This window comes from Autumnicola patrickiae (assembly GCF_031846525.1).
GTDB lineage: Bacteria > Bacteroidota > Bacteroidia > Flavobacteriales > Flavobacteriaceae > Autumnicola > Autumnicola patrickiae.
Map to the genome: position 1 here is coordinate 57672 of NZ_JAVRHM010000007.1, position 57671 is coordinate 115342.

Genomic DNA, 57671 nt, shown 5'->3' on the forward strand with positions numbered 1-57671 from the left:
AAGCTGAAGTGCTGCCTTAATTATGAGCTGGATACTTATCTGGAGGCTTTAAAATCTTTCCCGAGAACAGACACAAAACTTTACACGAAAAAAGGTACAGCAGTATGCCAGAAAATTGATATTTTTCAGGGTGTATTGTGGTATGCTTATGAGGGCGAGTGGATGAACTGGCATAAATTAACTGCAGAACAGGCTAACAAAATTATAGCTTCAAATAAGAAAAAGGAACCGGTGGGGAGCCTGGAAGAATATGAAGTTGTATTGCAGCTGGAAGAGAATAAGAAGCCGGACTTTAATAATGTAGTAGGGCAGGATAGTCTTACACGTTTTGACAATCCAAAAGCTTCCACTGGGAAAAGAAGAAACAAAAAAAGAAAAAAGAGGAAAGGTAAACCTTCTAATAATGCGTAAAGCCTTTTTTTTACTGTTGGCGGTATTCACATTTTTCGGTTTGTATTCCTGCGATTCAGATCGTGTTTTTGATGAATATAAATCTGTATCAACATGGAATAAAGATTCTGTTGTTGCGTTTAAGGTAGATGAATTAGATTCGCTGGAAACGTATGACCTTTTTTTAAACATCAGGAATAACAGTGATTACAGGTACAGCAATCTTTTTGTAATTACAGAAATTCAATTTCCGTATGGAAAAGTAATCACCGATACACTGGAATATTCCATGGCTGCACCAGATGGAACATGGCTTGGTACGGGTTTTGGTGATGTAAAGGAAAGTAAACTCTGGTACAGGGAAAATGTACGATTTCCGGAACCGGGGGGATATGAAGTCCGTATAAAGCAAGCCATGCGCAAAAATGGTGAAGTGGAAGGGATAGAAAATTTAGAAGGTATTACCCATGTGGGCTTCCGCATAGAGCATAGCGCACAGCAATAGTTATAAAGTAAATGGCTACGTCAAAAAAAAAGAAAGCAGCTCCTAAAAAAAGCAAAACTTCCTATATCATTGGTTTCTGGAGTATATTCGGAATAGGAATTCTTCTTGTTATCATCCTTTTTCTAATGGCCGGCTGGGGTGCATTTGGTAAAATGCCGACGTTCGAAGAACTGGAAAATCCTGAAACAAACCTCGCTACAGAAGTATTTTCTTCCGACGGAAAAACTCTCGGAAAATATTACAATGAAAACAGGACTCCGGTAAAATATGATGATTTACCCGAAAACCTTGTAAAAGCCCTTGTCGCTACAGAAGATGAGCGTTATTACCACCATTCCGGTATTGACGCCCGTGGCACACTGCGTGCTGTGGCTTATTTAGGATCCAGAGGTGGTGCGAGTACTATTACCCAGCAATTATCTAAATTATTATTTTCTGATACTCCCAATAATAAAGTGGAGCGTGTTTTCCAGAAGATCAAAGAATGGGTTATTGCCACGCGACTGGAGAGACAATACACCAAGCAGGAGATTATTACTATGTACTTAAATAAGTACGATTTCCTTTATCAGGCGGTGGGAATTCGTTCGGCTTCAAGAATTTATTTCGGAAAGGAGCCAAAAGAATTAAAAACTGAAGAAGCTGCTGTTCTGGTAGCAATGCTTAAAAATCCGATTTTATATAATCCTGCAAAGGAAGAATTCAGAGATAATGCGCTTAGAAGGAGAAATCAGGTGCTTAAACAAATGGAAAAGAATGGGTATTTAACCCCTTCAGAAAAAGATTCTCTTCAAGCTCTTCCGCTTAACCTGAATTTTACTCCGGAAGGACATGACGAAGGTATGGCCACGTATTTTAGAGCATATGTTCAGCAGTTTCTTCGTCAATGGATTAATGAAAATCCAAAGCCGGATGGTTCTGAATATAATATTTTCCGTGATGGATTAAGAGTTTACACCAGTATCGACTCTAAAATGCAGGAATATGCTGAAGAAGCTGTAGACCGACATATTTCACATCTTCAGAAGGAATTTACACGACAAAATAAAAATAATCCTACTGCACCTTTCCGTGATGTGGATGAAAGCGAAGTTCAGCAGATTGTGAATAGCTCCATTAAGCGATCAGTCCGGTGGAAGGAAATGAAGGATAAAGGCATATCTGAAGATGAAATCCTTGCTTCTTTTGATAAAGAGCGGGAAATGCGTGTTTTTGACTGGACCAGTCCCAACCACACAAAAGATACCATTATGACGCCACGGGATTCGATTTTTTACTACAAATCTTTTCTTCAAGCAGGAATGATGTCTATGACACCTCAAACCGGGGAAGTAAAAGCCTGGGTAGGAGGGACCGACTTTAAACACTTTAAATACGACCATGTGAAACAGGGGAAACGTCAGGTTGGTTCTACTTTTAAGCCTTTTGTTTATGCTACGGCAATCGATCAGTTAAAACTATCTCCTTGTGATACGCTTCCGAAGAACCGTTTTACTATTGAAACCGGAAAATACGGACTTCTTCAAGATTGGTCCCCTCAAAATGCGGGCAATGATGCCGACAGCTATGTAGGTATGATTTCTTTAAAAGATGCCCTTGCCAATTCTGTAAATACCGTAACTGCAAGGCTTATAGATAAAACAGGCCCTAAACCTGTGATAGATCTATTGGACAAGCTGGGAATAGATACTAAAAATATTCCTGAAGTACCTTCTATTGCACTGGGTACTCCAGATCTGAGTCTATTTGAAATGGTTTCGGCCTATAGCACTTTTGCTAATGAAGGGGTTTATGTAAAACCTGTTGTGGTGAGTAGAATTGAAGATAAAAACGGCACTGTTTTATATCAGAATGTTCCTCAAACCCGGGATGTTCTTAGTAAAGAAGCCGCTTACGTAACGGTTAATCTTCTGGAAGGCGTAACTCAATCTGGATCTGGAGTTAGATTAAGAGGGGATTATGCGACTAATCTGGATCATTATAAGCGAGCTGTTACGGGTTATCCATATAACTTTGATACCAGTATCCCAATTGCCGGAAAAACCGGTACAACACAAAACCAGAGTGATGGCTGGTTCATGGGAATGGTTCCAAACCTGGTCACAGGCGTGTGGGTTGGAGCAGAAGACAGGTCTGTACATTTCCCTACTATTACGTATGGGCAGGGAGCGACTATGGCCTTACCAATTTGGGGGATGTACATGAAAGATGTTTATGCGGATGATGCCCTCAACATTTCTAAAGGAGAATTCCCTAAGCCAGAAAACCTTTCTATCGAAGTAAATTGTAATAATTACGGAGATGGAAATGATTCCTACAGTGATGCTCCCGATGAACTGGATTTTTAGAATAATTCAAAAATCTGAAGCAAATTTTCCGAAAAGATTAATTACTCAGGATTACCCATTGTAACAGCTATTTTATTTTTGTATTTTTCTGAATAAAATCTTTAGAAGATGATACGAAAAGCTGTACCAAATGTAGAGGATGCCTTGGATGGGGTTAAGGACGGAATGACTTTGATGCTGGGCGGTTTTGGCCTTAGCGGAATCCCCGAAAATTCTATTTCTGAGCTTGTACGGCTCAACATTAAAAACCTCACCTGTATTTCCAACAATGCCGGGGTAGATGACTTTGGCCTGGGACTGCTACTTCACAAAAAGCAAATCGATAAGATGATTTCTTCCTACGTGGGGGAAAATGCCGAATTTGAAAGGCAGATGTTAAGCGGAGAACTTGAGGTAGAACTCGTTCCGCAGGGTACACTTGCTGCGAGGTGCCAGGCTGCGCAACAGGGTTTTCCGGCAATATATACTCCTGCAGGTTTTGGTACAGAAGTAGCCGAAGGTAAAGAAACCCGCGAATTTAATGGAAAGATGTATGTTCTGGAAGAAGCTTTTAAAGCAGACTTTTCTTTTGTTAAAGCCTGGAAAGGGGATAAGGCAGGTAATCTTATTTTTAAAGGCACAGCAAGAAATTTTAATCCGCTAATGTGTGGCGCGGCAAAGATTACAGTAGTAGAAGTGGAGGAGCTGGTAGAGCCGGGAGAACTGGATCCAAACCAGATCCACATTCCGGGGATATTTGTACAGAGGATTTTTGAAGGGAAGAATTATGAAAAAAGGATTGAAAAGAGGACGGTACGTCCTTCTGATGAGAAAATGAAGTAATATGGCAGTTGCTCAATTTGAAGATTTCGTTCCAAAAATTATATAAAATGTAAAAATTTAATAATGTATCAATGGAAAGAAAAAATGCGATACTGGAAAAATCAATTGAATTTTCGTTAATCATTATTGAATTTTGTGAAATATTGGAAGGCAAGCGTAAATATGTAATTGCGAACCAGTTATTAAAATCTGGAACAAGTATTGGCGCAAATATACATGAGGCGCAGAATGCGGAGAGTAGAATAGACTTTATTCATAAGATAAAAATTGCCCTAAAAGAATTGGAAGAAGTTAAATACTGGTTAGTGCTTTGCGAGATAGCCGCCTCATATCCCTTTAATCCTTAATTAAAAAAAGGATAGACGAGATGGGTCTTATCATGTATAAAATCGTTAGTACAAGTAAAAGAAATTTGTCCAGGTAAAATTGATATAATTTTACATTGGTCAATTAGCAAATTAAAAAACATGTTAGACAAAGAAGGAATCGCGAAGCGAATAGCAAAAGAGATTAAGGACGGATATTATGTGAACCTGGGAATAGGCATACCTACCCTGGTCGCTAATTTTGTGCGGGATGATATTGAAGTGGAATTCCAGAGTGAAAACGGAATCCTGGGAATGGGGCCTTTTCCCATAGAAGGCACTGAGGATGCCGATCTTATTAATGCAGGAAAACAAACTATTACAGCACTTCCAGGTGCCAGTTTTTTTGATTCGGCTATGAGCTTTGGGATGATCCGGGGTAAACATGTAGATCTTACTATACTGGGCGCTATGGAAGTTGCTGAAAACGGAGATATAGCAAACTGGAAAATTCCTGGGAAAATGGTAAAAGGAATGGGAGGAGCAATGGATTTGGTTGCTTCTGCAGAAAATATCATTGTAGCTATGATGCATACCAACAGGGCCGGAGAGTCCAAACTGCTTTCAGAATGTACACTGCCGCTAACTGGCGTTGGTTGCGTCACAAAGATAGTGACTAACCTTGCTGTGCTTGAAGTTACAAAAGACGGTTTTAAGCTACTCGAAAGAGCACCGGGAGTGAGTACAGATGAAATTAAGGCAGCGACGGCCGGCAGATTAATTGTTGAGGGAAATATTCCGGAGATGAAGTTATAGCATACGAATCGGCAATCCTTTACTCTGTAACTGTTTTGAGAAATCACGTAAGGTTTATCCCGCCTCAAGAATTTTATAAGCTTCCTCTATGTAGATAAAGAGGTCTGGAGAATGTTCCTGATCCTCCTCTTTTTTTATCAATTTTTGACCGAGACGCACAATTATCAGGTCATCTTCTGGAATTATGATAACATATTGACCAAGGATACCCCGCATGTAGAAAAAATCTTTGTCTTCGTACTCGCTCAACCAAAATCCATAACCGTACTGCGGACTATCCTCAAAACGTGGTGCTATGGACCTCGCAACATAAGATGAGTCCAAAATCTGCTGTCCATTCCATCTTCCGTAATCTTTGTATAACCTTCCTATTTTTGCAAAATCCCTTGCGTTAGAAGCAATACAGCAATAGGCTTTCTCCATTCCGCTTTCCCGGCTGTCCAATTGCCATAAAGCATCTTTCTGCATTCCCAGGGGCTTCCAAAAGCTCTCGCTAAGATATTCTGAAAGAGTCCTGCCTGTAGCTTTTTCAATTACCATTCCTAATAAAATGGTATTTCCACTTAAATATTCAAATTGCTTCCCGGGATTTTCTGTTACTTTAAGGTCCAGAACAAGTTCTCTAATGTCTTGGCCAAAATAAGCTTCGGCAGTCATTCCGAAGGGGTTATAATAATTCTCATTCCAGTTTAACCCTGAAGCCATCGAGGCAAGATCTCCAACTTTCAGACTATTATCGAACTGCGGAAAGAAATCTGCGACTGGCTGTTCCAGGCTTTCAAGATGCCCGTCTTTCATCGCCTTTCCCAGAAGAGCTGAAACAATGCTCTTAGCCATGGAAAAAGAATTTGTACGCGAATATTTGCCGTAGCCTTTAAAGTATTCTTCAAACCAGATACTGTCATTTTTAATTACAAGAAATGCTGCTGTACGAAGCTCTTCGTTTATTTCCTGTAACTCTTTTGTTGGAGTAGCATTATTATAATCTACATGTTCCGGCCATTCTTGAGCTGCTTCGGAAGTTGCTATTTTCCGGTTTTGGAATTCGGTATAATCATCAATATAGGCCGTGCTATGACCTTCAAGATAAGTAACTTCTATTCCCCTGAAGATGTAATTGTAACCTAGTAAGTAAAGTAAGGCAACCACAAGGAGAAGGAAACCTAGAAAATAGCCGATAAAGCGGAATAGCTTTTTCATAGATATTAAATCTTCCTAAAATAAACTTTGTTGAGCAGAGGGATTTTCGTGTTCCAATAACCATTTTTTACGGTGCAGGCCTCCTGCATAACCTGTAAGGGAGCCATTACTGCCAATCACTCTGTGGCAGGGAATAACGATCCATAAAGGGTTCTTCCCGTTTGCAGCTGCCACGGCTCTTACTGCTTTTACGTCACCAATTCTTTTAGATAATTCCAGATAAGAAATAGTGCTGCCAAAAGGAATATCACCTAGTAGTTTCCATACTTTCTTCTGAAAGACGGTGCCGGAAGGGTTTAGCTTCAAATTAAATTCTTTTAGATTTCCTTCAAAATAAGCTTTAATTTGTTGCACAACAGGAAGCAATAAATGAGGAGTTTCTTCAGAAGCATTCAAACTTTTTTCTACGATTTTAATTTCTGAAACTCCCTCCTCGTCTCCGCTAATTTTTATAATTCCCAGCGGAGTCTTGAGATGAGTGGTTTCCTTCTTCAACATTGTCTTCATTATCCTTACGGTGTATAAGTCCTAGTCTTTTTGCTCTTCGTTCCCAGTTTTGTCTGGCAAGCAATTGCATATCTTCAATATTATCGCTTTCGTCCATAATTTCCAGCCCCAGAAGGGTCTCTATAATATCCTCCATTGTTACAAGCCCTACCGTATTTCCATATTCATCTACTACTATGGACATATGGGTTCGCTGTTGAACATAAACTTCAAACAGTTCCGGTATTGGAGTGCTTTCATTGGTTACAGAGATATTGCGCTTCAAACTGCTTAAAGGTTCATTGCCTTTTTCCTCAATTATTTCTTCCAGCACTTCATCCTTCAGAATAAATCCGGTGATATTATTTGCTTTATTTTTGTAGACCGGTATCCTTGAAAATCTTAAGTTTTTATGACTACGATGAAATTCTTCAATGGTAGTTGTTTCATCTTCAGTCACTGCGACAGAAAAAGGTGTCATGACATCTTTAGCTTCAACAGACTTAAAAACCAGTAGATTTTTAATTACGGTTGTTTCACTTTCCTTCAGCATGCCTTCTTCTTCCGCAGCATCGGTAATTGCTATAAATTCTTCGGGGCTCATCGTGCTTACATGCGCCGACTTTCCAATTAATTTTGTAAAAAGCATCATTAACCACAAAATTCCGGTATAACGAAGCGGAAAAATCATAATTTTTAATGTTTTGGCGGTAAAATTGCCTAAAGATTGCCAGTAGGTTGCTCCGATCGTCTTCGGTATAATTTCTGAAATGATTAAAATCGCCATCGTCATAACTGCAGAAACAATTCCTACTGCATTTCCACCATCACCAAAGGCTTTTTCAGCCTGCACTCCCACTAAAATTGCTCCTACTGTATGAGCAATGGTGTTTACCGTTAGAATAGCAATTAAGGGTTGATCTATATTCTGTTTAAAATTTTGAAGCGTTTTGGCAAATTGTTTTCCATCTTTGGTCTTAACACGTATATAAGTAGGCGTGATACTTAATAAAACTGATTCCAACATGGAGCAGAGGAAAGAGAAGAAAATTGAAAGAACAGCATAAGTAATAAGTAATCCCATTGGTCTTTATCGGTTGTTTAAAATGTAAGTTAGCATTTATTAGCACAACATGAAATAAAGAAATCCTAAATCCACCAAAAGCAAAGGCTGCTAATCTCTAAAGGTTAACAGCCTATTTATTTATAGCTTAATTCTGGTTAAGCAGAAAGACTGGACTTAATAAGTTTTTCCCATTTAAGTGCGCTTGTTAGACGGCTACCTACATCTTCACTATCTTCTCCGTCTTCATCGTAAAACAGGATTTTAGAATATTTCTGCACTCCTGAATTTTCCATAAGTTCGATACTTACCTGCATGATCTTCTCCCGATCCTTAAAGCTGGAGGGGTTAGAAATAACCTTTTTTAAGATTTTACTGTCGATTATTTTCACTAAATCAACATGAGTGATTTTATATTCATTAGCTGGTTCTATGGCCACGAGTTTTTTATTGTGGGAATCCAGACCAAGTAAAAGTGAATTAGAAACTTCAGTGTGGTCAAATTTCAAATTACGACGGTTTCCTTCTTCGGTCAAAATTTTTAATGATTTTTTATCTTTTAAAGATTGTCTCCAGATTACATATAGAACGGGACCTATAAACAGGAGTAGCAGAACGCTGCCAATTAAAATTGATGCTGTATCCATTGTTTGTTTTTTAGTATAATATTTTGGCATCAGAAGTGCTGAATGCCTTAAGCTGAATTTATTCAGAAACTCTTATTTGCAAGAGATCCTGAAGGATTCAGAATTAAAATTAAATTGTAAAGTGGTTGACCTCCAATATGTACGGAATGTCAATTGCAGGCATTCACTTTGTTTACCAAAAAACGTGGAATGGAAAAATTTGATTTTTAATCAGGCTTTTAATATCCTGAAGATAAATCCAGGATTTATACTCTTCGGAATTTCTGTCTGACATAAATCTGAACTCCCTGGATTTAGAAAGGAACCCTAAATTTAACGGAGAATATCTTGTTATTTCCAGAGATAATTCTGTAGAAAATTCCTGAAAGAAAATAATACGTTGACTGTTGCCTTCCTGAAGATTTTCGCTGCTTCGGAAATTTACATCGGTCTCTCCAGAAGCTGAAGTACAGGCAATAGCCGGAGTACTGAAGCTGCTGTAAAGCAGGATCAGCAAAAATGAAAAGGCGCTATTTAACTTACTGAAGTTCACGGATCAAATGTATGCAGAAAGAGAATTCGTTGTTTAAATTTAACTAAAATTATTTTTGGCTGGAGCTTTGCTGAAGCAGGCTGCTGGCATAAGAAAGGGAGACAGAATTCTGAAGGTATTCGAATTTTTAACACCATCTAAAACAGAAAGACCCTATAATAATTTTTTGCAGGGTCTTTTTTGTCTAATCTGGATTGGAAATGGTTAAGAAATGAGCTTTACGGCGTCTTTGGCAAAATAACTGGCGATTAAAGTTGCCCCGGCACGTTTTATCGCTGTGAGTTGTTCCAGTACCACAGCATCATGTTCCAGCCAGCCCTTTTCTGCAGCTGCTTTTATCATTGCATATTCGCCGCTTACCTGGTACACGGCTACGGGAACGTTTACAGCATTTTTAATATCCCGTACAATATCGAGATAACAAAGTCCCGGCTTCACCATTACGATATCGGCTCCTTCCTGAATGTCCATTAATGTTTCTTTAATTGCTTCGTCCCGGTTGGCGGGATCCATTTGATATGTTTTTTTATCCTTCGGAATATCTTTTGCATCTACAGGAGCAGAATCCAGGGCATCCCGAAAAGGTCCGTAAAAAGCCGAAGCAAACTTCGCACTGTAGCTCATTATCCCGGTGTCGTGGAAACCTTCATCTTCCAATAAAGTTCGCATTTCAAAAATACGTCCGTCCATCATATCACTGGGAGCGACAAAATCTGCTCCTGCCTTGGCGTGTGATAAAGACATTTCGGCTAAAACAGCGGCGGAATCGTCATTCAGGATTTTTCCATCAGCAACAATTCCGTCGTGTCCAAAAGAAGAATACGGGTCCAGGGCAACATCTGTCATGACCAACATTTCTGGTACTGCATTTTTTACAGTTTTCACTGCTCTTTGCATAAGTCCGTCAGGATTTAAAGCTTCTGTTCCCGCATTATCCTTTAGTTTATTCGGCACTTTTACAAAAAGCAAAACCGATTTCAATCCAAGTCTCCAAAGCTCCTTTACTTCCTTTTCCAGCAAGTCCAGGCTGTATCGGTAATAATTAGGCATAGAAGCTATTTCTTGCTTTAAATTTTTCCCTTCCACAACAAAAAGCGGAACAAGAAAATCATTTGGCGTAATTGCAGTTTCACGAACAAGGCTTCTTATTGCTTCTCCCGTTCTTAATCTTCGGTTTCGTATTAACATGGTTTTTAAGTTCTAAGCTTTCAGCTTAAAGCTATAAGTTTTGAGCTGAAATTAGTTTAAATATTACTTTTTATTTTTTGAATTAAAGAAAAGAGCATCTTCTTTATTTCACCGATTTCCTTTGTTAGTTTCTCTGAAATATTTTTGTCTATAAAATCTCATTCTGTAGAAACCAAAATTAAATATTCAAGTTCAAAAGCAGAACCGGATGAAATATGTAGAAATCTGACAAATTCTTTCTGGGTTTCTCTTCCGCAGCCTTCCACAATATTAGTTGGAATGGAGAGTGCCGCTCTGTTCATCTGGGAAACCATATTAAACTTCTCGCTGGAAGGGAAATCACGGGTTGTTTTATAAATTTCAAGAACCAATAGATGAGATTTCTGCCAGACTTTATAATTCTTGTAATCAACCATGATAAAATAGTTTAAAAGAGTTTAGATCAAGAGGACTTAACGCTTCTCACTTAAAGCTTAAAGCTTTTTCCCACCCAATTTACAGGTTTCTTCAACACCTTCAGCAATTTCTCTTCTTCGCTTTCCGGTTCCGGATGATGGTCGTAAATCCATTGTACGTGTGGCGGAAGGCTCATGAGAATACTTTCAATCCTTCCGTTGGTTTTTAACCCGAAAAGTGTGCCTTTATCGTGTACCAGGTTAAATTCCACGTACCGGCCTCTTCTTATTTCCTGCCAGGTTCGTTGCTCTTCAGAATAAGGCAAATTCTTTCTTTTTTCTACTATCGGAACATAAGCTTCAAGAAAGCTATCGCCAACTTCAGTTACAAAATTATACCAGCCTTCGATGCTCATTTCTTCGGAAGCTTTGCAGTAATCAAAAAACAAACCACCAACTCCGCGTGCTTCGTCGCGATGGGAATTCCAAAAATATTCGTCGCACTTCTTCTTGTATTCCGAATAAAAATTAGAGTTGGATTTGTCACAGGCATTTTTACAAACCTGATGAAAATGAGTGGCATCTTCTTCAAAAAGGTAATACGGAGTCAAATCCTGGCCGCCGCCAAACCATTGGTCTATGGTGTTTCCTTCTTTGTCATACATTTCAAAATAGCGCCAGTTTGCATGAACCGTGGGCACCATCGGATTTTTTGGGTGAAGAACAAGGCTTAATCCGCAGGCAAAAAAATCGACTTTCCCAACTTTAAAATACGCCTGCATCGCAGGAGCAAGAGGACCATGAACCGCAGAAATATTTACGCCGCCTTTTTCAAAAACAGCTCCATCTTCTATTACTCGTGTTCTTCCGCCGCCACCTTCAGCACGCTCCCAAAGGTCCTGCTGAAACTTGGCTTTTCCGTCGATTTCTTCGAGTTTGGAAGTAATAGTATCCTGTAGAGTTTCGATGTATTTATAAAATTTCTCCTTCATTTTTTACTGCTGTTTTCTATAAAAACTAAATTATTAGCTGCATCCCTAAGCTCTTCAGTTTTTTCAATCTGTATCGCCTCCTGCATCATCTCCTTCAGAAGGTCGATAATTGGCATTTTTGAGCCTTCACTTTTTTTGAACAATTTCCGGCCAATTTCATTATTATGAAGATCCATCTCCCTTGCCAGCTTATCGTTTGGAGCGAGTTTTTCATGCAAATCGGTTACCTTTTTACTCCAAATTGCGGATTTTTCAGAAGAACCCGAAATTTTATAGCATTTTTCGCATATTATGTAGTTCCAGAGCGCATGTCTAGCTGCATTGGCCTTTCCGTTTTTATGATGTCGCTCTCCAAAAAGTTCATTGCAGATTTTCAGGGTCTCTTTTGTGGCTTTATAGGTGGCAAAGGCAAATCGGGGGCGGGAAACAGACATTTTGGCTAGCAGCCACGTCTCCCGGAAATCCATTTTCCGAAGCCTTGCCAGAATTGCCATTTTTTAACCTCGGTATTCCTTAACAGCGTCTACAAAAGCCCGTGCATTTTCTACCGGAATATCGGGTAAAATTCCGTGGCCCAAATTGGCGATATAGGCATCTTTTCCAAATTCATTAATCATCTGGTTCACCATTTTCTTAATTTCTGAAGGTGGCGAGTAAAGCCTTGCAGGGTCAAAATTTCCCTGAAGCGTAATTTTTCCTCCACTTAGATAGCGCGCATTTCGCGGAGTACAGGTCCAGTCCACACCAAGTGCCGCAGCACCAGATTCGGACATTTCCTTAAGGGCAAACCAGCAGCCTTTTCCGTAGGCGATCACAGGCACCTCATCTTTTAAAGCATCTATAATCTGCTGCATATACTGCCAGGAAAAAGTTTGATAATCTACAGGAGAAAGCATTCCTCCCCACGAATCAAAAAGCTGAACGACATCTACCCCTGCCGCAACTTTGGCTTTTAAATAAGCAATGGTGGTATCGGTGATTTTTTGAAGCAGAATATGAGCGGCTTCAGGATTGGTGAAGCAGAATTTCTTGGCAAGATCAAAATTTTTGGATCCCTGTCCCTGCACCGTATAGCACAGGATTGTCCATGGCGAACCGGCAAAACCAATTAAAGGTACTTCGTCATTCAGCTCCTGTTTTGTCATTTTTATCGCATCAAAAACGTATTGAAGCTCCTCGTGAACATCGGGAACATTCACCTGATTGACACCTTCCATAGTCCTCACAGGATTGGGTAGCCATGGTCCAACTCCGGGTTTCATTTCCACCTCAATATTCATCGCCTGCGGAATCACAAGAATATCGCTAAACAAAATAGCGGCATCGGGACCTATCTGTCGGATCGGCATTACGGTGATCTCAGTGGCTAGTTCCGGAGTGCGGCAACGTGTAAAAAAGTTGTATTTTTCCTTTAGTTTCATGAAATCCGGCAAATACCTACCTGCCTGACGCATCATCCAAACCGGTGGCCGTTCTACACTTTCACCTCTTAATGCTTTTAGTAATAAATCGTTTTTGATCATGATATATTTTGTTTTAAACCTCACAGGTTTTTGAAACCTTTGAGAATTTATGTTTATCAGTTTCTGAAATATTTAACCGCCTGTACAATCAAGTTTTCTATACTTGGCTTCGTAGCAATAATAACGTTTTCGGTATGTTTTTTTGCTTCTGAAGCCGTTGTTGTCCCAATACAAAATACAACGGAATCCTTCAGCTGATTTTCTTTTGTAAAACTTTGCACTCCACTCGGACTAAAAAACAGAATTCCGTCAAAATTCTGCTGAAAATGTTGAAAATTGAGCCTTGTCTTATAAACTTCAATTTCTTCAAAAGCTATATTGTTTTCCTTTAAAACGGAAGGAATTTCGTCCCGACGTTTATTTCCGCAGAAAAAGGTAAAGCTTTGATCGCTATAACTATTAAGGACGATATTTGCCAAATTTCGGCCATAGTCTTGAACTTCAGCTACTTTGTAATTGTGATTTTTAAGAACTTCGGAAGTTTTCTCCCCCACGCAAAAACATTTTGCTATTGAAATGTTGTTTTTAATGACCGCTTTGGCTGCATTTTTACTCGTAATGATCGCATTTTCAACTGAAGCAGCTTCAAAATCAACGAAATCGATCTTAATCGCTTCATATTCCACAAATCCTAGTCCGGAATTCAAAATAAGCTGTTTTTGTGCAGTAGAAAGCCGTTTTGTGGAGAGGAGCGTTGGCATTTTTTACTTTTTCATGATCTTTTTGAACTCCAGCATCAGTTCTTTTCCGCCGTTATTCAAAATTTCCTGGGCACAGGCTTCTCCAAAACCTTGAGTGGCATCTACAGGGACTTCTCTTTCTATTTCAAATTTTTTGCTTCCGTCTATGCTTAAGAGCGACCCCTTAAAATGCACAATATCGTCCTGTACAGTGGCAATAGCGCCAATTGGAGCGGTACAGCCACCTTCTAATTTCTTTAGAAACTCGCGTTCTATATGTACAGCGATCTCAGTTTCTCTATGGTTTAAAGCAGAAACAGCTTTTTGGCAAAATTCGTCCTTTTTCTTAACCACGATAAGCATCGCACCTTGTGCAGGAGCTGGGATCATCCAATCAAGATCAATAAAATTATCTGGTTTTATGTCAATTCTTTCGAGCCCCGCGGCTGCGAAAATAGCACCGTTCCAGTTGTTATCTTTAAGTTTTTGCATGCGGGTATTTACATTTCCGCGAAGATCCACCACATTGTGTGTTGGATATTTATTGAGCCATTGCGCTTTTCGACGAAGGCTTCCGGTGGCAATAGTTCCTTCAGCATCTAAGAAATCCAGGCCTTTATGAACCAGAATATCGCTGAAATTCGCCCTTTTCATCACTGCGCCTTCAATAATTCCTTTTGGGAGCATTGTGGGAACATCTTTCATAGAATGTACCGCAATGTCAATTTCATCCTTGATCATGGCCACATCCAGGGTTTTTGTGAAAATCCCGGTAATTCCCATTTCGTAAAGCGGTTCGTCCAGGTTGAGGTCGCCGGTAGATTTTACCGGTACAAGTTCGCTTTTATGCCCCAGTTTTTCCAGCGCTGCCTGTACTGTTGTGGCCTGCCACATGGCAAGTTCGCTGTCCCGGGTGCCAATTTTAATTACCTTGCTCATTTCTGAAGTTCTTCTAGTTGAAAAACTTTCTGAATAAGTTCCAGACTTTCATCTGTGGTATTGGAATCTCCTTTTAAATGATTGGCAAAATGCTTCATTATCTTCTGAATAATGCGATTGCTAACAATTTCTGCCTGCTCATCATTAAAGTCGGCTATTTTTTTACGCTGAAAGTCCAGTTCGGCATCTTTCATCGTTCTCAATTTCTTCTTTAAAGCTTTTATGGTAGGAGCAAATTTCCTGGTTTCGAGCCATTGGTTAAATTCGCCTTCCACTTCAGCAATAATAACTTCTGCCTGCGGAACAAACTGTTTGCGTTTGGCTAGCGTTTCATCTGTGATCCTGGAAAGTTGATCGAGATGTAATAAACGTACATTTTCAAGTTCTGCTACATCTTCAGAAACATTCTTTGGAATGGATAAATCCAGTACCAAAAGATCTTTCTTGCAGTAAATAAGTTCTTTGGAAATGGTGGGGTTTTGTGCGCCTGTAGCAACAATAAGAATGTCAGCTTTTCTAATCTCTGCCTGTAAATCTGCATAATCTTTCACAACAAGACTAAATTTCCCGGCTATTTTCTCAGCTTTATCTTTTGTGCGGTTAATAAGTGTAATCTGCTTATTTTGTGTATGTTTTACAAGATTTTCACAAGTGTTTCTCCCAATTTTTCCTGTTCCGAAGAGGAGGATATTCTTTTCTGAAACGTTCTCTACGTTATTCAATATATATTGTACAGAAGCGAAAGAAACTGAAGTTGCCCCGCTGGAGATTTCGGTCTCATTTTTAATTCTTTTACTGGCCTGTATAACAGCATTTACAAGTCGTTCCAGAAAAGCATTTGCTACGTCATACTTCTTGGAACGTGAAAATGCCAGCCGTAACTGACTAATAATTTCAAAATCTCCCAGAATCTGACTATCAAGACCGGTACCTACACGAAACATGTGGGAAATAGCTTTTTTGTTTTTATGCACGTAAGCTACTTTTTCAAACTCTTCTACAGTACCGTGCGTATGTTCGCAAAGAAGTTTAATAAGCTGAAAAGGATGTTCAGCAAAACCGTAAATCTCAGTCCGGTTACAGGTAGAAGTCACCAAAATACCGTCAATACCTTCATCTTTAGCCTGCTGCAGCAATCTTTTTTTAGATTCCTCATCAAGACTAAAATGACCTCTTATTTCTGCATCAGCCTTTTTATAACTAAGGCCAATCGTGTAAAAATGTTTTCCTTTAGAAATATGATAATCTTCCATGAACCTGTTTGGGGTATGAAGGAGCAAAAGTAATATATAACAAAAGTATAAAGTAACGCTTGAGGTACTAAATGTATCGATATATGATAATTATCAGTAAAAAAGTAGTCAAAATCTGAAAATGCCGTACTTTTGAAGTACACCGAAAGAATTTTTGCTATTCTATTTGGTTTGATTCTAAATAAAGCGAAGGAAAGTTATGGCTGCTGAAGGAAGAAATATCGCTGGAAGTTTAACAGAGGAAATTAAAGTGGAGGAAGGGTTCTTTGTCCTGAAGTTTCAAAATGACACCAGTGAAACCCAAAAAATGGTGAGGGATATCGACAATAGTTTTATCCAGTTTCATTTTAGTGTAAAGGGACATGGTAAGTTTATGTTCAATAACAGCAGTTATGAGCTTCCTTTAGTAGAAGAAAATTCGCTTTTGCTCTACAATCCGCAGCGCAGTCTGCCTTTAAATCTCTCCCTGGCAGCAAATTCATGGCTTATTTCGCTGGTGATTTCCATTAAAAAGTTTCATTCGCTATTTTCACAAGAGGCTGGATACATTACTTTTTTAAGTAAGGAAAACCAGGATAAAAAATATTATAAAGATGCCCCGGTATCACCATCTATGGCTATTGTCCTTAATCAGTTGATGAATTTCAACCTAACGTCCAGCATTAAAAATCTCTATTTTAAAGGTAAAGCATACGAATTACTGAGTCTATATTTTAACAGGACAGAAGATCCCGATGTTGAGCAATGTCCTTTTTTAAGTGATGAAGAAAATATTCTAAAAATTAGAAAAGCAAAGGATATCGTAATCTCCCGGATGGCAGAACCACCCTCTTTGCAGGAACTTGCAGACGAGATAAATTTGAGCCTTAAAAAGCTAAAGGAAGGCTTCAAGCAAATTTATGGAGATTCAGTTTATAGCTTTCTATTTGATTATAAAATGGAATACGCCCGTAAATTGCTGGACAGCGGTGAATATAATGTGAACGAGGTAGGACTTAAAATAGGCTATAGTACTTCCAGCCACTTTATAGCTGCTTTCAGGAAAAAGTTCGGCACAACTCCTAAGAAATATATTATGTCATTACCTACAGCGACGTAATGCTGGTTTATAAAAAATAAAGCTTAAGTGCTCTTCTTCTATATAGCAATAAGAAAGTATAATGCACAAGCTGTTTGCTCCTCAGATTATAGTTCTATTTTTGTTCTGAAAACGAAAAATTATGAGTAAAGGTGTACTTCTTGTAAATCTGGGTTCCCCTGATAGTACAGATCCTAAAGACGTTAAAAAATATCTTGGCGAATTCCTGATGGACGAAAGGGTAATAGATGTTCCTTACTGGGCGCGTACGTTACTGGTTAAAGGAATTATATTAAATACCCGACCTAAAAAATCTGCAGAAGCTTATCAGAAGATTTGGTGGGACGAAGGTTCTCCCTTAATTGTACTGTCAGAAAGATTACAATCTAAAGTTGACGAAATCACCTCTGTACCTATTGCGCTGGCGATGAGGTATGGTAGTCCTAATATTTTATCCGGATTGCAGGAGCTGCATGACAAAGGAGTGGATGAGGTGCTTATTTTTCCGCTTTATCCTCAGTTCGCTATGGCTACTACAGAAACTATTCTGGTTCTAGCCGAAGAACTTCGGAAGGAATATTTTCCGGAGATGAAGTTCACAAGCGTACCGGCATTCTATAATCATCCCGACTACATCCGAACCCTTGCAAACAGCATTTCCGAAGAACTGAAGGGTGTAGATTTTCAACATCTTTTATTCTCTTATCATGGAGTGCCAGAGAGGCATATCCGTAAAAGTGACATTACCAATTCTCATTGTAAAATAGATGGTTCCTGTTGTAAAACGCCTTCTACAGCACATCAATTCTGTTACAGACATCAATGTTATGAAACTACTCGTCTGGTAGCAGAATACCTGGAATTAAAAGAAAATACCTACAGCGTTTCCTTCCAGTCGAGATTAGGTTTTGACCCATGGTTACAGCCTTACACAGATCGCACAATTGAAAAGTTCGGAAACCAGGGAATGAAAAAGCTGGCAATTGTTACTCCCGCTTTTGTTTCAGATTGTCTTGAAACCCTGGAAGAAATAGCTATGGAAGGCGAAGAAATATTTCATGAAGTTGGAGGGGAGGAATTTACTGTTGTGCCATGTTTAAATGATCGTAAGGACTGGGTAAATGTTCTTGGCAGGTGGATTGATGAATGGGCTCATCAAAAGCCTGTGGAAGCATAATGGCAAAGATAGATTCGGCAGCACTGGGAAACCGGCCAATCAGTAAATTATTGATTCAGCAGGCCGCACCGGCTTCGGTGGGAATTCTGGTAATGTCGCTTAATATTCTTATAGATACAATTTTTGTTGGGAACTGGATAGGCCCTATAGCCATTGCCGCTATAAATGTCGTTTTACCGGTTTCGTTTTTTATAGCTGCCCTTGGTATGTCCATTGGAATAGGTGGCTCTTCAATTATATCCAGGGCCCTTGGAGCAGAGCAGCAGGAAAAGGCTCTTAAAACCTTCGGTAATCAAATTACACTCACGCTCCTCCTTACCATCACGATGGTGGTTGTTGGGCTGGTATATATAAATGAACTTATTCCTGCTTTTGGAGGAAAAGGGGAAATTTTTGAGCCGGCAAAGGTTTATTATCGGGTAGTGCTTTATGGAGTGCCATTCCTTGCACTCTGCATGATGGGGAATGCTGTGATAAGGGCAGAAGGGAAACCTAAATTTGCAATGGCGGCAATGATTATTCCTTCGGTAGGAAATCTTATTCTGGATTACATTTTAATCTATAGACTGGATATGGGAATGCTGGGAGCCGCCTGGGCTACTACAGCTTCTTATTTGTTCTGTCTTGGTTATGTTGCCTGGTTTTTTCTCTCGAAGAATTCGGAATTAAAGATTAACTGGCCGCATTTTGGCTTCGATTGGCCAATTTTAAAAGAGATTTCCTCCCTTGGTTTTGTTACCCTCGCCAGGCAGGCAGTGGTGAGCATCACGTATTTACTAATGAATAATATTTTATTCGACCTTGGCGGTGAAGATTCTGTTACTGTTTATGCCATTATCGGACGAATGCTGATGCTTGCACTTTTCCCTGTACTTGGGGTGACGCAGGGTTTCCTGCCCATTGCCGGATTTAATTATGGTGCAAAGAAATATGCCCGTGTCCGGAAAAGTATTAATACAGCAATTCTTTATGCTGTTGTTCTGGGTTTACTGGTCTTTACGGGAATTATGATTTTCGCTGAAGAAATTGTGGAGATATTTACAGATAACGCTACTATAATAGCAGAAACTCCAGATGCCATGCGTTGGGTTTTTGCGGCAACACCTATAATTGCACTTCAGCTAATAGGTGCGGCATATTTCCAGGCGGTAGGTAAGGCTGTACCTGCTTTTTTACTTACACTTTCCCGGCAGGGCTTTTTCTTTATTCCGCTGGTACTAATTTTACCGAGGTTCTACGGGGAAATTGGGGTGTGGATTTCTTTTCCAATAGCCGATGTCCTTGCAACTTTGGTAACTGGATATTTTTTAAACCGGGAAATAAGAAAAAGCTTGAGAACAGAGACCGCTTAGAAGCTGTTTCACTAGAGCGCTTTTAATAGTTATATTTGTAATATAAGATTAAAGAGAATGAAATCATTACCACTCTGTTTTCAACACACGAAAAAATCCCACAAAAAAACCATAACCAGTGATTGAATATTATAATTACATAAAATCACTTCATCTTATATTTGTGATCACCTGGTTCGCCGGGCTTTTTTATATTCCGAGATTATTTGTGTACCATATTGAAGCTGCACAAAAATCTGAACCGGAAAAAACAATACTTACAGACCAGTTAAAGTTAATGACCAAAAGGTTGTGGTATATTATTACCTGGCCTTCAGCAATACTTACAACTATCTTTGCTATCTGGCTGCTTTTTCTAATTCCCTCCTGGCTTCAGCAGGACTGGATGCTGGTAAAGCTGGGATTTGTGGTGCTGCTTTTCGGCTACCATTTCAAAAGTCATTTAATTTTCAAAGAAATGCAGGAGGACGTAATTAAATGGACTTCTACTCAAATGAGGATATGGAACGAAGGTTCTACGCTCGTACTTTTTGCCGTAATTTTTCTGGTAATAGTCCGGGATGCGATCAACTGGATTTACGGTGTACTGGGTATTTTTGTCTTGGCAATTATGCTTATGCTGGGAATAAAACTATACAAAAAAATCAGGTCGGGGAATCCAAATGCCTAGACTGGTGCGATAATTGATTTAATCCGCAGTAAGAAATTTTTCTATGAGGCTTTTAAAACTTTCCTTACGTACGCGAATTTTTATTTCCATGATTTTGCTGGTGTTGGGTGCTTCCATTCTTATTGCCGGAGTTACCGTTTATCAATACAAACAGGAAGCTGAAGCTTATCACAGAGAACGCCTGGAACGAAAGGAGCAGGCTATAAAGGAAAACCTAAAATTTGTATTAGCCAATACGACCTATTACGTTAACACCGAAAATATTGCACTTATTTTTAAAGAGCGCAATAAGATTTATGAAATGGCGCAGGTACACGAAATGCCTATTAACATTTATGATCTTGAAGGTAGATTACTGGTAAAATCCAGCGGATACGCTTTTCGGGACACTACAGAGAATCGAATTGATCCGCAGATAATTGATAAATTAAATTCTTCAAGCAGGAGAAGATACCTTAGAAAGACAGAAGTAAATGGCAGGAAATACAGGTCTTCTTATAGTTATGTTACCGATCACAAATTTAAACCACTGGCGATTTTATACTTACCATATCTTCAGGATGATAGCGTTTTAAACCGTGACCTTAATAATTTTCTGATGCGTATGGGCGAGATTTATCTCTTTATGCTCATTTTGGCAATTATCATGTCCTATTTCCTTTCACGCTATATCACTAAATCTTTAAAGATTATTTCTGAAAAAATTAATCAGACGAGGCTGGACAAAAAGAACCAGAAGATTGAACTAAATAATGCCACAGAAGAGATATTTGCATTGGTTTCGGCATATAATAGTATGATTGATGAATTGGAAGAAAGTGCTGTAAAACTGGCTACGGGAGAAAGGGAACAGGCATGGAGGGAAATGGCTAAACAGGTGGCACACGAAATAAAAAACCCCTTAACTCCAATGCGCCTTAGTGTGCAAAGTTTTGAGAGGCAATTCGATAAAGATGATCCCGACATAGAGCAAAAGGTAAAAGAATACAGCGATACGTTAATTAATCAGATTGATACGATGAGTTCAATTGCTTCTGCTTTTTCAAATTTTGCCAAGATGCCGGCGCAGCAAAACGAGACGCTCAATGTTCCGAAAATTGTGAAACTTGCCCTGGATATTTTCAATGAGAATTATATCGTCTTTTCTTCAGAAAAAGAAGAAATGCTCGCAAAATTTGACAGGACTCAACTTATCCGGGTAATTACCAATCTTGTTAAGAATGCGGTTCAGGCCTTACAGGATCAGGAAAATCCAAAAATCGTGGTAAGCGTAGAAGAGGAGGAAGAAAATGTTTGTATTTCTATCTGTGATAATGGCTCCGGAATCCCTGAGGAAAATAAAGAAAAGATCTTTGAGCCAAAATTTACTACTAAATCCAGCGGAATGGGACTTGGGTTGGCAATGGTTAAAAATATTGTTGAAACCTATAATGGGACAATAAGATTTATTTCCAATCCCGATAAAGGCACTATCTTTAAGGTAAGATTTCCCAAATGGAACGGAAGTATACAAGGAAATTATCAGGAACAACCGAAAAAAACGAGCTAGAATGGATTATAAAAACCTTATTGTAGAAATAGATGGAAACATTTTATATGTGACCATCAACAGGCCTTCAAAATTAAATGCCTTAAATAAAGAAACTATTGAAGAACTTCATGAAGCCTTTGCAGATGCCAAGGAAGATGAAGAGACAAAAGTAATCATTTTAACCGGAAGCGGGGAGAAGGCTTTTGTCGCTGGTGCAGACATCAGCGAATTTTCAGATTTCTCTCCTGAAGAGGGAAAAAAGTTGGCCGCAGAAGGTCAGGCCAAGCTTTTTGATTTTGTATCCAATTTTCCAAAGCCTGTGATCGCTGCTATAAATGGATTTGCATTAGGTGGAGGGCTAGAACTTGCCATGGCTGCACACTTTAGAATCGCCAGTGACAACGCCAAAATGGGTCTTCCCGAAGTTTCCTTGGGGTTAATTCCGGGCTACGGTGGCACTCAGCGTTTGCCGCAGCTGGTAGGAAAAGGCCGTGCGATGGAAATGATTATGACTGCAGGAATGATCGATGCTAATCAGGCGCTTCGGTACAATTTGGTAAACCACGTTACTACGCAGAAGGAATTAATTGAATTTGCTGAGAATATGGCGGCAAAAATCCTGAATAATTCTTCAGTGGCTATAAGTGCTGCAATAAGGGCGATAAATGCCTATTATGAGCCTGAGGTTAATGGGTTTGAGGTAGAAATTGAAGAATTCGGGATAAGTTTTGGAACCGAAGATTTTGAAGAAGGAACTTCTGCCTTTCTCAATAAACGTAAAGCTGATTTTCCAGGAAAATAAAATTTGAGGACATTTATTAAATAGGAAATAATTCCAAAAGTATGGATTTATTCCCTATTTTTGTTGTATGGCAGAAGGAGAAATTATAAAAGGAAGAGGGGCACAGTTAAATGTTCACAACAAATTTGATGCTTACAGCCATGAGACAAGGGATGATTTCCTCAATTATTGTGCGGTAGAAGGGGACGAGGCTCATGCTTCTAAAACCACATTAATTGATACCTTTCCTAAAACTATAGTAAATAAAGTTAACAGTCCCGATGTTGGGATGGGCTTTTCTTTAAACCCTTACCAAGGATGTGAACACGGCTGCATTTACTGTTATGCCCGGAATTCTCACGAATACTGGGGGTACAGCGCCGGACTTGATTTTGAGCAGAAAATCCTGGTAAAACGGAATGCCGTAGAATTGCTGGAAAAGAAATTAAGCAGCAAAAGCTGGCAGGCAGAAACAATTGTACTTTCGGGTAATACCGATTGTTATCAGCCTATTGAAAAGAAGCTGAAAATCACCCGCCAATTACTCCAGACATTTTTAAAATACCGGCATCCTGTGGGAATAATTACCAAGAATGCACTCGTGCAAAGGGATATTGATATTCTTAAAGAACTTGCTGCAGATAATCTGGTTCATGTGAATCTTTCGATAACCTCTTTACATGAAGAAACCCGCAGGATTCTTGAGCCGCGTACTGCGAGTATTAAAAAGCGGCTGGAAACGGTGGAGAAACTATCTGTGGCGAATATTCCGGTCAGCGTAATGATGGCGCCAATAATTCCGGCAATTAACAGCCATGAAATTATGCCTTTGGTAAAGGAGGTTGCTGAAAGGGGAGCAGGAAGTGTGGGTTATACCATTGTTCGTCTTAATGGATCGATTGGACAAATATTTACCGATTGGATTAAGAAAGCACTTCCAGACAGGGCAGAGAAGGTATTGCATCAGATTGAGAATATCCATGGCGGGAGTTTAAATGACAGCCGGTTTGGAACCCGTATGAAAGGCGAAGGAAAATTTGCTGAACAGGTAGAACAGCAGTTCAGGATTGCCAGGAAGAAGCATTTAGGAGATCGAAGTCGAACTCCCTTAAACCTAGATCTGCATGAGCAGTTTAAGGACGGGCAGTTAAAGCTTTTTTAGTTTCCTTTCTATCTTCTACAAAGACTGAAAATTTTTAATAACTTAAGCTGAAATTGAAAGAATTATGCCCGAATTACCTGAAGTCGCTTATCAAAAGAAGTATGTAGATGCGACTGCGCTCCATAAGAAAGTTGTGAAGATGGATTTTGGTGCAAAGAAGTTATTCCAGTCTCCCCAAAAGGATTTTGAGAATGCTGTTTTGAACAAAAAAATCTCCGCAACCCAGCAATTGGGGAAATATTTGTTTTTAAAGATAACTTCAGGAAAAGAGTTGGTGCTTCATTTTGGCATGTCCGGAAAAATGGAATTTTATCAGCATGATGAGGTTCCAAAGCATTCCCAGCTTACGCTCTTTTTTGAAGATAATTCCCGATTGTCTTTTGTTTGTCCGCGTAAATTCGGAAAAATCTATTTAGCTGAAGGAATAGAAGATTTTCAGAAGAAACATTCATTAGGAAATCATGCGCTGGATATAGAAGAAGAGGAATTCATGGAACTGCTTCAGGATAAAACAGGAAGTATAAAAAGTGCACTAACAGATCAACATGTTATTGCCGGAATTGGCAATTTATATGCAGATGAAATTTTGTTTCAGTGTAAAATTCATCCGAAAACAAGTACGGCAAAGCTTTCGGATAAAGAGATTAAGTGTCTGTTCGAAAAAATGGGAAAAATCCTGAAAAGAGTGATTAAAAGCAAGACGGGAGATTCGAAATTACCTGAAAGTTACCTCACAAGGCACCGAAAAGAAGGAGCAGATTGTCCGGATTGTAAGGGCAAGGTAGAAATGATAAAAGTTTCCGGCAGAAGCACCTATTTTTGTCCCGATTGCCAGGCTGAAAAATAACTGGGGGCACCGGACCAGCAAGTACAAAGCGAGTTTAATCACAAAAATTAATGAAGGCCGAAAAATGGCAATTTTCATGCCTCACCATTCCACTCTTTATAGAATTGATCGAGGAAAAGCTCCATAAACTGATGTCTTTCCGTAGCAATTTTACGGCCGGTTTCTGTGTTCATCCTATCCTTCAGTAAAAGCAGTTTTTCGTAGAAATGATTAATGGTAGGTGCATTCGAAGCTTTGTATTCTTCTTTGGTCATGTTGAGGTTCGGTACAATTTCGGGATCATACAGACCTCTGCCTTTAAATCCGCCGTAATTGAAAGTCCGGGCAATTCCAATAGCTCCCAGTGCATCCAGCCGGTCTGCGTCCTGAACAATATCCAGCTCTATAGAACTAAAGTCCGTGGTTACATTTCCGCCTTTAAAAGAGATATTTTCGATAATCTTAATCACGTGATGGATGACTTCCGGAGAGACTTTTTGGGATTTCAGAAATTCTTCGGCAACCTTAGGCCCAACAGTTTCATCGCCATTGTGAAATTTAGAGTCAGCAATATCATGTAGAAGCGCGCCCAGAGCGATAACAAGATCATTGGCATCTTCCCCTTCAGCAATAAGTTTGGCATTATTAAAAACCCTTTGAATGTGAAACCAGTCGTGGCCACCTTCGGCACCTTTTAAAGTCTCTTTTACAAATACGATGGTGTTTTCTATAATTCCGTTTTCTTGTTCGGTCATTAATATATGTTTATCACCTCAGAGGTTTTTAAAACCTGTGAGGTTTAGTGAATTAGTAAAATAATCTTATTTAATATCTGAAATAATTGTTCGCTCCACCAGCGCAATCAGGCTGTCCGGATCGTCGGAAGATACTGGAATGGGTTCATGTACTTTCAATTTGAAATGAACTCCGAGGCCTAACGGAAAATTTCCATACTGAAATAATTTCCAGGAATTATTAATAGTAAGCGGCACTACCAGAGCATCCGGCATCTTCTTCAGCAGTATCTGCAGCCCTCTTACAGCAAATCTTTTTGGTTGGCCGGTACGGCTACGGGTGCCTTCAGGGAATATAACAGCAGAACGGTTAGTTTCTTTAAGATAGTCAGCAAATTTGCTCATTTTCAGCAAAGATTCCCGGGGATTCTTACGATCTATAAGTACAGAGCCGCCGTGCCTTAAATTAAAGGAAATACCTGGAATTCCTTTTCCTAATTCCTTTTTACTTACAAATTTTGGATGATGATCCCTTAAATACCAAATGATAAGAGGGATATCGTACATCCCCTGGTGGTTCGCCACAAAAATGCAGGGTTTTTCCACCGGAATATTATGGGAATTCTCAAAGCTAAAACGCGCACCTAAAATATCCAGGCACCGCATCAAAAAGAAATTAAAAATGTCTACACTCTTCTTGTGGGCATAATATCCTCCCAATTTCAAAGAAATCCATTGGATGATATGAAAGACTGCAAGAGTTATAAAAAAGAAAATATAGCTTATTACCGAAAGCGGGTAAGAAAGTATTTTTTTCATCAGATTATTTAAATAAACAAAAATATGTTTTTAAACCTACACAGGGCAAGTAGAGATTAATCTTCTGTGGTATTTATCTAACATTTTTGTACTAACTGCTCATAGTAAGTATAACGAAAGCCATTTTTCCAGTAGCAAGACTTGTAATTATATGGTTCATAACCGGTTGCTCCCGAAATATAAATTTCTTCGCCATCAATTAAAATTCCGATGGCCCGGGCATTATCTTCCAGTTCATGCAGTTCTCCGTTCAACCAATAGCAGGCGGTATGGCCCATAGTTTTCAATTGTACTTCACATGTCAGACTTCTGAAAAAATAAAAAAAGCTGTTCGGTATTTACTCCAAACAGCTTTATTCTTCAAAAAAATTTATCTTTTAACAGAACTCGTTATAAGCTCCTGTAAGATTTTCTGCGATCATTTCTGCAGGACGTCCCTCAATGTGGTGGCGTTCCAACATGTGAACCAATTCCCCGTCTTTATAAAGCGCCATAGATGGCGAAGAAGGAGGAAAAGGAACCATATAACTACGGGCTCTGTCTGTAGCTTCTTTATCTACACCTGCAAATACAGTATATAAATTGTCTGGTTTTTTTGCGTTTTGTAAAGACATTCTTGCCCCCGGACGCGCATTAGCTGCAGCACAACCACATACCGAATTTACTACCATTAGAGTAGTTCCTTCTTTTTTCATTGCGGCATCAACTTCTTCTACAGTATGCAATTCTTCAAAACCTATATTAGTGAGGTCTTCTCGCATTGGTTTTACTAAATCTGCTGGATACATATATTGCTATTTTATATTAAACTAATTATGAATAACAAAGATACCAAATATTGTTCACGTGAGCATATCTCAAATTCCTATTGATGAATAGTTTGAATTTATTCCGGCATTACTTTTTATAGATGGCGCCCCGGCTCTATACTTCCATAAAATAGTATCTTTGCACTTTTAAAAGAAATGCCTCATGATTAAATGGTTTGCGGCCCTGCTGGGCTTCATGTATTTTAGGTTTGCAGGTGCGATTCTGGGTTTTATTATAGGATCTGTTCTGGATAATTACATCCGTTCCAGCGGCGGATTAATGGAAGGTGTGTTTGGTGAGCAGAAAAAAAAGACGGTATCCCCGGGCGATTTTGAACTTAACCTGCTTTCATTATGTGCGCTGGTGATAAAGGCCGATGGACAAGTCTCGCAAAGGGAACTTGATTATGTTCGCTCCTATTTTGTGAGTTCCTATGGTAAGGAGCGGGCCAACGCCACTTTCAGAACTTTTAATGAAGTTATAAAAAGCAGGGAGTTATCCTCTTCCCGCATCGGGCAATACCTTGCGCATCGCACAAAATATCCAACTCGTCTTCAGATTACTCACTTTCTCTTCGGAATAGCACAGGCAGATGGTACTGTAAGTGAAGCAGAAACGAGGATCATTCAGGAAATAGCCGGATATCTGCGAATAAGCAGAATGGATTTTGAAAGTATTAAAGCGATGTTCTTTAAGAAGACCGCTGAAAGTGCCTATAAAATCCTTGAAATTGATAAATCTGCTACAGATGCTGAAGTAAAAAAAGCCTTCAGAACCATGGCCAAAAAATACCACCCAGATAAGCTTGGCCACATGGACGAAGCTTATCGTAAAGGAGCTCAGGAAAAATTCCAAAAAGTACAGGAAGCTTACGAGCAAATCCAGAAGGAGCGGGGAATGTAACCTAGAAAGTATATTTGAGGTTCACCATTATATTTCGTCCGGGGCTGCTCACGTTAAATACCCTGAGAATTGACATGTGATCCACATAATTTTCATTTAAGGCGTTGTAAGCAGTTATACCTGTTTCCAGCTGATGATTTTCAAAATATAATTTTTTACTTAAGCCCAGGTTCAGCAGGGTATAACCGGCTGTAGTTTCTTCGTTTAACCCGGCCCTGTCCTGATCTCTGATCAACCGGAATTTTGTAAAGGCATAAAGCGTTTTATCTTTTAGTCCGAAGTAGCCGAACTCCAGGTTGAAGTTGTCCGGAGGGATAAAGCTCAGGTTCCGGTTGTTTTCCAGGTCTTGAGCCCGCACAAATGCCCCGGAAAATTTTGATATCAGCCTTTGGTTATCCAACCAGCTGTGATTCAGGTTGAATTCAGCTCCGTACAAAAGCGCATTTGTTTGCAGGTAAGACCATACTTCAAGGTTTTCTTCCGGAAGAGTTTCTGTAGTTGCTGTAAAATAAATGTAATTGTTCACTTTACTTCCAAAAGCTGAAAAAGCACCTTCAAATCTTTTATTCCGGTAGGTATAATTTACATCAGCTTGTAAGCTTTGTTCTCTGCCAAATTGATCGTCACCTTTTTCGAACCGACTGGTGCCCGGATGCGGACCATTGGAAAACAATTCGGCAAGATCTGGTGCCCGAAACCCGGTAGAGAAATTCAGTTTTAACTGATTCTTTTGGTCGAAGCTTTTGGTGGCGCCAATGGATCCTGTAAATCCATTAAAAATTCTGGTCAATTTTCGGTTTTCAGGATTTCCCGGTAAAATGAAATCATCCTCAATTAATTCAGCAGAACCTGCATCTGCAGTTACTTTCCGGTAGTCGTAGCGCAGTGCTCCCTGGAAGTACCAGGAATTCATATCCATGCTTGCGAGATAGTACAGGCCACTTTCAAAAACATTGGCATCGGGAATCAAAAATTCCTGGGATTCTTTGATGTTTTGAGTTTTTACAAAACTACCCTGCATTCCAAAATTGTGCTCTATCTTTCCGCCAGTTAAGCTTACCCGTGCATTCAGAAATGTATGATTTTGTTGTAATCCCAGATCTATCAGGTTGAATTCTTGTTCAATTTCCTTACGATTATTAGAGTGGTGGGAGAGGTGCAGGGAAGTCTCCAAATTTGAATGCTGTGTAGTCTGGTTGTAGGAAAGCAGATAGTCTTCTACTTTTTGAAAAGGCAATTGCATTTGCCTGTCATTTCTGGTTGTAGCTAAACTATGGCTATTTTGCATTTCTTCATCCAGGATAATCCCCAGGTCTTGATCATTATATGAAAGTGATAATTTGTTTTGAAAGTTTTCCTTTTCAATTCCGGAATGGATGCGTAGTGTTTTGGTATTAAACCTGCTATTTCCGATAACTCTGTTGTTACCGTTCTTGTAGTCGGCATGGTTCTCGTAAGCCAGATCTGTGGCGAAAAAAATGCCATTGGTAAACATTTTTCCCAGGGAACCGTAAGTTCTTATTCCATTGGAGACACTGTTAAAAGTAGTTCCCATATGGCCCGAAATTTTATTCGATTCTTTGTAGAATTCGTCATCACGTGTTAATATAACACCTCCCAGTGCTCCCGAACCATATAATACTGAAGCTGGTCCTTTTATTACCTCTACCCGTTTTATACCTAAATCATTAATACCAAGGCCATGGTCTGCGCCCCACTGGTGGTTTTCCATTTTATTTCCCTGGTAAATCGTGACCACACGTGAAAATCCCAGTCCGCGGATAAAAGGCTTTACAATACCCTGCCCAAATTCAGCACCATAAACACCGGGTACTTCCCGCAAACTACCCATCATCCCATTGGGATTACCCTTGCTTTCAATCCCCTGCATATTTATACTGGAGATATTATACGGAGTTCTACGTGTGAGTCCGGTATGGGTATCGACAATTGTAACTTCATTTAACTGTGACTGACTTACCTGAAGTTCGAACTTTCGGGTGGTGGTTCTGTTAGCATTTACAACAATTTGCTGTTTTAGGCTTTCGTACCCAATGGATGAAACTTTCACCTGATGTTTTCCTACCGGAACATTTTTGAACACAAAATCTCCATTTTCATTTGCGGTGGTACCCCTGTCGAGACTTTCTATGTAAACAGTGGCAAATGATACCGGCAGTTCGTCGTGTACCACTTTTCCCTGAAAGCGACCTTCCTGCGCCCATGTGCTGACAGTAATTAATAAAACTATGGCCGTTAGTGTTTTCATTTCTATAATTTTGACAAATGTACATTTAATTTTTAGACAAGTCTAAAAATAGGATTTAAAGATTTAAAAATGTAATTTTGGAAGACGTAAATATTCATTATGTTTAGCCTTTCTGAAGAAAATTATTTAAAAGCTATTTTCCACCTGGAGCGTTCTTACAAGACAGGAGTAAGTACAAATGCCCTGGCAGAAGAGATGGAAACAAAAGCGTCTTCTGTGACAGATATGATCAAAAAACTTTCAGGAAAGAAACTGGTCAATTATCGCAAATATCAGGGTGTGAAATTAAGTGAATTAGGGAGAGAGACCGCTATAGAAGTGATCAGGAAACATCGCTTATGGGAGTATTTTCTGGTGGAAAAACTGGATTTTCAATGGGACGAGGTACATGAAATAGCAGAACAGCTGGAGCATATAAAATCTGAAAAACTTATCAGTCAGCTTGATAGATTCTTAGGCTTTCCAAAACGTGATCCCCACGGCGACCCTATTCCCGATGCCCAGGGAAACTTTGCGGTATCTAATAAAATACTGCTCGCAGAACTGGAAAAAAGTAAAACAGGAATGTGTGTGGGTGTAAAAGACTCTTCAGTAGATTTTTTGCGCTTTCTCGATAAAAATAACATTGCCCTGGGAAAAGAAATAAGAGTTTTGGAAAAGGAAACTTTTGATGGATCTATGCTCATTTCCATCGAAAATAATGAACTGCGAATTTCCCAGGTTGTCTCTAATAACCTTTATATAAAAACACATTAGAATGGAACAAATAATTACCTACTTCGGGCAATTGGATCCTGTATTGGCGGCTTTTTTGGCGACATTATTTACATGGGGACTTACTGCTTTGGGCGCCTCCCTTGTTTTTCTTTTTAAGAAAATGAATAGAAAAATCTTTGATGGGATGCTGGGATTTACCGGCGGAGTAATGGTTGCAGCGAGTTTCTGGAGCCTTCTTGCTCCCGGGATAGAAATGAGCCCTGGCGAAGGTTTTGCCAAAGTCGTCCCTGCAGTTGTAGGTTTCGGACTGGGTGCCTTGTTTATTTTTGGACTTGATAAAGTACTGCCGCACCTGCATGTGAATTTTAAAATGGATGAAAAGGAAGGGGTGAAGACCAAATGGCATAAATCTGTTCTTTTAACTCTGGCAATTACGCTCCATAACATTCCTGAAGGTCTGGCGGTGGGAGTCTTGTTTGGTGGTGCCGCTGCGGGACTTCCGGGTGCAAGTATTGGCGGAGCTGTTGCGCTGGCTATCGGAATCGGACTTCAAAATTTTCCTGAAGGTTTTGCAGTAGCGATGCCGTTGAGAGGACAGGGCTTAAGCAGATGGAAAAGTTTTAACTTCGGACAACTTTCGGCAATTGTGGAACCTGTGGCGGCTGTTTTAGGAGCATGGGCGGTTCTTACTTTCGAGCCTATTTTGCCTTATGCGCTGTGTTTTGCGGCAGGAGCAATGATTTTTGTGGTTGTGGAAGAAGTAGTGCCAGAGGCACAACAGGGAAATTATACCGATATTTCTACTATGGGTTTTATAGGTGGCTTTATGGTAATGATGACGCTGGACGTTGGTTTAGCGTAAATCCACACCAATCTTTTTCTCAAAATTTAAACTGAAGTCATTCCTGTGAAGGATGGTGCAATTTGCAGGTCGATAATTGCCATTTTAGAGGCATCATCTTTTAATGCTGGTTCAGAGATTTTTCCACGTTCTGCAGGCAATAATTTTGCTGATTATTAGAATAACTCTGACTTACAGAGGCGATAAATGCAATTTCTGAATACGATTAAATGAAATATCACGGCAAAAGAGTTCTTGCAGAAGAATTTTTCGCACTCAGCACGATTATTTTCAGGAAATAGATGTGAAATTTTGAATTTCAGACCTCCTCCTGAAGGACATTAAATTAAAAACTTATTTTGAAATTTCCAGAAAACCGAAGTAGTAGCGTAATTAACTACAGCCGCAACCTGAAACTCCGCAGGCTTTCTCCTTTTCGCTTTTTCTACGGGTTAAAAAAGCCGGCTTCCAAATAAATTTACTAACCATATATCCCACTGCAATCGCAAAGGTGATGAAAACTAAAATATGTTGTAGTAATTCCATAATAACTGAGTCGTTTTTTTACAGTTTTCTTACAAATTATTTTAAAAGTTGAAAAGCAGCCAAAGCAACAATATATGCAAAGGCGCTCATAAGAACCAGTTGCAATATAGGCCATTTCCAGGTATTGGTTTCTCTTTTCACAATTGCGAGTGTACTCATACACTGCATGGCAAAAGCATAGAAAAGTAACAGGCTTATCCCGCTGGCGAAGGTAAATAACGGTCCTCCAAGTACGGGATTGGTTTCTGCTGCCATTCGATTTATTATTGTTTCTTCTTCGTCGCTCCCCACACTGTAAATAGTGGCCAGTGTACCTACAAAAACTTCTCTTGCAGCAAAAGAACTAATTATGGCTATGCCTATCTTCCAGTCATATCCAAGAGGGGTCACCGCCGGTTCTATTGCGCGACCCATTATTCCGATATAGGAATGTCTTAATTTATAGGAGGCAACATCCTCCTGAAATTCTTCCGAAGAGATATTTTGTTCAGAATCATACCTCGAGGCTACTATTTCTTCAGCATTCTGAAAATCCTCACCAGGTCCAAAGCTGGCCAGGACCCAAAGGATTATTGAAATTGCGAGAATGATCTTACCGGCTCCCAGCACAAAAGATTTTGTTTTTTCAACAACATTAATAGCAATATTTTTTATCATCGGCACCTTGTAATTCGGCATTTCAATAACAAAATAGGTCCTGCTCTTAATGTTTAATATGTTGTTTAAGATCCATGCCGAAAGAATAGCCGTTCCAAAACCTATAAGATAAAGCAGCATTAAGGTAAGGCCCTGGTAGTTAAATCCCCATATTGTTTTGTCGGGAATTACCAGTGCTATTATGATAAGATAGACCGGAAGCCTTGCAGAACAGGTTGTAAAAGGAACTACTAAAATGGTAATTAAACGTTCTTTCCAGTTTTCAATATTACGGGTTGCCATAACTGCCGGGATTGCACAGGCAGTACCCGAAACCAGCGGAACAACACTTTTGCCGCTTAAACCAAATTTTCGCATAATCCTGTCCATTAAAAAAACCACCCGGCTCATATACCCGGTTTCTTCCAGAATACTGATGAACAGGAACAGGAAGGCGATTTGCGGAATAAAAATTATTATCCCTCCCAGACCGGGAATTATTCCTTCTGCCAGTAAATCTGTAAAAACTCCTGGAGGAAAGGTATTGTTTACCAATTCGCTAAGCGAGGCAAAAGCTTCATCGATGAGGTCCATGGGATAAACGGACCAGTCGTAAATGGCTTGGAATATTAATAGTAAAATAGAGAAGAAAACCACATATCCCCAAACTTTATGGGTAAGCACCCTGTCCAGCTTTGCTCTTATGTCTGTCGCGGCATTTAAATCTACAGTCAATGCCTGCTTGAGAGTTCCGTTTATAAATTGATACCTTAACACCGTCTCCTTTTGCTGAAGACGCTTTAAATCACTTTCCGACTTTGTGTTAAAATCGGAGGATTTATGTAGTTCCTGGCGGTTAACATTTCCAAAGTTTACATCCTGTGTAATTACCAGCCATAGCTTATAAACAGATTGATTAGGAAAAGCTTTCCTAAGTCTTTCAAAATATTCGGGATCAATTATTGAAGCATCAAGACAAGGTTCTGTAGGGATCTGTTTATAGTTAATAATCATTTCCTTAAGCTCATCGATTCCTTGATTCTTTCTTGCGCTCACAAGGGCTACTTTGGTCTTTAGGCGCTCTTCAAGTATTTCAATATCAAGAGAAATACCCTTGCGTTCCATACGGTCTGCCATGTTAACGGCCAGTATGGTAGGTATGCCAAGCTCTTTAATTTGGGTAAATAGAAGGAGGTTGCGTTTAAGGTTTTCAACATCACTTACCACCACAGCGACATCTGGATAATCTTTGTCGTTTTTATTAAGCAATAGCTCAATAACCACATTTTCATCCAGGGAAGAAGCGTTAAGACTGTAAGTTCCCGGTAGGTCAAGAATGTGAGCTTTTAAGCCGCGGGGCAATTTGCAGATTCCTTCCTTTTTTTCTACCGTAATCCCGGGGTAATTCCCAACCTTTTGGTTTAACCCCGTAAGCTGGTTAAAAACAGAAGTCTTCCCGGTATTGGGATTTCCTATTAAGGCGACATTAATTTGTTTGCCCATGCTAGTCGATTAATTCGATTTCAATCTGCAAAGCGGTTTCTTTTCTAATGGCAAGATGGCTTCCGTTAACATTGAGGTACAGGGGATCTCTAAAAGGCGCAATCTGCACCAGCTCTACTTCGTTCCCAGGCAGGCAACCCATTTCCAGAAGCTTAAGAGGGACTGCATCTGCAGAGAATTCTTTTATAATTCCCCGTTGTCCTCGCCTGAGATGTGCTACCGTAACTTTCAATGTTTATTTAGATTGATTTTAAACAAGGCAAAAGTAAGGGAAATAACCCTACTAGAAAAGCCTGAAGCTTAAAAACTGCTATTCCTGTTGTTTGTTCTTTAAAAAATCTATATCGGCCATTAAATTTTCAATAGCTTCAGGATTTGTCCCGTCATAGAAACCGCGTATCTGTTGGTTTTTATCTACTAGCACAAAATTTTCGGTATGGATCATGTCGTATTTCCCGCCATCTCCTGTGCTCTTTGTTGCGAGGTAAGATTTTCTTGCTAGGTCATAAATCTGTTTTTTATCACCTGTTACCAAATTCCATTTATCATCTATTACGCCTTTTTCTTCCGCATATTTCTTTAGCACCGGGACGCTGTCGGTTCTTGGGAAAACTGTGTGCGAGAGCAGAAAAACTTCAGGATCATTCTTAATCTTTTCCTGAATTTTCAGCATATGATCTGTCATTACCGGGCAAATGGTAAGGCAGGTGGTAAAGAAGAAGTCGGCTACGTAAATTTTATCTTTATAGAAATCCTGCGTGATCGTATCCCCGTTTTGGTTCACAAGTTCAAAATCTGCAATTTTGTGGTATTTTCTAATGTACTGAACCGTAGTATCCACTAATTCTGCATTCACCATATCGGGCTGATAAACGGGCAAAGTTTTTTCAGGTTTCAGCAGCGAATAAATACTGAAAAGCATTATTGCTGAAAGAATCGAAAAAACAATGGCAAAGGTTTTGTAGCGCTTAAAAAACTTTAGCATGAATACAATTTTGATGCAAAATTAACTGCTGGGAATCAAATAGTCGCAATTTGAAGCCTAAAATTTCATATTTGCAAACAGTGGTAGATTAATACTTTTCTAGTAGTTTTTAAAAAGTTACTTTTGTGCGATTAAATTTTGAAGTTTAGAGAATGGATCCATTTGCAGTTAAAGCAATACAACTTTTACTAAGTTTATCATTGCTTATTGTATTACACGAATTCGGGCATTACATCCCCGCGAAGATATTTAAAACAAGAGTAGAGAAATTTTTCCTGTTTTTTGATGTAAAATTTGCGCTTTTCAAGAAGAAAATAGGCGATACTGTCTACGGAATCGGGTGGCTGCCCCTTGGTGGTTACGTGAAGATTTCCGGGATGGTAGACGAGAGTATGGATAAGGAGCAGATGGCACAGCCGCCACAGCCCTGGGAATTCCGTAGTAAACCTGCGTGGCAGCGTTTAATTATCATGCTGGGAGGGGTAACCGTAAACCTGGTACTGGGCTTTGTCATCTTTATGATGATCCTTTTTGTTTGGGGAACCCGCTATGTGGGTGCCGAGCAAATGCCTGATGGTTTTGCAGTAGTAGACGAATTTAAGGAGTACGGTTTTCAAGATGGAGACAGAATTTTGGAGGTAAACGGAACAAGTTTTGAAAATAGCCTCGATATTAACCGCCACCTCTTTATGCGGGATGTGAATTCCATCACCGTTCTACACCAGGATGGAAGTCAGGAAACTATTTCTATACCGGAAACGGTTGGTGCACAAATGTGGGAAGAAGGAATAATGCAGCCTTTTGTGCCTATACAGTCGCCGGTGTTGGATACAGTGGTGGCAGATAGGGCAGCGGCGTTGGCCGGGCTTCAGAAAGGCGACAGCATAATTTCGTTGAACAGTCAGGAAATAGGCTATTGGCACGAAGTAAGTCCTGTTACCAAAGGAAATCCCAACAAAGAAATAGAAGTGGTTTACGAGCGTGCTGGTGAAATTAATGGTACTAAGATTACTCCAGATGAGGAGGGATTAATAGGCGTAGCGGCTGTTCGCGGCTTCGACTTCGAGAAGCGTGAATATGGCTTTGCCGAAAGTATTACGGAAGGTTTTAAATACGGTTACTGGACATTGCACGATTATGTTGCCCAATTTGAATATATTTTCACCAAGAAAGGAGCTTCCCAACTTGGTGGTTTTGGTGCTATTGGTGGCTTGTTTCCAGATACCTGGAACTGGGCCGGTTTCTGGCATACAACCGCTTTTATTTCTATAATTCTGGCATTTATGAATATTTTGCCGATTCCGGCTTTAGACGGTGGGCACGTGGTATTCTTGCTTTATGAGATGGTCACAGGAAGAACACCAAATGATAAATTTATGGAAGTCGCTCAGTTAATTGGCTTCGTTATTATTTTCGCGCTTGTGCTGTATGCCAACGGAAACGACATTTATAAATGGTTGTTTGAATAAAATTTGAATTTAAAGAGAGGCCTCTAAATTGGCAATTTTCGTGCTACTGAATTTTTCACTTTCTGGAAGGGTTCGAAAGTATACAGGTCGATAATTGGCATTTTCAGGCAGTCACTTTATTTTTTCAGAATAGGTCCTGATAAAAGTTTTGATAATTTCTGAAGGGCGTAAAATTACCTACTATCATGAAGAATTTCATACTCTTTATATTTCTTCTCTTTTCTCTGCAGGGATTTTCTCAAATTTATGATCCTGTAGAATGGTCGACGAGTGTAGAAAAGGTTTCAGATACAGAAAATGAGTTTCTGCTGATCTTTTCTGCGGAAATTGAAGCGGGATGGCACCTTTACGCCCAGGATGTCCCTGAAAACGGCCCAATTCCTACCACTTTTTCGTATGAGAAAAATGACAATTATGAAATTTTAGGAGAAACGGAAGAAGAGGAGGGAGTAACAGTAGACGATCCTGTCTTTGGAATGCGTATCAAGTATTTTGAAGATGAAGCCACTTTCCAGCAACGTATTGTTTTACTGGAAGAATCAGCTACCATCAATGCTTCTGTTGAATTCATGGTTTGCGACGACGAGCGCTGCTTACCGCCGGCCATCGAGGAATTTACCCTCACTCTACCGGATAACGGCGGGATAAATGCTTCCGCAGATCCTTCAATTTTTGATGATAATGTAGATACTGAGAAACCTGCAGATATTTCTAATGAGGTAGAAACTGGAATAACTTCTGCAAAAGAGGACAAAAAAGGTCTGTGGAATATCTTCTTTATCGCCTTCCTTTCCGGGTTTGCGGCACTGCTTACGCCCTGCGTTTTTCCTATGATTCCCATGACGGTAAGTTATTTTACCAAGCAAAGTAAAACCCGGGCAAAGGGAATACGAAATGCCATAATTTATGGGATTTCCATTGTTGTTATTTATGTTTTGCTGGGAACAGCCGTAACTGCCATTTTTGGCGCAGATTCTCTTAATGCATTGGCCACTAACGTCTGGTTTAACCTCGTTTTCTTTGCGATATTGGTGATTTTTGCAGTCTCGTTTTTTGGCGCTTTCGATATCATGCTTCCCAATTCCTGGGCTAATAAAGTGGACTCCCAGGCAGATCGTGGAGGGATAATTGGTATTTTCTTTATGGCGCTGGCGCTGGCCATTGTCTCTTTTTCCTGTACAGGTCCTATCGTGGGAACCTTGTTGGTACAGGCGGCTTCAAAAGGAGGGATTGCACCCATTGTGGGAATGTTGGGATTTTCTTTAGCTATTGCTTTGCCTTTTGCTCTTTTTGCAGCTTTCCCGGGGTGGATGAATACGCTTCCAAAGAGCGGTGGCTGGCTAAATACAGTAAAAGTTTTTCTCGGATTCCTTGAGCTGGCGCTTGCCTTCAAATTCCTTTCTCAGGCAGATCTTGTGCTGCAATTGCACCTATTGGAACGGGAAGTGTTTATCGCAATCTGGATTGCCATTTTTGGTACCCTTGCCTTCTATTTATTCGGAAAAATAAAATTACCCCACGATTCTCCTTTGGAATCCATTTCCGTGGGCAGAATGATGATGGGCTTGTTGGTGCTCACATTTACCATATATCTTATTCCCGGACTTTGGGGAGCTCCGCTGAATCTGATTAGTGCATTTCCGCCACCAATGGAGTACAGTGAATCGCCTTACGGAGTGGGATACACCAAAAATATAGCTTCCGGATCGGCTGCCAATGCTGAATTACCCGAAGGCGCGCACCTGATGCCTCCGCACGATATTCTGGTTTTTAACGATTATGAAAAAGGGCTTTCCTATGCTGAAGAAGTGGACAAGCCGGTAATGCTGGATTTTACAGGTTGGGCTTGTGTGAATTGTCGTAAGATGGAGCAAAATGTATGGCCAAAACAGCGCATTTTGGATATCCTGAAGAACGATATTGTCCTTGTATCACTTTATGTAGATGATAAACGGGATTTATCCGAAGAGGACATTTATACTTCAGAGACTACAGGAAGAGAAATTAATACAGTGGGTGAAAAATGGAGCGACTTTCAGATTAGCAGATTTGAAGCCAATGCGCAGCCTTTTTATGTGCTGTTGGATCCTGACGGTGAGAAACTCAATGAGCCTGCTGCCTATACTCCAGATCCAGATAAATACTACGAATGGTTACAGGAAGGAATTTCTGCTTATAAAGAATAATTTGCACTTCAAAAGGGTCTAAATCATTAGGTCGATAACTGCCATTTTAAGGCATGAATCATTTTCCGGAACAAATGGAATTCTAAGTTATCGAACGGTCCAAATGAGTATAGCCGCCGTCTACAACCAGATGTTGCCCCGTAGTATGCGCAGATTTCTCCGAAAGAAGAAAAACCACGCTCGCTGCAATTTCTTCGCTTGTAGTCATCCTTTTTCCCAACGGAATTTTTCCTGTTATGGAACTGCGCTTTTCTTCGGGATTTTTAAAGCTGCTTAACCAACTTTCGTAAAGCGGAGTCATAACTTCTGCGGGAATTACCGCGTTTACCCTCACTCCATAAGGTAGCAATTCCACAGCCCATTCGCGCGTTAGCGCGAGCTGAGCACCTTTTGCCGCTGCATATCCTGAAGTGCCTCCCTGGCCGGTAATTGCCGTTTTAGAACTGATGTTTACAATACTGCCTTTCGATTTTTTAAGTGACTCAAGACAAAAATGAGCCATATTGTAATAATGATTAAGATTGGAATTCAGGGATTTTCTGAATTTCTCGGGAGAGCCGTTTTCTAAACCTATACTATCATTGGCTCCTGCGTTATTTACGAGTCCGTAAATACTGCCGAATTTTTCAACAACTTCTTTGACTATTTGCTCACAGGTTTGAACATCATTCAGATCCCCGGAAATAAAATAAGCTGCTTTTCCGTCATTCTGAAGTTCCTTCAGAAGCTTTTCTCCATGATCTTTCGTACGGCCAATAAAAACCGGAATGCCATCTTCCGCAGCAATTGCTTTTGAAATCGCTTCGCCAATTCCTTTTGTGCCGCCTGTGACAATAATCACTTTCCCCTTAAGTCCCAAATCCATATTAGCGGTTTTTTATTTTCAATTTTTTGTTGAGGATGATCGATTTACCTGCTACCAATGCAACTTCTGTTTCCTGTTCTCCATAGACCACGCGAATGGTTTTATTTGTTTCTGAAGTTAAACTAAGTTCTTCCAATAACCCTTGTTTCCACGAAATGCCCACTTCTATGTTTCCACGGGCTTTTAATCCGCTTACATTTCCTTTTGCCCATTCTACAGGAAGCGCAGGTAAAATCCTTAGAAAACCTTCATGTGACTGGAGCAACATTTCTGCGATTCCGGCTGTAAATCCGAAGTTTCCGTCGATCTGAAAGGGAGGATGTATGTCCAGAAGATTTGGATAGATAGAACGCTGCATAAACAGGTTAATATGCTTTTGGGCGGCCTCAGCATCTAAAAGCCTCGCGTAGAAATTTATGATCCAGGCACGGCTCCATCCCGGTCCGGCACCACCATGCTCAAGCCGGTGTTCTATGGTTTTTCGGGCAGCTTCAAATAGCTCCGGATCTTCAACCGTAATATCATCTCCCGGATGCAGGGCGTATAAATGAGAAATATGCCGGTGTCCTTTTTCAGGTTCTTCATATTCACGGTCCCATTCTAAAATTCTTCCGTCGTTGCCAATTTGTATTCCGGTACGCAACTGCGCTCGTTGGGCTTTTATCTTCTGAGTAAATTCATCAGATTTTCCCAGTATTTCTGCAGATGCAATCGTATTATCAAAAACTTCCGCGATGATCTGATGGCCCATCGCGGTGCCGCGGGATAAAGCAGCAGGCTCACCATCGGGAGCCAAATAACGGTTTTCGGGAGAAGTTTCCGGAGTGGAAATTAAGGTTCCATCACGCGGATCTTCAGTCAGCCAGTCCGAATAAAATTCAGCATAAGCTTTAAGAGCGGGGTAGGCGCGTTCTTTTAAAAAAGTGGTGTCCTGCGTGAACCGGTAATGTTCCCAGTAATGTTGTGCCAGCCAGCCCCCACCATGGATCCAGGAGCCCCAGTAAGCTGTTTCTGCCTGCATCCATGGTGCAGCCCAAAGATCGGTAGTTTGATGTGCTACGGTTCCACTCATTCCGTATTGTTCCCGCGCAAGAATTTTGCCCCGTTCAATCAGCCGGTCTGTGAGATCAAAAAGCGGCTCCTGAAGTTCAATTAAATTGGCAGGTCCTGCGGGCCAGTAATTCATTTGTAAATTAATGTTGAGGTGATAATCTGCATTCCATGGCGCCTGGATATGCTCATTCCAAAGACCCTGAAGATTCGCTGGATTAGTACCGGGACGGGAGCTGGAAATTAACAAATATCGGCCGTACTGAAAAAGCTTCTCAACTAAGCCTAAATCCTGTTGCCCCTCTTTTACACGCTCCAGGCGGGTGGTGGTAGTAAGGGAATCCAGATGGTCGTCGCCCAGGTTTAAAGAAGTGCGATTGTAAAATTGCTGATAATCTGCGATATGTCGCTCGAGTAGTTCTTTATAATTTTTATTCTGAAGTTTTTCCAGCGTTTTTTGATTGTTCGCAGCAAAATCTTCGTGATAAAAGGAAGTACTGGCAACGATATATAAAACAGCTTCCTTAACATTTTTGAATTGTAGCGTATTGTTTTTAGCTTCTACGGTACCCTTTTCAATTTCGGCTTTAAGGATTGCCTCGAACTTCACTCCGTAATCAATTTCTACGGGTTCGGAATCTCTGGCACCTGCATATTGAGTAACCATTCCGCGCATATTAAGCATGTTATCCTGTGGCGAAGTAACTTCTACGGTTTGATGCCCGTTATCTTCGGGACGGCTCATCGTGAGTTTAAAAGCTATGCCGTCGGGATTTTCGGTTTTGATCTTTACAATCAGCACGTCATCTTCTGCGGAAGAAAAAACATCCTGGGTAACGGAATATCCATCTGCGGTATAAGTTGTACTTGCCACAGCATTTTCAAGGTCCAGGCTTCGCTTGTAATCTTTGATATTTTCATGCTGATATTCTATAAAAAGATCGCCCATCGTCTGGTGCGAACGAGCCACGCCCTTGTACGAAAAACGTTCAACGATAAGACTATCTGCCAGATGAAATTGACCGGCTTCTACAAGTTTTCTAATTTCTGCAAGATCTTCGGGAGTTCCTTTGCTGTTTCCCCAATCCGGACCTCCGGGCCACAGAGAATCCTCATTTAACTGAATCCTTTCACTTTCCGGATCTCCAAAAACCATTGCTCCCATTCGGCCATTTCCCACGGGCAGCGCATGATCCCAGTTTTCTGCCGGAGTCGTATACCAAAGGATGTTTTTATTGCCGGCTTCTTGCTGAGCATAATTTTCTGAAGAAATCAGAAATGCCAGAACCAGGAGAAGTTTTATGGAGTTCTTCATTTAGTTGTCAATTTTGTAAAATTTCTGAGCGTTTTTATAATAAAAAGCTTCTTTTTCAGCTTTGTTAAAATTTGCTGTAAACGTCTGTACAAGGTCTAAAACCCTGGAAAAATTTCCGGCAAGATTACAAACTGGCCAGTCAGAAGCAAAAACCACTTTGTTTATTCCAAAAGCAGAAAAAACGGTATCAAGACAGAACTCAAAATCTTCTTTTTTCCAGTTATTCCAGTCGGCTTCTGTGACCATTCCGGAAATTTTGCAATGAACATTCTCGAATTGCGCGAGTTCAGCGATATTCTGCTCCCAGTGTCGATAATTGCCATTTTTTATGTCCGGTTTTCCCAGGTGGTCCAGGATAAAAGGCTGCTTCGGAAATTTTTCAACCAGCTTAATGGCCTTTTCGAGTTGAAGATGATGAACCAGTATATCATATGTCAATTTATACTGCTGAAGCTTCGAAATTCCGTTCAAAAAGCCCTTGCTAAGCATAAAATCATCGTTTTTATCCTGAAGAATGCATCGGATTCCTTTTAAAAGCCTGTTTTTACTGAATTTCTTCAGTTTTACTTCCACATCTTCAGCAGAAAGATCGACCCAGCCCAAAACAGCCCTGATAACATCATGTTTTTCAGCTAAATCCAGTAAAAACTGAGTTTCTTCTTCAGATTCATCAGCCTGAACGGCAATGCAGCCCGAAATATTCAAATTTTCAGTCGTGGATTTATAATCTTCGGGCGATAATTGCCTTTTTAGAGCCCTCATTTCCTCGGTGATCCAGGTATCGCGGTTAGGATCATAATTCCAGAAATGTACATGGGCGTCTAAAACCATTATTTGAAGTTTTTGACGTGTTGCTTTGAAGTCCCAAGGCCATCGATTCCCAGTTCAACTACATCACCTTCCTTCAAAAATCGCTGTGGTTTTAATCCCATCCCAACGCCAAACGGAGTTCCGGTGGAAATAACATCTCCCGGAAGCAGGGTCATAAATTGGCTTATATAGCTTATTACTTCAGCAATATTAAAAACAAAATCTGAGGTATTGCTGTTCTGCATGGTTTTCCCGTTCAGCTTTAACCAAAGATTGAGATTATTAGGATCTTTTATTTCATCTTTAGTCACCAGGTAAGGCCCCAGAGGTGCAAAGGTGTCACAGCTTTTGCCTTTTACCCACTGGCCTTCGCGCTCCAGTTGGAATTCGCGTTCGCTGTAATCGTTGTGCAAAACGTATCCGGCAACAGCATCCATGGCTTCGGCTTCACTGCAGTAAGAGGTTTTCTTTCCTATTACAACTCCCAGCTCTACTTCCCAATCTGTTTTTTTACTGTTCTTCGGAATAATTAAATCGTCGTTAGGCCCAACAATTGCTGAAGTTGCTTTAAAAAACAGAACAGGCTCTTTGGGTGGTTTCATCCCGCTTTCCTCGGCATGTTTTGCATAATTAAGCCCGATGCAAATTAATTTTGAAGGTCGCTTTACAGGACTTCCAAGGCGTGTTTCCGCAGAAATTTTAGAACAGGATTCCTTATTGGAGGATAGCCATTCAGTTAATTTGGTAATGCCATCACCTGCAAAAAAATCTTCGTTGTAGTCATTTGTAAAACCGGAAACATTGATACGTGTTCCATCTTCCAGTTCTACTCCGGGTTTTTCTTTATCTAATTCTCCAAAACGGATTAGTTTCATAATTTTTTGGTTCAGTTGGTTATTTGTTTTATTAGCCGTTTAATTTAATAAATCCGCCATCGATGGGGAAATCTGTTCCCGTAATAAAAGAAGCCTCATCTGAGCAGAGATAGACCGCAAGATTAGCTACTTCTTCTGGTTCTCCCATACGACCAATGGGTTGCGTAGCCGATAATTTCCCGAACATTTCCTTTTCCTGACCGGGATAATTTTTAGACAAAAATCCGTCTACAAAAGGGGTATGGATACGGGCAGGGGAAATGCTGTTGCAGCGGATTCCCTCCTGAACATAATCTTTGGCTACAGAATAGGTCATTGTGAGCACAGCGCCCTTGGTCATCGAATAGGCAAACCTATCTGAAATTCCCACAGAGGCGGCGATAGAAGCCATATTAATTATTACGCCATTCCTGTTCTTTTTCATTTTTGCAATGCAGGCATGCATGCAGTTGTAGGTTCCCTTGATGTTTACCTGATAAAGGCGATCCAGATCTTCTCCGGCTGTATTTTCCAGGTTGCCAATATGTGCAATTCCTGCGTTATTAATTAAAATATCCACCTTCGGAATCTTTTGAATTACTGTCGCTACTTTTTCTCCGTCAGTAATGTCACAGGTATGAACAGTAACGGCCTCTCGTTCTGTATTTAATTCTGAAGCCAGTTTTTCTGCGGCTTCTGGGTTTATCTCCAGAATGTGAACAATAGCACCCTGCTCTACAAAAGCTTCGGTAATAGCTTTTCCAATTCCGCTGCCGCCGCCGGTTACTATTGCAATTTTATTTTTTAAGCTGAATTTCATTTAGCCAATTATTGATGTCTTCAATTTATATTCAGATTCTGCTTTCCAAATAGCTCCGTGAGGAAAAGAATATTCTTCTAAAGATTCCTTTTTCATCGTGATGCTATATCCTGCTTCCGTGGGTAAAAGATAATTTCCGTTTTTAATTACTACAGGGTCTACGAAATGTTCGTGCAGGTGATCTACATATTCAATTATTCGATCTTCCAATTTTCCACTGATTGCTATATAATCTATAATGGACAAATGCTGCACATATTCGCAAAGACCAACGCCACCGGCGTGTGGACAAACCGGAATATCAAATTTCGCTGCCATCAGAAGAATAGCTAAGATTTCGTTTACGCCTCCAACCCGGCAGCTGTCGATCTGGCAAATTCCTATGGCACCGGCCTGCATAAGTTGTTTAAAAACTGTACGGTTCTGGCAATGCTCACCTGTTGCCACAAGAACCGGATCTACCGCTCTGGCAATTTTTGCATGGCCCAAAATATCATCTGGACTTGTTGGTTCTTCAATCCACCAGGGATTAAACTGGGAGAGGATTTTCATGTTTTTAACAGCCTCATTTACATCCCATTTCTGATTGGCATCCATCATTAGTTTAAAATCTTCTCCAACTTCCTCTCTTATAATAGCTGCCCTGCGAACATCGTCTTCCAGGGAAGAGCCCACCTTCATTTTTATATGTTTCCAGCCATCAGCCTTTGCTTCCCGGCACAATTTCCTGATTTTTTCATCAGGGTATCCAAGCCATCCGGCAGATGTGGTATATGCGGGATACCCATGCTTTTCCAGGTAATCTATACGCTCATGTTTGGTAGTTTCTTTCTCCTTCAGCATGCTGATTGCTTCTTCAGGAGTAATAGCATCGGTAATATATTTGAAGTCCACACAGGCCACAAGTTCTTCGGGAGTCATATCGGCTAAAAGTCGCCACAGAGGTTTACCTTCAACTTTAGCATAAAGATCCCAGACTGCATTCACCAATGCGCCGGTAGCAAGATGGATAACGCCTTTTTCCGGACCCAACCATCTTAACTGACTGTCACCGGTGATCATCGTCCAGAAAGCACCCATATTTTCTGTAAAGGATTCCAGTGTTTTATTCAGAAGGAGTGGGGATAAGGATTCAATGGCTCTAGCACAAAGTTCATTTCCACGGCCTATGGTAAAAGTGAGTCCGTGGCCTTCAATATCTTCCGGATGATCTGTTTTTAAAATAACGTATGCTGCTGAATAATCGGGATCAACATTCATAGCATCAGACCCGATGGAGCTCCTGCTGGTGGGGAACCGTACATCGTGTACCTCGATATCAATTATTGTAACTGGTTTTTTCATTGCATTAATTTCTTGCATAGACCCGCTGATAATCCTGGAGATATTCGGTGGGTGAATAATTTGTTATTGCTTTAAATTGCCTGTTGAAGTTGGAGAGATTGTTAAAACCTGATTCGTAGCATATATCGGTAACAGTATACTTTTGCTCCAAGAGCATTTTACAGGCGTATCCCACACGTATTTCGTTAAGATAGCGGGAAAAAGTTTTTCTGCTTATCCTTTTAAAAAAACGGCTGAATGCAGCCGGATTCATATGCGCAATCTCTGAAACATCCTCTAGAGAAACCGACTTTTTGAAGTTATTGAAGATATATGCATAGACTTTATCCAGATTGTTATTATCGCTCTGGTGAAAAGAGTTTAAAAACCCTGAACTCGATAATAAGACTGAATTCTTAGATTTTGATAAGAGGTTGAGAACTTCCAGCATCTTTACTACACGCCCGAAATCATCAAGTTCCACCATTTTCATTATTTCACTGATAATTTCATCATTTTTATCTGTGAATTTGATACCGCGCCTTGCCTTTTCGAAGAGCTGCCCGATATGTTTCATCTCGGCGGTATGGAAAAAGTCATGGCCTAGAAATTCCTGTTTAAAATGAACTGCTATTGCTTCAGCTTTCAGCTCTGAACCTTCAGCAAAATAAGCTTTGTCATTAAGCCACATATGAGGCAGGTTCTTGCCCAATAATATGATTTCTCCCTGGCTGAACTTTTCAATACTATCCCCAACAAATCTTGTCCCCGTACTTTTAAGCACCACTACAAGCTCCAACTGCTCATGGTAATGCCACAGCTTCAGAAAATTTGGATAGCTGTTATAATGTACAGAGAGACACTTGTTTCGTAGATCTGTCCGGTCTAAAAAGTGTAGTTTCATATAAGGGACGTATGAGACTTGATTTAAATTACTTCTGACTTTAAGGAATTAGAATGAATTCCCTAAAATCAGAAATAATTTTTACAGCGTATACCCGCAATCAATTTAACAAGTAATTTTAGTCTTCCTGATCGACAATTGCATCCAAGAGCTCGGGATAAAGCACTTCCCCCGTTTCACGATCAAAAATCGCAAAACCATTCGCGTCTTCATCACCATTATCCCAATAAAAAGGAACTAATCCATGCTCCATGGCAGATTGCGTTACATACTCCATATAATATTGGCGGTATTCATCATGTCCTTCCACATCTGGTCTGGCAATCGCGCCATATTCTCCCAAGATAACACCTACACCATTATCAATAAACTCGGTTTTCATTTTGTTGAATTGCTCATCAACATAAGATTCATTTGCCCAGTCTTCAGATTCCGGTGCATCATCTCCCCATTGATATACATTGCTTTCTTCATTTAATGTGAAATTATAAGGATCGTAATAATGAACTTCCATCATCAGGCGGTCATCTACTACATCTTCAGGAATTTCAGCGAAATTAAGCGTATGGTCAATATTAGTATTAAAGCCTTGCACCACTAAATGACGGTAATGATTTCTTCCGCCCGTAGCTCTTACAGCGTCCACGAAAGTTTGATTGAATCCGTTTTGTACCGTGTAGTATTCTTCAGTAGGAGTTCCATAGTCACCTTCTACCATTACTTCATTTGTACCTGCAAAAAGCAGTTTGTCATCATAATCACGGAAATTAATAGCGATTTGTTGCCACATAATTTCAAGACGGTTATTTACATAATCTTCATCATCATAAGTAGGTTGCATCCATCCGTTATCCCAATGAGTATTGATGATGGCGTACATACCATTATCAAGGACCATATTTACCACTTCTTCTACACGGTTCATCCATTCTTCTGTAATTACAAAATTTTCTTCATCTGAAAATTTACTCCAGGCAATAGGGATACGTACTGCATTGAATCCGGCGTCTTTAACCGACTGGATTAGCTGCTCATTTACCATTGGATTTCCCCAGGCGGTCTCGCCACCAATGGCATCAAGAGAGTTCCCTAAGTTCCAGCCAATTTCCATTTCATTAGTAAGTTGTACACTTGTCAGGTCACGCATATCAGTTTCATCCGGTGGGATAGTTGCTTCGGGAGTTTCGGCTGGCGGAGCTTCGGCAGCGGCCTGAGTTATCAGGATGTCCATAGCATCTTCTTCAGTAGAAACAGTAAGCGTTGCGGTTCTTTCTTCGGTAGCTTCATTAGCCTCTGCCGTAACTACCACATCACTGGTTTCTACTCCTGATTCCGCAGATAATGAGATCCAGTCTCCACCTCCGGAAATCGTCCATTCTTCACCGCTGGTAATAGCAATGGTATTTTCACCTCCTGCGGCTTCAAAGTCTATGGAAGCAGGAGTAACACTAAATTCTATTTCTTCAATTGGAGGGGTTGTTTTTGGTCCGTCATCTTCTTCTGTGCACGACGTAAAAACAATGCTCACGAAGAACATTAGCAAAACGCCAAAAGCATTAAATTTTTGTTTTTTCATTTTGATAATTTTTTGATTAGTATTTACTCGATTTCAATATTGATCTGTTCCAGAATATTTCTGGAAGAATTTCCTATTTTAAGGGTATAGGTTCCTGGTTCAACCGTCCAGGATTTGTTATCTACATTATAATAAGCAAGTTCTTTTACCGGAATTTCAATAGAAACTGTTTCTGAACTTCCTGCTGAAACCGCAACTTTTTTAAATCCTTTTAATTCCTGGGCGGCACGTTCTATTTGAGAATCAGATTTCGACATATAAACCTGTACCACTTCTTTTCCATCTACTTCACCGGTATTTTCCACCTCAATCTCAAGGGTGATCGTGTCATTTTCTGTATAGGCTTCTTCCTTATTTACTTTTGGGCTTTTGAAGTCAAAAGAGGTATAGGAAAGTCCGTAGCCAAAAGGATACATGGGTTCAATATTCTTTGTGTCGAACCAGCGGTAACCCACCAGAATTCCTTCTTCATAAGTTACAGATTCGTCTCCCGGAAAGCTGTTAGTGGCATGAGCGGGAGAATCCTCAAGACTTACAGGCATCGTCCATGGTAGTTTTCCGGAAGGATTTACCTCTCCTAAAAGCACATCTACTAAAGCATTTCCACCTTCCGAACCGTTGAACCAGCTCCATACAAGGGTAGAAGCATTTTTCTCTACCTTCTGAAGATCAAAAGGTGCACCGGCAATCATTACAATAATGGTATTTGGATTGGCTTCTTTTACACGGTCAATCAATTCTTCCTGCCCAAACGGAAGCTGAATGTCTCTTCTATCTGCAGCCTCCGATTCGTAATCCCTGTTGGATCCGGCAAAAATTATAGCTATATCTGAATTTTTTGCAGCTTCGACTGCTTCCTGCACCATGTTTTCATCCAGTTCGTCAATGGTTTCCCTTCCATAATTTTGATTTTGATCGTTTGCAGGGACATAATTTTCCTCATACCCTTTCGCGTAATTGATGCTAACAGACTCCGGAAGCTTATTTTTTAGTGCATCCAGCGGAGTTATTTCATTGCGGGTTTTTACACCAGCGCCAAATCCGCCCTGGGCGTAAGTTCTGGTGGCATTGTTTCCAATTACAGCAATGCTTTCAATTTCTTCAAGCTTTACAGGAAGCAAGTTTTTCTCATTTTTCAGCAGTACCACAGATTCTGAAGCAATGTCATAAGCGTCCTGAAGATGAGCTTCGGTATTCCTGCTTCCTTCAGCACGACCAGTAGAATCAATACTTTTGATGTTGTACATTACCCTAAGTACGCGGCGTACATGTTTATTTACTTCTTCTTCTGAAAGTTTTCCTGCCTGCACAGAATCAATTAGAGGCTGTGCGAAATAATACTCATCAAAAGGAGCATTGGTGCCCATCTCTACATCGGCACCTGCTTTTAATGCTTTCACGGTACTATGAATAGCGTCCCAATCTGATACCACAAATCCTTTAAAGCCCCATTCGTCTCTCAAAACGTCCTGGAGCATATACTCATTTTCATTTAGATAGTCTCCGCGCAATCTATTGTACGCGCCCATCACACTGTAGGCATGCGCTTCTGTAATTGCAGCTTCAAATGCAGGAAGATAGATTTCCCGTAGGGTTCGCTCATCCAGCAGAACGTCGACTGTTCCACGGTTTGTTTCCTGATTGTTAACTGCATAGTGCTTTATGGAAGCCGCGACGTCATTCTCTTGTACCCCAACAATATAAGGCACAGTGATTTTTTTATTCAAGAACGGATCTTCAGAAAAATACTCATAAGTACGTCCTCCCAGAGGAGTCCGGATGATATTAAAAGCCGGAGCGAGAAGAACGTCTTTATTCCTGTCACGGGTTTCTGCGCCTATAACATTTCCGAAGGTATACGCTAAATCAGGGTTCCATGTGGCGGAAAGTCCACCACCGGCAGGCAGAAAAGTAGCGTAATCATTCTCCCAGCCTGCATTTGCCCAGGAATCCCTGGAGATTTCCTCACGAACTCCCAGAGGGCCATCGGCCATGGTTAATTCCGGAATTCCCAGTCTTGGTACACCCGAAGTGGCAAACATGCTGGTCCCATGAAGCATTCCCGATTTTTCTTCGAGAGTCAGTTGTGCGATAAGGCTGTCAATTTTCTCTTCGTATTCCATACTAAGAGGCTCTCCCTGAAAAATTTTGTTTTCTGAAGAATCTGTGTTGGGGGTATTAGTTTGTGCATCTTCATTACAGGCAGTAAAAGCAATAAAGCTTAGGATGCTTAATAAAGGAGCTATTCTGTTTTTCATTTTATAATTTTTTGCTTCAGTAATTGTTTTTGTAAGGAAAATCTATTCTATTATAATTTTTTGAAGCTTATTGCCGCTCCTCCGCTTGCACCAAGTTCGAGTGTAAGCTTATCTGCGGCTGTTACTTCTTTATTGGTTATTTTTACCTCTGAAGGATTATTTTGATATCCTGTTCCTTCAGCATCTGCATAGATCTGGGCTTCGTAAGTTGCTCCTTCATCAAGAAAGGAAAGGGAAATTTCCAGATCACGTGCATTTTCATCGGTTATACTTCCCAGATACCAGTCATCACTGTCTATATCTTTTCTTACGGTGGTGATATAATCACCTATTTCTCCGTTCAACACTTTAGTGTCTTCCCAGTCCATTGGGACATCTTTCAAAAACTGAAATTCCGGTTTGTCCACGTAGTTTTCCGGTAGATCGGCCAACATTTGTATAGGCGAATATACAGTTACCAAAAGAGCCAGTTGTTTGGCTGAAGTGGAGTGAACCCTTCTGCCGGGATATCCCTGGCTAACTTCCACATCAAGAATTCCGGCGGTGAAATCCATAGGGCCAGCAAGAAAACGGGTGAATGGGAGGATAGTCACGTGTTCTGGAGGGTTACCATCGCTCCAGGCGTTGTATTCAATTCCGCGTGCACCTTCCCGGGCTAGCATATTAGGATAGGTACGTCTTTCCCCGGTGTCTTTTATAGGTTCGTGGAAAAGAACAGTCAGTTTATGCTCAGCTGCTTTTTCCAGAACATATCTGAAGTAATTAACTCCGAATTGTCCGTGATGCCATTCCTTCATATTCAACATAGAACCAACGTGTCCGATTTTAACTTCACTGATCCCTACTTCATTATAAAGGGCAAAAGCGCTGTCTATCTGTTTCAGGTAATTGTCGATATTGGAACCGGTTTCGTGATAGCCTATAATTTCTACTCCGTTTTCAGCAGCATAATCGGTAACTTCTTTAAGATCAAAATCATCTGTGGCATCGGTAAAGCTAAACTGGTGCAGGGCATTTTCGTACCATGAAGGAGTCCAGCCTTCATTCCATCCCTCAATTAGCAGGTGGTCAATTCCCAATTGATTGGCATAATCTATATGTTCTTTTGCATTTTTGGTAGAAGCCCCATGATTTTCACCTTCCCAGAAAGTGTATTTCCCAATATGCATTCCCCACCAGATTCCAATGTACTTTACAGGCTCTATCCAGCTAGTGTCTTCAATCTTGTTTGGTTCGTTCAGGTTTAGGATTAGGTAGGAAGTAATAAGGTCTGTTGGTTCTTCCCCGATCTGGATTGTTCTCCACGGGGTAGTAAATGATCCGGTGGTACGTACTTTCACTCCGTCTGCCCAGGGAACTAAATTTGCTTTTAGCTCAGTTCCTGAAGTCTTTTCCAGGGTCATGCTGGCAAAATCTGTCAGGTTTGCTTCGTGAAAGCTAATTGCTAAACCGTTTTCACTTTCTATGGTTAACGGAGTGTGCACCGTATCTAACTCACTTACAGGAGTGGCTTCGAAAAGATTTTCATATCGTTGTTCGTGATAAGCAGGGATCCACCAAGCTTCACCGTCATCTTTTAATCTGAAAGTGGTAAGTTCGTCCATTATTAAAACACTATCGTTGATTCCCTGCTCCGGAAAAACATATCTGAAAGCAACTCCATCATCAAAAGCCCTAAATTGGACCTGAAGTTTTCGCTGTTTTTCGTTTTTCTCCTGAAGGTTTATAACCAGCTGATTGTAATTATTCCTGATGTTCCTTTTTTCACCCCAAACCTGCTCCCAGGTTTCATCAAAAGAAGATTCCTCTACAGAAGTGATTTCGAAGTTTTTACTCAGGGAATCATTATTCCTGAGAACAAAACCCATTTCTGAAGGGGAAATAATTTCAGTATCCCCGTGTGAAACAGAGTAGTTCGGGCTGTTGTTTGATAATTCAAATTTAATTTTATTCTGCCCGTCCGGAGAATTGAGTTCATGGATAGTGGTTTCTTCCTGTTGTCCACAAGAGATCAACGAGATGAAAAGTGCGGGGAGTATGCTTAATCTTTTTATCATTTTTTATTACTTATCTGTATATAGAAATTTATTTCTGCCATTGGGTTCTGAAAGTTGTTTTTCCACTTAAAGAATTATCTGTGACTTCAAAATTGTTTCCTCTTTTTGAAACTGTTATGGTTTGTACAGCGTCACCTTCAGGAAGAAAAATCTGACCTGAAGCTGTGTCCGTGCCTTCCGCAGCAAAAACTTTTAGATCAAGATATGACCAATCCATCGCCTGGGTGGACTGTGCCAACTTGATATGCGGAATTACCGTTCCATCTTTTACCAAGACGATAATTGGAATATCCCCTGCTGCAATGGTGTGCCATCCGCTTTCATAAATTTTTTTGGTCTGGTAATCTATCCATTTTCCTTCCGGTAAATAAACCTGCCTTTCTGAAACTTCTTCAAAAAGTGGGGCAACCAACATGCTTGATCCAAACAGGTATTGATCGTCCACCAGCCACGAACCTGCATCATCGGGAAATTCCACAAACAAAGCACGCATCATCGGAAGCCCTTTTTCAGAGCTTTCTTTTGCCTGGGCATATATGTACGGCATCAGTTCGTAACGCATATTATCGGCTTTTCTGAAGGCTTGTAAAAAGCTCTCATTGTACAGCCATGGCTCTGTTGGTGGTTCGCCGTGGCTTCTTACGTGCGAAGACAACATTCCGAAAGGGGTCCATCTTCTGTAAAGATCTTCGGGAGCGGCAGTTACAAATCCGCCCACGTCATGGCTCCAGAAACTGAATCCGCTAAGACCAATCGATAGTCCGCCGCGCAAAGTGGCAGACATGGCAGTATTTGTAGTGGCGGCGTCACCACCCCAATGTAAAGGATACCGCTGACTTCCAGCCCACGTACTTCTTGCCCAGATCAGGGAATAACCTTTTTCTTCTTTTGTTAATTCTGCTACCGCTTTGTTGTAGCGTAGCGGATATAAATTGTGCTCATAAAATCCGGTTCTGCCGGAATGGTAAATTCCGTTTGCAGGTGCCGCTTCCCCAAAATCCACTTTAAAAACGCCCACTCCCTGATCGAACAGGTGGCGGAGTTTTCCCTGATACCATTCCACTGCTTCAGGATTAGAAAAGTCGAGCACAGCATCCTCATAAGGAATATTCCCCTTTCGGTCTTTTACTGCAAGTCCGTTTTCCACGATCTCGTCAAAAAGAGTGTTCTTTGGTGTAAAGTAGGGGAGTTGCCATAAAGAAACATGGAAGCCGTCTTCTCTCATATCTGCCATCATATCTACAGGATCATCAAATCGATCTGCCGCAAACTCATAGTTGTTGCGCCAGTCCACATCAAACCAGCCGGTATCGAAATGGATCACATCGCTTGGGATCTTATGCTTTCTAAGGTTGCTGGCTATTTCCCGGCCTTCCTCTTCAGAAAAGTAAGTGATTCTGCTCATCCAGAATCCGAAAGACCAAAGCGGGGGCATTTCAGTTTTACCCGTTAGATCTGTGTACTCATCCAGAATATCTTTAGGTTCACCAAGGAAGAAGAAAAGATCGGCAACATCATCCCCAATCATCATGTTGTTGGCTGCATTAAAATATTTTCCGAAGTCGACTGTAATAGGAGAAGAGGTATGCATAAATACTCCATATCCACGGCTGCTCATGTAAAACGGAATTGGTTTATACATGGTCTCGTTTTGTACTCCGTTGGCATCATCAACCCAAAGAACCACTTTTTGTCCGCGTTTGTTGAACTGCGTAAAAGATTCTCCCAGTCCGAAGATCTTTTCGCCGGGTTCAAGGCTTAAAACTGCTGCCATACTCCGCGAATAATCGCTGTTTCTTCTTACGTACGAAAATGGCAAAACAGGAGTATACGTATTTTGCACGTCTGTTTTATGAAGTGTACTGGTCAATAATTTACCATTTTCGTCATAGAGTTTTACATGCCACGGCTGAGTAAGGATTTCCACCTTTCCATGTTCGCCGATATATTGGTGGCCGCCTTCTATTTTTGAGTAAGTCCATGCTTCGGGATTGCTTGGAGCTGTACCATTGATTAACATTAGGGATTCTTCCTGGTTGTGAAACTGCGGTCCAGAAGCCATTTTGATTCTAATCGTACGATCTGAAACAAACTGAATTTTAAATGGCAATTCCGGAGAGGCTTCATATTCGGTAGCGGGAAATTCATTTGCTGCAACCGTGTCCGGCTTCATTAGCATGTTGTTAAAAGCCTGTCTTGTTTGATAGGTGTGCCGTTTGTACTTTATTGTGCCTTCTCCAGCTTCAGGATTAAAAGAAACCAATTCATCAGCGAAATAAAATGTATTTGAGTAATCTTCGAAATCTTTGCTGACGTCTATTGGTTCGTTGAGGACGTTGGCATTCTGAATCTGTGCGCCTGCCTGAAAAATACCAGCGGTGAGACAGACCAGACTGAGGGATATTTTTTTTATCCATCTGTTTCTCGTGATCATAGTTTTATAGTTTTATTGCTCATAGTTTTATTCAAAAGTAATAGTAGTAGATGCCGATTCTAATCCTTCGGAAGTTGCAGTGAGCTCTACTGCACCTGCATTTTTTCCGGACTGCACGATCACAAGCACTTTTCCGTTAAGGGCAGAATGCTTTGTGCCTTTAAAGGATTCATGGTTTGTAGGATCACCACTTGCGACTCCTACTATCTTTCCGCCTCCATTCAATTCGAATTGAACCAGATTGTTTGCCCTTGGAGCTAAAGTACCATCTTCATCTGTAATGGTAACGGTAATAAAAGAAAGGTCCTGTCCGTCAGCTTTAATGCTTTCACGGTCGACTTTCAGAATTAATACCGCAGGTTCCCCGGCAGTTTTCACCACCTTTTCCAGAACCGTTGCTCCGTCTTTTCGGGAGACAGCTTTTAAAGTTCCTGCTTCGTAAGGGAATCTCCACATTACGTGCAGGTCATCTCCTTCTTTTCTTTTTATTCCTTTGGATTCCCCGTTCACGAAAAGCTCTACTTCGTCGGCATTATTGTAATAAGCCCAAACATCTACCGTTTGTCCTTCTTCCCAGTTCCAGTGTGGCAGGATGTGCAGCACATCTTCATCTGTCCATTCACTCTTGTACATGTAATAGGAATCTTTTGGGAATCCGGCGAGATCTACAATTCCGAAGTAGGAACTTCTTGAAGGCCATGTATAGGGCGTAGGTTCCCCTAAATAATCAAATCCTGTCCAGATATAGAATCCTGAAAGGAAGTCATGTTTTTTGATGATCTTCCAAGTCTCTTCATGAGTAGAACCCCAGGGAGTCCTTACCTGGTCAAAAGCTGAAATCGTATTGTCGGGATTCCCTCCGTCAAAAGGGATGTCCCAACGTACAGGCCAAATTTTAATAGTATCTGAAGGAAATTCATAATATCCCCTTGTCGCTAAAGCCGAAGTTGTTTCGGTGGCAATAAAAGGAGTATTCGGAAAATTCACCTGATGTTTAGGATAAGTTTGATGCGCATAGTTGTAGCCTATAATATCCAAAGCTCCCGACCCCGCGAGGGCATTAGGCTGCTGAGGTTCGTCAAATTGAAGGGTCACATCATCATCACTGGTATGGACGGGCGGATTCATTGCAGCGGTAACTGGCCTGGTAGAATCGATTTTACGGGTGATTTTCGCCAGTTCCCTGCCTATTTCTGCACCACGCTCGCTCCATTGTTCCGGAATTTCATTTCCTATGCTCCACATAAAAATACTCGGATGGTTGCGGTCTCGTAATAGCATATCGGTATGATCACGTTCGTACCATTCATCCCAATAATTGCTGTAGTCGTGTTCTGTTTTCCCCTGTTCCCAGATGTCAAAAGATTCATCCTGAACGATAAAGCCCATTTTATCACATAGCTCCAGTAATTCTGGTGCCGGTGGGTTGTGGGCAGTCCTTATTCCATTAACGCCCATTTCCTGCATAATTTCCAACTGGCGTTCTATGGCTCTTGTGTTAATAGCCGTACCCAAAGGTCCTAAATCATGGTGAAGACAAACTCCTTTAATCTTGATCTGTTCCCCGTTAAGAATAAAACCTTCTTCAAGATCAAATTCAAAGCTTCTTATTCCAAAAGGTGTTTCATACCGGTCCACAATTTCCCCGTCCAATTCAATTTCGGTTACTGCAGTATAAAGTCCAGGATTTTCTACCGACCATAATTCAGGCTGGTCCACTGTAGCCGTTTGCTGAATTTTATGTTCTCTATCCTTATCAATGCTGAATTCCTCGCTGGCGGAAGTGACTTCGGTTCCATTCCGAAGAATAATGGTCCTGATTACTGCATTTTTAGCTTCGGGATATTTGTTTGCAATCGTAGTCTCAATGTTAACAGTAGCACTATCTTTACTGACTTCCGGGGTGGTAACAAATGTTCCCCATTTTGCAACATGTAATTTATTTGTGCTGATGAGCCACACATTTCTGTAAATTCCCGATCCGGAATACCAGCGTGAATTCGGTTGCTCTGAATTATCAACTTTTACAAGAAGTTCATTTTCCACTTCTCCGTAGTTAAGATAGGGGGTGAGTTCATATTGGAATCCCATATATCCATTGGGACGATTCCCAAGGTAATTTCCGTTGATCCAGACTTCACTGTTGTGGTAAACCCCGTCAAACATTACAGAAGTTACTTTGGTACTGTCGCTTTCCTCTAGAGTAAAGGACTTTTTGTACCAACCCATTCCTCCAGGCAAAGCTCCTCCACCTGTGCCTGCAGGATGCTCCTGACTAAATTTGCCTTCAATACTCCAGTCGTGCGGTAAATGGAGTGTTCTCCAC

53 protein-coding genes (2 of these 53 cut by a window edge) are annotated in these 57671 nt (G+C 40.5%); 19 read left to right on the plus strand and 34 right to left on the minus strand.

Annotation, left to right across the window (positions count from 1 at the left end; genetic code table 11):
• The 6 genes from RM549_RS07695 to RM549_RS07720 all read left to right on the plus strand — a co-directional run.
• Positions 1 to 411: the 3' end of a PSP1 domain-containing protein gene (locus tag RM549_RS07695; protein ID WP_311683620.1), read on the plus strand. Its footprint begins 759 nt before the window's first position; only the last 411 of its 1170 coding nucleotides appear in the window; its start codon lies beyond the left edge, outside the window; it ends in the stop codon at positions 409 to 411.
• Positions 404 to 895: a gliding motility lipoprotein GldH gene (locus tag RM549_RS07700; RefSeq protein ID WP_311683416.1), complete on the plus strand. Its 492-nt coding sequence runs from the start codon at positions 404 to 406 to the stop codon at positions 893 to 895. Before RM549_RS07695 ends, RM549_RS07700 begins: the two co-directional genes overlap by 8 nt.
• 11 nt (positions 896 to 906) lie before the next feature.
• Positions 907 to 3243, plus strand: coding sequence for a penicillin-binding protein 1A (locus RM549_RS07705; protein WP_311683418.1), 2337 nt, complete (start codon positions 907 to 909; stop codon positions 3241 to 3243).
• A gap of 108 nt (positions 3244 to 3351) precedes the next feature.
• On the plus strand, positions 3352 to 4065 hold the full coding sequence (locus tag RM549_RS07710) for a CoA transferase subunit A (protein ID WP_311683420.1): 714 nt from the start codon (positions 3352 to 3354) through the stop codon (positions 4063 to 4065).
• 71 nt (positions 4066 to 4136) lie between these two features.
• Positions 4137 to 4412 carry a four helix bundle protein gene (locus RM549_RS07715; RefSeq protein ID WP_311683422.1) on the plus strand — a complete coding sequence of 92 codons (276 nt, stop codon included), beginning with the start codon at positions 4137 to 4139 and terminating at the stop codon, positions 4410 to 4412.
• Between the two features lie 120 nt (positions 4413 to 4532).
• Complete coding sequence (locus RM549_RS07720) at positions 4533 to 5186, plus strand: CoA transferase subunit B (RefSeq protein WP_311683424.1); 654 nt, start codon at positions 4533 to 4535, stop codon at positions 5184 to 5186.
• A 54-nt stretch (positions 5187 to 5240) separates the two neighbouring features.
• On the opposite strand, the gene RM549_RS07725 is transcribed toward RM549_RS07720, so the two are convergent.
• The 13 genes from RM549_RS07725 to hemA form a co-directional block, all read right to left on the minus strand.
• Complete coding sequence (locus RM549_RS07725) at positions 5241 to 6386, minus strand: serine hydrolase domain-containing protein (protein WP_311683426.1); 1146 nt, start codon at positions 6384 to 6386, stop codon at positions 5241 to 5243.
• 15 nt (positions 6387 to 6401) lie between these two features.
• Positions 6402 to 6884 carry a methylated-DNA--[protein]-cysteine S-methyltransferase gene (locus RM549_RS07730; RefSeq protein ID WP_311683428.1) on the minus strand — a complete coding sequence of 161 codons (483 nt, stop codon included), beginning with the start codon at positions 6882 to 6884 and terminating at the stop codon, positions 6402 to 6404.
• Positions 6829 to 7956 carry a CNNM domain-containing protein gene (locus RM549_RS07735; RefSeq protein WP_311683430.1) on the minus strand — a complete coding sequence of 376 codons (1128 nt, stop codon included), beginning with the start codon at positions 7954 to 7956 and terminating at the stop codon, positions 6829 to 6831. The genes RM549_RS07730 and RM549_RS07735 overlap by 56 nt, the downstream gene beginning before the upstream one ends.
• 137 nt (positions 7957 to 8093) lie before the next feature.
• The gene (locus tag RM549_RS07740) at positions 8094 to 8582 is read right to left on the minus strand and encodes a hypothetical protein (RefSeq protein ID WP_311683432.1); all 489 of its coding nucleotides are present in this window, start codon (positions 8580 to 8582) and stop codon (positions 8094 to 8096) included.
• A 172-nt stretch (positions 8583 to 8754) separates the two neighbouring features.
• Entirely contained in the window at positions 8755 to 9078 is a 324-nt protein-coding gene (locus tag RM549_RS07745; RefSeq protein ID WP_311683434.1) for a hypothetical protein, read from the minus strand.
• A 240-nt stretch (positions 9079 to 9318) separates the two neighbouring features.
• Positions 9319 to 10302 (minus strand): porphobilinogen synthase, encoded by a 984-nt coding sequence (gene hemB / locus RM549_RS07750; protein WP_311683437.1) that lies wholly within the window; start codon positions 10300 to 10302, stop codon positions 9319 to 9321.
• 158 nt (positions 10303 to 10460) lie between these two features.
• Positions 10461 to 10718 (minus strand): four helix bundle protein, encoded by a 258-nt coding sequence (locus RM549_RS07755; protein ID WP_311683439.1) that lies wholly within the window; start codon positions 10716 to 10718, stop codon positions 10461 to 10463.
• Positions 10719 to 10768: 50 nt separating this feature from the next.
• On the minus strand, positions 10769 to 11689 hold the full coding sequence (hemF, locus tag RM549_RS07760) for an oxygen-dependent coproporphyrinogen oxidase (protein WP_311683441.1): 921 nt from the start codon (positions 11687 to 11689) through the stop codon (positions 10769 to 10771).
• On the minus strand, positions 11686 to 12183 hold the full coding sequence (locus RM549_RS07765; protein ID WP_311683444.1) for a DUF6973 domain-containing protein: 498 nt from the start codon (positions 12181 to 12183) through the stop codon (positions 11686 to 11688). Before RM549_RS07765 ends, hemF begins: the two co-directional genes overlap by 4 nt.
• A 3-nt stretch (positions 12184 to 12186) precedes the next feature.
• Positions 12187 to 13212: a uroporphyrinogen decarboxylase gene (hemE, locus tag RM549_RS07770; RefSeq protein ID WP_311683446.1), complete on the minus strand. Its 1026-nt coding sequence runs from the start codon at positions 13210 to 13212 to the stop codon at positions 12187 to 12189.
• Between the two features lie 56 nt (positions 13213 to 13268).
• Complete coding sequence (locus RM549_RS07775) at positions 13269 to 13913, minus strand: uroporphyrinogen-III synthase (protein ID WP_311683448.1); 645 nt, start codon at positions 13911 to 13913, stop codon at positions 13269 to 13271.
• Between the two features lie 3 nt (positions 13914 to 13916).
• Positions 13917 to 14831 carry a hydroxymethylbilane synthase gene (gene hemC / locus RM549_RS07780; RefSeq protein ID WP_311683450.1) on the minus strand — a complete coding sequence of 305 codons (915 nt, stop codon included), beginning with the start codon at positions 14829 to 14831 and terminating at the stop codon, positions 13917 to 13919.
• Positions 14828 to 16084 carry a glutamyl-tRNA reductase gene (gene hemA / locus RM549_RS07785; RefSeq protein ID WP_311683452.1) on the minus strand — a complete coding sequence of 419 codons (1257 nt, stop codon included), beginning with the start codon at positions 16082 to 16084 and terminating at the stop codon, positions 14828 to 14830. Before hemA ends, hemC begins: the two co-directional genes overlap by 4 nt.
• Positions 16085 to 16283: 199 nt before the next feature.
• Here hemA and RM549_RS07790 point away from each other — a divergent pair, with 199 nt between their 5' ends.
• The 8 genes from RM549_RS07790 to RM549_RS07825 all read left to right on the plus strand — a co-directional run bounded on the left by RM549_RS07790 (position 16284) and on the right by RM549_RS07825 (position 24682).
• Positions 16284 to 17183, plus strand: coding sequence for an AraC family transcriptional regulator (locus tag RM549_RS07790; RefSeq protein WP_311683454.1), 900 nt, complete (start codon positions 16284 to 16286; stop codon positions 17181 to 17183).
• A 121-nt stretch (positions 17184 to 17304) separates the two neighbouring features.
• A complete protein-coding gene (gene hemH, locus RM549_RS07795; RefSeq protein WP_311683456.1) occupies positions 17305 to 18339 on the plus strand; it encodes a ferrochelatase in 1035 nt (344 codons plus the stop codon).
• Positions 18339 to 19691, plus strand: a complete 1353-nt coding sequence (locus tag RM549_RS07800) for an MATE family efflux transporter (RefSeq protein ID WP_311683458.1) — start codon at positions 18339 to 18341, stop codon at positions 19689 to 19691. The genes hemH and RM549_RS07800 overlap by 1 nt, the downstream gene beginning before the upstream one ends.
• A gap of 121 nt (positions 19692 to 19812) precedes the next feature.
• The gene (locus RM549_RS07805; protein ID WP_311683622.1) at positions 19813 to 20361 is read left to right on the plus strand and encodes a CopD family protein; all 549 of its coding nucleotides are present in this window, start codon (positions 19813 to 19815) and stop codon (positions 20359 to 20361) included.
• Between the two features lie 43 nt (positions 20362 to 20404).
• The gene (locus RM549_RS07810; RefSeq protein ID WP_311683460.1) at positions 20405 to 21910 is read left to right on the plus strand and encodes a sensor histidine kinase; all 1506 of its coding nucleotides are present in this window, start codon (positions 20405 to 20407) and stop codon (positions 21908 to 21910) included.
• 1 nt (position 21911) lies between these two features.
• Positions 21912 to 22694, plus strand: a complete 783-nt coding sequence (locus RM549_RS07815) for an enoyl-CoA hydratase/isomerase family protein (RefSeq protein WP_311683462.1) — start codon at positions 21912 to 21914, stop codon at positions 22692 to 22694.
• A 67-nt stretch (positions 22695 to 22761) separates the two neighbouring features.
• The gene (locus RM549_RS07820) at positions 22762 to 23835 is read left to right on the plus strand and encodes a PA0069 family radical SAM protein (protein WP_311683464.1); all 1074 of its coding nucleotides are present in this window, start codon (positions 22762 to 22764) and stop codon (positions 23833 to 23835) included.
• 64 nt (positions 23836 to 23899) lie between these two features.
• Positions 23900 to 24682: an Fpg/Nei family DNA glycosylase gene (locus tag RM549_RS07825; RefSeq protein WP_311683466.1), complete on the plus strand. Its 783-nt coding sequence runs from the start codon at positions 23900 to 23902 to the stop codon at positions 24680 to 24682.
• A 74-nt stretch (positions 24683 to 24756) separates the two neighbouring features.
• On the opposite strand, the gene RM549_RS07830 is transcribed toward RM549_RS07825, so the two are convergent.
• From RM549_RS07830 to RM549_RS07845, 4 genes are all read right to left on the minus strand, one after another.
• Positions 24757 to 25416: an HD domain-containing protein gene (locus RM549_RS07830; RefSeq protein ID WP_311683468.1), complete on the minus strand. Its 660-nt coding sequence runs from the start codon at positions 25414 to 25416 to the stop codon at positions 24757 to 24759.
• A gap of 66 nt (positions 25417 to 25482) precedes the next feature.
• The gene (locus RM549_RS07835; protein ID WP_311683469.1) at positions 25483 to 26214 is read right to left on the minus strand and encodes a lysophospholipid acyltransferase family protein; all 732 of its coding nucleotides are present in this window, start codon (positions 26212 to 26214) and stop codon (positions 25483 to 25485) included.
• A gap of 77 nt (positions 26215 to 26291) precedes the next feature.
• On the minus strand, positions 26292 to 26492 hold the full coding sequence (locus RM549_RS07840) for a hypothetical protein (protein ID WP_311683471.1): 201 nt from the start codon (positions 26490 to 26492) through the stop codon (positions 26292 to 26294).
• A 99-nt stretch (positions 26493 to 26591) separates the two neighbouring features.
• The gene (locus RM549_RS07845) at positions 26592 to 27002 is read right to left on the minus strand and encodes a BrxA/BrxB family bacilliredoxin (protein ID WP_311683473.1); all 411 of its coding nucleotides are present in this window, start codon (positions 27000 to 27002) and stop codon (positions 26592 to 26594) included.
• A gap of 184 nt (positions 27003 to 27186) precedes the next feature.
• Between RM549_RS07845 and RM549_RS07850 the strand changes: the two genes are divergently transcribed.
• The gene (locus RM549_RS07850; RefSeq protein ID WP_311683475.1) at positions 27187 to 27927 is read left to right on the plus strand and encodes a TerB family tellurite resistance protein; all 741 of its coding nucleotides are present in this window, start codon (positions 27187 to 27189) and stop codon (positions 27925 to 27927) included.
• 1 nt (position 27928) lies between these two features.
• Here RM549_RS07850 and RM549_RS07855 read toward each other — a convergent pair whose 3' ends face one another.
• On the minus strand, positions 27929 to 30196 hold the full coding sequence (locus RM549_RS07855) for a TonB-dependent receptor (RefSeq protein ID WP_311683477.1): 2268 nt from the start codon (positions 30194 to 30196) through the stop codon (positions 27929 to 27931).
• Positions 30197 to 30295: 99 nt separating this feature from the next.
• On the opposite strand from RM549_RS07855, the gene RM549_RS07860 reads away from it, so the two are divergent.
• On the plus strand, positions 30296 to 30952 hold the full coding sequence (locus tag RM549_RS07860; RefSeq protein WP_311683479.1) for a metal-dependent transcriptional regulator: 657 nt from the start codon (positions 30296 to 30298) through the stop codon (positions 30950 to 30952).
• Between the two features lies 1 nt (position 30953).
• Positions 30954 to 31775, plus strand: coding sequence for a ZIP family metal transporter (locus tag RM549_RS07865; RefSeq protein WP_311683481.1), 822 nt, complete (start codon positions 30954 to 30956; stop codon positions 31773 to 31775).
• A 372-nt stretch (positions 31776 to 32147) separates the two neighbouring features.
• Here the strand turns inward: RM549_RS07865 and RM549_RS07870 are convergent, their stop codons facing one another.
• The 4 genes from RM549_RS07870 to RM549_RS07885 all read right to left on the minus strand — a co-directional run bounded on the left by RM549_RS07870 (position 32148) and on the right by RM549_RS07885 (position 35424).
• Positions 32148 to 32300 (minus strand): hypothetical protein, encoded by a 153-nt coding sequence (locus RM549_RS07870; protein WP_311683483.1) that lies wholly within the window; start codon positions 32298 to 32300, stop codon positions 32148 to 32150.
• A 36-nt stretch (positions 32301 to 32336) separates the two neighbouring features.
• Positions 32337 to 34439 (minus strand): ferrous iron transport protein B, encoded by a 2103-nt coding sequence (gene feoB, locus RM549_RS07875; RefSeq protein WP_311683485.1) that lies wholly within the window; start codon positions 34437 to 34439, stop codon positions 32337 to 32339.
• A 1-nt stretch (position 34440) separates the two neighbouring features.
• Entirely contained in the window at positions 34441 to 34671 is a 231-nt protein-coding gene (locus RM549_RS07880; RefSeq protein WP_311683488.1) for a FeoA family protein, read from the minus strand.
• 78 nt (positions 34672 to 34749) lie between these two features.
• Positions 34750 to 35424: an SCO family protein gene (locus RM549_RS07885; protein WP_311683489.1), complete on the minus strand. Its 675-nt coding sequence runs from the start codon at positions 35422 to 35424 to the stop codon at positions 34750 to 34752.
• Positions 35425 to 35576: 152 nt separating this feature from the next.
• Between RM549_RS07885 and rseP the strand changes: the two genes are divergently transcribed.
• Together rseP and RM549_RS07895 are read left to right on the plus strand one after the other, a co-directional pair.
• Positions 35577 to 36893, plus strand: coding sequence for an RIP metalloprotease RseP (rseP, locus tag RM549_RS07890; protein ID WP_311683490.1), 1317 nt, complete (start codon positions 35577 to 35579; stop codon positions 36891 to 36893).
• Positions 36894 to 37078: 185 nt separating this feature from the next.
• Entirely contained in the window at positions 37079 to 39079 is a 2001-nt protein-coding gene (locus RM549_RS07895) for a protein-disulfide reductase DsbD family protein (RefSeq protein WP_311683493.1), read from the plus strand.
• Positions 39080 to 39161: 82 nt separating this feature from the next.
• On the opposite strand, the gene RM549_RS07900 is transcribed toward RM549_RS07895, so the two are convergent.
• The 12 genes from RM549_RS07900 to galB all read right to left on the minus strand — a co-directional run.
• Positions 39162 to 39944: an L-fucose dehydrogenase gene (locus RM549_RS07900; RefSeq protein WP_311683495.1), complete on the minus strand. Its 783-nt coding sequence runs from the start codon at positions 39942 to 39944 to the stop codon at positions 39162 to 39164.
• 1 nt (position 39945) lies between these two features.
• Positions 39946 to 42309: a glycoside hydrolase family 95 protein gene (locus RM549_RS07905; protein ID WP_311683498.1), complete on the minus strand. Its 2364-nt coding sequence runs from the start codon at positions 42307 to 42309 to the stop codon at positions 39946 to 39948.
• A complete protein-coding gene (locus RM549_RS07910; protein WP_311683500.1) occupies positions 42310 to 43140 on the minus strand; it encodes an amidohydrolase family protein in 831 nt (276 codons plus the stop codon).
• Positions 43140 to 43994, minus strand: coding sequence for a fumarylacetoacetate hydrolase family protein (locus RM549_RS07915; RefSeq protein WP_311683502.1), 855 nt, complete (start codon positions 43992 to 43994; stop codon positions 43140 to 43142). Before RM549_RS07915 ends, RM549_RS07910 begins: the two co-directional genes overlap by 1 nt.
• A 31-nt stretch (positions 43995 to 44025) precedes the next feature.
• Complete coding sequence (locus RM549_RS07920) at positions 44026 to 44793, minus strand: SDR family NAD(P)-dependent oxidoreductase (RefSeq protein WP_311683504.1); 768 nt, start codon at positions 44791 to 44793, stop codon at positions 44026 to 44028.
• Positions 44794 to 46137: an L-fuconate dehydratase gene (locus RM549_RS07925; protein ID WP_311683506.1), complete on the minus strand. Its 1344-nt coding sequence runs from the start codon at positions 46135 to 46137 to the stop codon at positions 44794 to 44796.
• 4 nt (positions 46138 to 46141) lie between these two features.
• A complete protein-coding gene (locus RM549_RS07930; RefSeq protein WP_311683508.1) occupies positions 46142 to 47020 on the minus strand; it encodes an AraC family transcriptional regulator in 879 nt (292 codons plus the stop codon).
• Positions 47021 to 47138: 118 nt separating this feature from the next.
• Positions 47139 to 48596: a cellulase family glycosylhydrolase gene (locus RM549_RS07935; protein ID WP_311683510.1), complete on the minus strand. Its 1458-nt coding sequence runs from the start codon at positions 48594 to 48596 to the stop codon at positions 47139 to 47141.
• Positions 48597 to 48619: 23 nt separating this feature from the next.
• Positions 48620 to 50854 (minus strand): glycoside hydrolase family 3 C-terminal domain-containing protein, encoded by a 2235-nt coding sequence (locus tag RM549_RS07940; protein ID WP_311683512.1) that lies wholly within the window; start codon positions 50852 to 50854, stop codon positions 48620 to 48622.
• 50 nt (positions 50855 to 50904) lie between these two features.
• Entirely contained in the window at positions 50905 to 52911 is a 2007-nt protein-coding gene (locus RM549_RS07945) for a glycoside hydrolase family 97 protein (protein ID WP_311683515.1), read from the minus strand.
• Positions 52912 to 52939: 28 nt separating this feature from the next.
• Positions 52940 to 55345: a glycoside hydrolase family 31 protein gene (locus RM549_RS07950; RefSeq protein ID WP_311683517.1), complete on the minus strand. Its 2406-nt coding sequence runs from the start codon at positions 55343 to 55345 to the stop codon at positions 52940 to 52942.
• Positions 55346 to 55372: 27 nt separating this feature from the next.
• Positions 55373 to 57671, minus strand: partial view of a beta-galactosidase GalB gene (gene galB / locus RM549_RS07955; RefSeq protein WP_311683519.1) — the 3' portion only. 170 nt of this gene lie beyond the right edge of the window; only the last 2299 of its 2469 coding nucleotides appear in the window; its start codon lies off the right edge, out of view — the gene reads right to left on this strand; the stop codon is at positions 55373 to 55375.

Excerpts from the sequence above, each read along its gene's own strand:
- RM549_RS07735 (WP_311683430.1), bottom strand. The coding sequence starts at position 7,956 with ATGGGATTACTTATTACTTATGCTGTTCTTTCAATTTTCTTCTCTTTC.
- hemB (WP_311683437.1), bottom strand. The coding sequence starts at position 10,302 with ATGTTAATACGAAACCGAAGATTAAGAACGGGAGAAGCAATAAGAAGC.
- RM549_RS07740 (WP_311683432.1), bottom strand. The coding sequence starts at position 8,582 with ATGGATACAGCATCAATTTTAATTGGCAGCGTTCTGCTACTCCTGTTT.
- hemH (WP_311683456.1), top strand. The coding sequence starts at position 17,305 with ATGAGTAAAGGTGTACTTCTTGTAAATCTGGGTTCCCCTGATAGTACA.
- RM549_RS07765 (WP_311683444.1), bottom strand. The coding sequence starts at position 12,183 with ATGGCAATTCTGGCAAGGCTTCGGAAAATGGATTTCCGGGAGACGTGG.
- RM549_RS07790 (WP_311683454.1), top strand. The coding sequence starts at position 16,284 with ATGGCTGCTGAAGGAAGAAATATCGCTGGAAGTTTAACAGAGGAAATT.
- RM549_RS07940 (WP_311683512.1), bottom strand. The coding sequence starts at position 50,854 with ATGAAAAACAGAATAGCTCCTTTATTAAGCATCCTAAGCTTTATTGCT.
- hemE (WP_311683446.1), bottom strand. The coding sequence starts at position 13,212 with ATGATCAAAAACGATTTATTACTAAAAGCATTAAGAGGTGAAAGTGTA.
- RM549_RS07810 (WP_311683460.1), top strand. The coding sequence starts at position 20,405 with ATGAGGCTTTTAAAACTTTCCTTACGTACGCGAATTTTTATTTCCATG.
- RM549_RS07920 (WP_311683504.1), bottom strand. The coding sequence starts at position 44,793 with ATGAAATTCAGCTTAAAAAATAAAATTGCAATAGTAACCGGCGGCGGC.
- RM549_RS07840 (WP_311683471.1), bottom strand. The coding sequence starts at position 26,492 with ATGGGCCATACCGCCTGCTATTGGTTGAACGGAGAACTGCATGAACTG.
- RM549_RS07835 (WP_311683469.1), bottom strand. The coding sequence starts at position 26,214 with ATGAAAAAAATACTTTCTTACCCGCTTTCGGTAATAAGCTATATTTTC.
- RM549_RS07885 (WP_311683489.1), bottom strand. The coding sequence starts at position 35,424 with ATGCTAAAGTTTTTTAAGCGCTACAAAACCTTTGCCATTGTTTTTTCG.
- hemC (WP_311683450.1), bottom strand. The coding sequence starts at position 14,831 with ATGAGCAAGGTAATTAAAATTGGCACCCGGGACAGCGAACTTGCCATG.
- RM549_RS07715 (WP_311683422.1), top strand. The coding sequence starts at position 4,137 with ATGGAAAGAAAAAATGCGATACTGGAAAAATCAATTGAATTTTCGTTA.
- RM549_RS07825 (WP_311683466.1), top strand. The coding sequence starts at position 23,900 with ATGCCCGAATTACCTGAAGTCGCTTATCAAAAGAAGTATGTAGATGCG.
- RM549_RS07905 (WP_311683498.1), bottom strand. The coding sequence starts at position 42,309 with ATGAAGAACTCCATAAAACTTCTCCTGGTTCTGGCATTTCTGATTTCT.
- RM549_RS07945 (WP_311683515.1), bottom strand. The coding sequence starts at position 52,911 with ATGATAAAAAGATTAAGCATACTCCCCGCACTTTTCATCTCGTTGATC.
- RM549_RS07865 (WP_311683481.1), top strand. The coding sequence starts at position 30,954 with ATGGAACAAATAATTACCTACTTCGGGCAATTGGATCCTGTATTGGCG.
- RM549_RS07910 (WP_311683500.1), bottom strand. The coding sequence starts at position 43,140 with ATGGTTTTAGACGCCCATGTACATTTCTGGAATTATGATCCTAACCGC.
- RM549_RS07800 (WP_311683458.1), top strand. The coding sequence starts at position 18,339 with ATGGCAAAGATAGATTCGGCAGCACTGGGAAACCGGCCAATCAGTAAA.
- RM549_RS07845 (WP_311683473.1), bottom strand. The coding sequence starts at position 27,002 with ATGTATCCAGCAGATTTAGTAAAACCAATGCGAGAAGACCTCACTAAT.
- RM549_RS07930 (WP_311683508.1), bottom strand. The coding sequence starts at position 47,020 with ATGAAACTACACTTTTTAGACCGGACAGATCTACGAAACAAGTGTCTC.
- RM549_RS07830 (WP_311683468.1), bottom strand. The coding sequence starts at position 25,416 with ATGACCGAACAAGAAAACGGAATTATAGAAAACACCATCGTATTTGTA.
- RM549_RS07710 (WP_311683420.1), top strand. The coding sequence starts at position 3,352 with ATGATACGAAAAGCTGTACCAAATGTAGAGGATGCCTTGGATGGGGTT.
- RM549_RS07820 (WP_311683464.1), top strand. The coding sequence starts at position 22,762 with ATGGCAGAAGGAGAAATTATAAAAGGAAGAGGGGCACAGTTAAATGTT.
- hemF (WP_311683441.1), bottom strand. The coding sequence starts at position 11,689 with ATGAAGGAGAAATTTTATAAATACATCGAAACTCTACAGGATACTATT.
- RM549_RS07925 (WP_311683506.1), bottom strand. The coding sequence starts at position 46,137 with ATGAAAAAACCAGTTACAATAATTGATATCGAGGTACACGATGTACGG.
- RM549_RS07725 (WP_311683426.1), bottom strand. The coding sequence starts at position 6,386 with ATGAAAAAGCTATTCCGCTTTATCGGCTATTTTCTAGGTTTCCTTCTC.
- RM549_RS07755 (WP_311683439.1), bottom strand. The coding sequence starts at position 10,718 with ATGGTTGATTACAAGAATTATAAAGTCTGGCAGAAATCTCATCTATTG.
- RM549_RS07720 (WP_311683424.1), top strand. The coding sequence starts at position 4,533 with ATGTTAGACAAAGAAGGAATCGCGAAGCGAATAGCAAAAGAGATTAAG.
- RM549_RS07895 (WP_311683493.1), top strand. The coding sequence starts at position 37,079 with ATGAAGAATTTCATACTCTTTATATTTCTTCTCTTTTCTCTGCAGGGA.
- RM549_RS07950 (WP_311683517.1), bottom strand. The coding sequence starts at position 55,345 with ATGATCACGAGAAACAGATGGATAAAAAAAATATCCCTCAGTCTGGTC.
- RM549_RS07705 (WP_311683418.1), top strand. The coding sequence starts at position 907 with ATGGCTACGTCAAAAAAAAAGAAAGCAGCTCCTAAAAAAAGCAAAACT.
- RM549_RS07870 (WP_311683483.1), bottom strand. The coding sequence starts at position 32,300 with ATGGAATTACTACAACATATTTTAGTTTTCATCACCTTTGCGATTGCA.
- RM549_RS07860 (WP_311683479.1), top strand. The coding sequence starts at position 30,296 with ATGTTTAGCCTTTCTGAAGAAAATTATTTAAAAGCTATTTTCCACCTG.
- RM549_RS07730 (WP_311683428.1), bottom strand. The coding sequence starts at position 6,884 with ATGTTGAAGAAGGAAACCACTCATCTCAAGACTCCGCTGGGAATTATA.
- RM549_RS07775 (WP_311683448.1), bottom strand. The coding sequence starts at position 13,913 with ATGCCAACGCTCCTCTCCACAAAACGGCTTTCTACTGCACAAAAACAG.
- hemA (WP_311683452.1), bottom strand. The coding sequence starts at position 16,084 with ATGGAAGATTATCATATTTCTAAAGGAAAACATTTTTACACGATTGGC.
- RM549_RS07850 (WP_311683475.1), top strand. The coding sequence starts at position 27,187 with ATGATTAAATGGTTTGCGGCCCTGCTGGGCTTCATGTATTTTAGGTTT.
- RM549_RS07915 (WP_311683502.1), bottom strand. The coding sequence starts at position 43,994 with ATGAAACTAATCCGTTTTGGAGAATTAGATAAAGAAAAACCCGGAGTA.
- feoB (WP_311683485.1), bottom strand. The coding sequence starts at position 34,439 with ATGGGCAAACAAATTAATGTCGCCTTAATAGGAAATCCCAATACCGGG.
- RM549_RS07935 (WP_311683510.1), bottom strand. The coding sequence starts at position 48,596 with ATGAAAAAACAAAAATTTAATGCTTTTGGCGTTTTGCTAATGTTCTTC.
- RM549_RS07900 (WP_311683495.1), bottom strand. The coding sequence starts at position 39,944 with ATGGATTTGGGACTTAAGGGGAAAGTGATTATTGTCACAGGCGGCACA.
- rseP (WP_311683490.1), top strand. The coding sequence starts at position 35,577 with ATGGATCCATTTGCAGTTAAAGCAATACAACTTTTACTAAGTTTATCA.
- RM549_RS07855 (WP_311683477.1), bottom strand. The coding sequence starts at position 30,196 with ATGAAAACACTAACGGCCATAGTTTTATTAATTACTGTCAGCACATGG.
- RM549_RS07700 (WP_311683416.1), top strand. The coding sequence starts at position 404 with ATGCGTAAAGCCTTTTTTTTACTGTTGGCGGTATTCACATTTTTCGGT.
- RM549_RS07815 (WP_311683462.1), top strand. The coding sequence starts at position 21,912 with ATGGATTATAAAAACCTTATTGTAGAAATAGATGGAAACATTTTATAT.